The organism is Streptomyces sp. NBC_01775 (assembly GCF_035917675.1).
Taxonomy (GTDB): Bacteria; Actinomycetota; Actinomycetes; order Streptomycetales; family Streptomycetaceae; genus Streptomyces.
The window spans coordinates 3580427-3636763 of record NZ_CP109104.1; the positions used below are offsets into that span (position 1 = coordinate 3580427).

Sequence of the window (56337 nt, forward strand, 5' to 3'; positions counted from 1 at the left end):
GCCATCCACCCCGGGTACGGGTTCCTGTCCGAGAACGCCGAATTCGCCCAGGCCGTCCTGGACGCCGGGCTCACCTGGATCGGCCCGCCCCCGCAGGCCATCCGCGACCTCGGCGACAAGGTCGCCGCGCGGCACATCGCCCAGCGCGCGGGCGCCCCGCTCGTCGCGGGCACCAAGGACCCGGTCTCCGGCTCGGACGAGGTCGTCGCCTTCGCCGAGGAGAACGGCCTGCCCATCGCCATCAAGGCCGCCTTCGGCGGCGGCGGACGCGGCCTGAAGGTCGCCCGCACCCTGGCAGAGGTCCCCGAGCTGTACGACTCGGCGGTTCGTGAGGCCGTCGCCGCCTTCGGGCGCGGCGAGTGCTTCGTCGAGCGCTACCTGGACCGCCCCCGGCACGTGGAGACCCAGTGCCTGGCCGACAAGCACGGCAACGTGGTCGTCGTCTCCACCCGTGACTGCTCGCTCCAGCGCCGCCACCAGAAGCTGGTGGAGGAGGCCCCCGCGCCGTTCCTGAGCGAGGAGCAGAACGCGGAGCTGTACCGCGCCTCCAAGGCGATCTTGCGCGAGGCGGGCTACGAGGGCGCCGGCACCTGCGAGTTCCTCGTCGGCCAGGACGGCACGATCTCCTTCCTGGAGGTCAACACCCGCCTCCAGGTCGAGCACCCGGTGACCGAGGAGGTCACCGGCCTCGACCTCGTGCGCGAGATGTTCCGCATCGCCGACGGCGAGGAGCTCGGCTACGAGGACCCGGCGCTGCGCGGTCACTCCTTCGAGTTCCGTATCAACGGCGAGGACCCGGGCCGCAACTTCCTGCCCGCGCCCGGCACCGTCACCACCTTCGCCCCGCCCGCCGGCCCCGGCGTCCGGCTGGACGCGGGTGTCGAGTCCGGCTCGGTCATCGGCCCCGCCTGGGACTCGCTGCTCGCCAAGCTCATCGTCACCGGCGCGACGCGCAAGCAGGCCCTGGAGCGGGCGGCGCGGGCGCTGGACGAGTTCGAGGTGAGCGGCATGGCCACCGCGATCCCCTTCCACCGCACCGTCGTGCGCGACGCGGCGTTCGCGCCCGAGGTCCACGGGCACGAGGGCGACCCGTTCGACGTCCACACCCGGTGGATCGAGACGGAGTTCGTCAACGAGATCCCCGCGTACGCCGCCGCGCCCTCCGACGCCGAGGCCGACGAGGACGAGAGCACCCGCGAGACGGTCGTCGTCGAGGTCGGCGGCAAGCGGCTGGAGGTCTCCCTCCCGTCCTCACTGGGCATGCCGCTGGCGCGCGCCGCCGTGGAGGGCGGCGCGCGGAAGCCCCGGCGGAAGGCCGCCAAGAAGTCCGGCTCCGCGGTCTCCGGCGACGCGCTCGCCTCGCCCATGCAGGGCACCATCGTCAAGGTCGCCGTCGAGGAGGGCCAGCAGGTCGAGGAGGGCGAACTCGTCGTCGTCCTGGAGGCGATGAAGATGGAACAGCCCTTGAACGCGCACCGCGCCGGCACGGTGAAGGACCTCCACGCGGAGATCGGCGCCTCGGTGTCCTCGGGCGCCGTGATCTGCGAGATCAAGGACTAGCCTGCCCTGGCTGTCCCCCCCCGTCCGCACCTCCCGGCCCGAGGCTGGGAGGTGCGGCTGCCGAGGGGGCGCGGGGCCGTGTCAGCATGCGGCTCCGCCGCGCGGGCCGCGACCCTCCCGCACACGGCGTACCGGACTTCCCGCGGAGCGCCTAGCGGCGACGGGGGGCCAGGTCGGCGACTCGTGGGGAGACGCCGGAGGCGCGTAGCTGGGTGGGCGGCGTCGCGCCCGGTGGGGTGCCGCCCCGGCGCGGGGAGGGCATCGGGACGTCCCGGCGGCCCCGCTCCGGGGGTGCCGGCCGCGTCTCGGGGAGTGGCTCGCCGCCCGCACCGCTGCCACCGGCCACAGTGACCTGGACCCCGTGGTCGGCCAGGGCCTGAAGCTCCGCCTCCGCGCGGTCGTCGTGCGGGGGCGGCTCGTCGGTGACCAGGCGGGTGATGATGTCGGTGGGGACGGTCTGGAACATCGTGTCGGCGCCCAGCTTGGTGTGGTCGGCGAGGACGACGACCTCCGCTGCGGCCTGCACCAGCGCCCGGTCCACGCTCGCGGAGAGCATGTTGGACGTGGACAGCCCGCGCTCGGCGGTCAGCCCGCTTCCGGACAGGAAGGCGCGGGAGACGCGCAGCCCGTGCAGGGACTGCTCGGCACCGCTGCCGACCAGCGCGTAGTTGGAGCCGCGCAGGGTGCCTCCGGTCATGACGACCTCGACGCGGTTGGCGTGCGCCAGCGCCTGGGCGACCAGGAGCGAGTTGGTGACGACGGTCAGGCCCGGGACGCGCGCCAGGCGCCGTGCCAGTTCCTGTGTCGTCGTACCTGCGCCGACGACGACGGCTTCGCCCTCGGAGACGAGGCCCGCGGCGAGGTCGGCGATCGCCGTCTTCTCCGCGGTGGCTAGGTGGGATTTCTGTGGGAAGCCGGACTCCCGGGTGAAGCCCCCCGGGAGCACGGCGCCGCCGTGACGGCGGTCGAGCAGTCCTTCCGCCTCCAGCGCCCGTACGTCACGACGCACGGTCACTTCGGAGGTCTGGACGACGCGGGCCAGCTCACGGAGCGAGACAGCCCCGTTAGCTCGCACCATTTCAAGGATCAATTGGCGACGTTCCGCAGCGAACACGAAACTGACAGTAACGCCAACGACCATCTACTTTCAGCGGTTTGCGCCGATTAGCAGAAGTTGTTCATACGGCGACCCGCCTTGTGGTAAAGGGATCGCCTTCGGTCGTCCCGGCGGGAAATGGGGCCGTCTCAGCGGCTCATCACCGCAGCGCCTCAGTGGGGTTCGGCGGTCTTCCGGGTGTGCAGCTGCCGCGCCACCTCGGCGATCGAGCCCGTCAGCGACGGATACACGGTGAAGGTGTTCGCGATCTGCTCGACGGTCAGATTGTTGTCCACTGCGATCGAGATCGGATGGATCAGCTCACTGGCGCGCGGCGCCACGACCACCCCGCCGACGATGATGCCCGTGCCGGGACGGCAGAACAGCTTCACGAAGCCGTCCCTGATCCCCTGCATCTTGGCCCGCGGGTTGCGCAGCAGCGGCAGCTTCACGACGCGCGCGTCGATGACGCCCTTGTCGACGTCGGCCTGGCTGTAGCCGACCGTGGCGATCTCCGGGTCGGTGAAGACGTTCGCCGAGACGGTCTTGAGGTCCAGCGGGTTCACCGCGTCGCCCAGGAAGTGGTACATCGCGATACGCCCCTGCATCGCGGCCACGGAGGCGAGCGCGAACACCCCCGTGCAGTCGCCCGCCGCGTAGACGCCGGGCGCCGAGGTGCGCGAGACCCGGTCGGTCCAGATGTGGCCCGAGTCCCGCAGCTTGACGCCGGCCTCCTCCAGGCCCATGTCGGCGGTGTTCGGCACGGCGCCGACCGCGACCAGACAGTGCGAGCCGGTGATCGTACGGCCGTCCTGGAGCGTGACCTCGACCCGGTCGCCCACTCTCTTCGCCGACTGGGCGCGCGAGCGGCTCATGACGTTCATGCCACGGCGGCGGAAGACGTCCTCCAGCACGGCCGCCGCGTCCGGGTCCTCGCCGGGCAGCACCCGGTCGCGCGAGGAGACGAGGGTGACCTGGGAGCCCAGCGCCTGGTAGGCACCGGCGAACTCGGCGCCGGTGACGCCGGAGCCGACCACGATCAGCTCCTCGGGCGACTCCTCCAGGTCGTACAGCTGCGTCCAGTTCAAGATGCGCTCGCCGTCGGGAAGCGCGTCGGGGATCTCGCGGGGGTGACCGCCGGTGGCGATCAGCACGGCGTCCGCCGTCAGCTGCTCCTGGCTGGAATCGGCCGCCGTGACCGTCACTACGCGTGACCCGTCGGTCGCCTGTCCGGGCTCCAGCCGGCCGCGTCCGCGCATCACCCGGCCACCCGCGCGGGTGACGGAGGCGGTGATGTCGTGGGACTGCGCGAGGGCGAGCCGCTTGACCCGGCGATTGACCCGGCCGAGGTCGACGCCGACCACGCGGGCCGGGTCGTCGGGGTCGTGGGTGGTGTCCTCGACGCGGATGCCCAGCTCCTCGTAGGAGGAGTCGAAGTTGGTCATCACCTCGGCGGTGGCGATGAGCGTCTTGGACGGCACGCAGTCGGTGAGCACCGAGGCGCCGCCGAGGCCGTCGCAGTCGACGACCGTCACCTCCGAGCCCAGCTGCGCCGCGACCAGCGCAGCCTCGTATCCGCCAGGTCCGCCACCGATGATCACGATCCGAGTCACATGCCCCATTGTCCCGCACCCTCCGATCCCCCACCCGGCGGGGTCCCTCGCCCGTAAGGCAGCGGGCTCGGGCGGGCGCTCCGGACCGGGGCCGCCGAGCGCCGGGCGCCGCCCTCGGGGCACCCGCGCGGGTGCCGCACACCCGTACGGAGCCGCTGAAGGCGCGGGCCACTCCCGTACCCTCGATCGCATGTCGCTCTACGCCGCGTACGCCGGCAACCTCGACGCGCGGCTCATGGCGCGCCGTGCCCCGCACTCCCCGCTGCGCGTCACGGGCTGGGTCACCGACTGGCGGCTCACCTTCGGCGGCGAGCACATGGGGTGGGACGGCGCCCTGGCCACCATGGTGGAGGCCCCCCGCGCCCAGATCTTCGTCGCGCTGTACGACATCGCGCCCATGGACGAGGACTCCATGGACCGCTGGGAGGGTGTCGGCCTCGACATCTACCGGCGTATGCGGGTACGCGTGCACACCCTCGACGGCGAAGAGGCCGCCTGGTGCTACGTCCTCAACGGCTATGAGGGCGGGCTGCCCTCCGCCCGCTACCTCGGCGACATCGCCGACGCCGCCGAGTCCGCCGGCGCGCCGCACGACTATGTGACCGAGCTGCGCAAGCGCCCCTGCTGACGGGCCCGGGGCCCGGGGACTGACGGTTCCGGCCGGGGCCCGGTCATGCGGACATGCGGACCTCCGCCAGATAGCCGCCGTCGGCGGCCGGGCGCAGCCGGACCTGGCCGGGAGGCCGGCCGCCGAGCGCGTCGAGGACCTCGTCGGCCGGGTGACCGAACAGATCGACGCCGTTGAGCACGACGGGGCAGTCGGACGGACCCGCGAGGGTGTACGGGTCCCGGGTGAGGCCGATGTCCGTCAGGCCCGGACGGTCTTCCTGGTGGCCGTAGCGGTCCCGGGTGTCGCCGACGGCGGTGAGCGTGAGTCCGGCGTACCGCGCGGTGAACGTCCAGCCCGCGCCGCACACCCAGGTCTCACGGACGTCCGCGAGGGTGGCCACCGCCCACTGCGCGGAGCGCTCCGGCATCCCCGGGCGCAGAGTGCCGGCGCCCTCGGGCAGCCGCAGCCCGACCCCCACCACGAACTCGAACATGCCGCACACGCTTCCCGTCTTCGGCGCGGGGGCGTCACCTCCCCGCGCGTCTCCCCGCGCGTCGCGCGTCTCCCGACGCGTTTCCCGACACGTCTCCCGGCTGGGGAACGTACCCCGGCCCGGGCGAACGTCTTTCGGTAAGGGGAACGTACACATGGAGCGGCGGTCCTGTGGGGGACGGCCGTAGGTTCGTCCGGACTTCCGACGGTCTTCTACGCGCGTAGGCGAAGACGGGCTACCCTCGTCGCGTGAACGCATCTGCCAGTACGCACACCCCCGACGATCCCTACCGTTCCGCCGACGAGGCCGCAGCGCGGCTGCGGGCGCTGACCGGTGCCGAAAGCCATGACGTGGCCCTCGTGATGGGCTCGGGCTGGGTCCCCGCAGCGGACGCGCTGGGTGTACCCGACCACGAGTTCGCCGTCACCGAGCTGCCCGGCTTCCCCCCGCCCACGGCGGCGGGCCACGCGGGCAAGGTCCGCTCGCACTCCCTCGGCGACAAGCGCGCGCTGGTCTTCCTCGGCCGCAACCACTACTACGAGAACCACGGCGTGTCCTCGGTCGCGCACGGCGTGCGCACGGCGGTCGCCGCCGGCTGCAAGACGATAGTCCTGACCAACGGCTGCGGCGGTCTGCGCGAGGGCATGCGCCCGGGTCAGCCGGTCCTCATCAGCGACCACATCAACCTCACCGCCACCTCCCCCATCGTCGGCGCCAACTTCGTCGACCTCACCGACCTCTACTCGCCGCGGCTGCGCGCGCTGTGCCAGGAGATCGACCCGACGCTGGAAGAGGGCATCTACGTCCAGTTCCCCGGGCCGCACTACGAGACGCCTGCCGAGATCGGTTACGTCCGGGCCATCGGCGGTGACCTGGTCGGCATGTCCACCGTTCTGGAGGCCATCGCCGCACGGGAGGCGGGTGCCGAGGTGCTGGGCGTCTCGCTGGTCACCAACCTCGCCGCCGGGATGACGGGGGAGCCCCTCAACCACGAGGAGGTCCTCCAGGCCGGCCGGGACTCCGCGGCGCGCATGGGTTCGCTGCTCGCCCAGGTGCTGCACCGGCTCTGAGCCCGGATCCTGGGTACGGGCCCCGCCCGCGCCCGGCCCGCGCCCGCTCGCCGACTGCTCGGACACCTTCCGGAGCTCCCTCCGGCTCCGACCGACCGACAGTCCGACCCCGACCGACAGTCCGACCCGCCCGTCCGGCTCCGCCCGACAGCTCGACCCCGGCCAACCGTCCGGCTCCGCCCACTCCGTCCCACTCCGACCGACCGTCCGAAAGGCAGGACAGGAACCGTGCGCGACGACCTGACCGCTCCCACGGAGGCCCCCACACCCGGGACCGACCCGGCGTCCGACCCGGCGACCGACCTGGCATCCGAGCAGGGGGCGCCCCCCGACGGGCTGCGGGAGCGCGCCCGTGCCTGGCTGGCCGAGGACCCGGACCCGGAGACCCGCGAGGAGCTGGCCAAGCTCCTCGAAGCCGGGACCACCGACGCGGACGACGAGCTGCGCGACCGCTTCTCGGGCACCCTCCAGTTCGGTACCGCCGGGCTGCGCGGTGAGCTGGGCGCGGGCCCCATGCGGATGAACCGCGCCCTGGTCATCCGAGCCGCCGCCGGGATCGCCGCGTACCTGCGGGAGACGTACCCGCGGGAGGCGCACCCGCGGGAGGCGCACCCGCGGGAGGCGCACCCGCGGGAGAACGGGCCCTCGCGCGGGGGCACTCCCGGGGCCGGGAACGAGGCGGCGCCCCTGGTCGTGATCGGTTACGACGCGCGCCACAAGAGCGCCGACTTCGCGCGGGACACCGCCGCGGTGATGACCGGCGCGGGCCTGCGCGCGGCCACGCTCCCCGAGCCGCTGCCGACCCCTGTGCTCGCCTACGCCGTACGGCACCTGGGCGCCGCCGCCGGGATCATGGTGACCGCCAGTCACAACCCGCCGCGCGACAACGGCTACAAGGTCTACCTCGGCGACGGCCTTCAGATCGTGCCGCCCGCCGACGGTGACATCGCGGCCCGCATCGCTGCCGTCGGACCGCTCGCCGGAGTGCCCAGGCCGGCCTCCGGCTGGCAGGTGCTGGGTGAGGACGTGCTGGACGCCTACCTCGCGCGCACCGGCGCGGTGCTGACGGAGGGCTCCTCGCGCGCGGTCCGCGTCGTCCACACGTCGATGCACGGGGTGGGCCACCGCACGGCGCGCCTCGCCTTCGAACGCGCGGGCTTCCCCACCCCGGTCGCAGTGCCCGAACAGGCCGAGCCCGACCCCGATTTCTCCACCGTCGCCTTCCCGAACCCGGAGGAGCCCGGCGCGATGGACCTCGCCTTCGCCACGGCCCGGACCTGGGCCCAGGAGCACGGCGAGGCGCCCGACGTGATCATCGCCAACGATCCGGACGCCGACCGCTGCGGCGTCGCGGTGCCCGACGCGGAAGCCGGGGCCGGCTGGCGGATGCTGCGCGGTGACCAGGTCGGCGCGCTGCTGGCCACTCACCTGATCCGCAAGCGGGCCAAGGGCACCTTCGCGACCACCATCGTCTCCTCCTCCCTGCTGTCGCGTATCGCCGCCGCGGCGGACCTGCCGTACGAGGAGACGCTGACCGGCTTCAAGTGGCTGGCCCGCGTCGACGGACTGCGCTACGGCTACGAGGAAGCGCTTGGATACTGCGTCGACCCGGAGGGCGTCCGCGACAAGGACGGCATCACCGCCGCGCTGCTCGTCGCCGAACTGGCGGCCGAGCTGAAGCAGGCCGGGCGCACGCTGTCCGAGCTGCTGGACGAGCTCGACGTCGAGTACGGGGTCCACGCCACCGACCAGCTCTCGGTGCGCGTGGAGGATCTCTCGCTCATCTCCGACGCGATGGTGCGGCTGCGTGCCGAGCCGCCGACCACGCTGGGCGGGCTGCGTGTCGCGGAGGCCGAGGACCTGAACCAGGGCACGGACACCCTGCCGCCGACCGACGGCCTGCGCTATCGCCTCGCGGGGGCGGGGCCAGGGTCGGGGTCGGGGTCGGAGTCGGGGGCAGGCTCGGGGGACGAGGGCATCGGCGGCGGCCGGGTCATCGTCCGGCCCAGCGGTACCGAGCCCAAGCTCAAGTGCTATCTGGAGGTCGTCGTCCCGGTGAGCGGCCCCGCCGGCCTCGCCCCGGCACGGAAACGGGCGGCGGGCGTGCTGAGCCGTATCAAGGACGACCTCAACACCGCAGCGGGATTCTGACAGCTGAGAGGAGCCCTCATGTGGAGCGGCGAGCGGCTCGACCTTGATGCCTATCTGGCGCGCCTGGGGTACGAGGGAGAGCGCGCGCCCACGCTGGAGACGCTGCGCGCGCTCCACCGCGCCCATGTGCTGTCGGTGCGCTGGGACAACCTGGACAGCTTTCTGTACCGGTCGGTCTCCCTCGACCTGGACGACCTCCAGGACAAGCTGGTGCGCCGCACCCGGGGCGGCTACTGCTTCGAGCACGCCATCCTCTACGCGGCGGCCCTGGAGCGGCTCGGCTTCCGTTTCACCGCTGTCTCGGGGCGGGTGCAGCTCGGCGCCGAGAAGATCCTCCCGGCGACCCACGCGATGATGCTCGTCGAACTCGACGGGCACCGCTGGCTGAGCGACATCGGCTTCGGCGCGAGCCCGCTGGCCCCCATCGAGCTGGTGGAGGGCCCGGCGGGCAACGAGGTCACCGTCGAGGGCTGGGCCTTCTGGCTGCGCCGCCAGGAGGTCACCCCGGGCGCCGACGGCTGGGCCCTCCACCACGGCGACGGTCACGGGGGCTGGGTGCTGCGGCACAACTTCACGGAGAACCCGCAGTACCCCGTCGACTACGAGCTGGCCAACCACTACGTCGCCACCGGCGGGCACTCCCCGTTCAACCGCCGCCCCTTCATCCAGCGTGCGCGCGCCGACCGCGTCGACCAGCTCGACACCCGCACCTGGATGACGACGGGCCCCGCGCACCCGGATCCGTACGAAAAGCGCGAACTGGAGCCGTACGAGCTGCCTAAGCTGCTTCTCGACACCTTCGGTATCGAACTGTCGCCGGAGGAAGCGGAGTTGCTGGTGGGCCGGGTGAGCGAGCTGCCCGACTGAGAGGGCCGGCCCGGTCGGTCCGACCGGCGGGACGGCGGAGGAGGCGCACACGTGGGCGGAGGGGAGCGCGGGCGCCTCGCGGGATGGTGGCGCCGTCTTACGGGAGGGCGGGCGCGAAAAGCGCGGTGTGCCGCCGAGGAGCGGCGTCACACCGCCCAGGTCGCGACGCCCCGCGCGCTCATCACGGCCCATCGCGTCGCCGTGGTGAGCCTGCGGGGCGGTGCGGGCAAGACCACGACCGTGCTCGGCCTGGCCTCCACCGTGGCGGTGCGGCGACGCCGCAACGGCCTCGCCGTCGCGGCGGTGGACACCGACCAGGAGGCGGGCACCCTGGGCCCCCGCGCCGGCAAGAGGGGCCACACTCCCATGCGCGCTCTCGCCATGGCGCTGTCCAGGTCGAACGACGCAGAGCATGTGAGGGGCTTCGGCACCCCGTGGCGCGGGCAACTGATGCTCTACGCCCACGGCACGGGCGCGGCCGACGACATGGCCCTCTTCGACCCCGCCGACTACCGGCACGTCCTCGAAGCGCTCATCCCGCACTTCGGGCTCATCGTCACCGACACCGGCACCGGCCTGGGCCACGGGGCTGCCCGGACGGCGCTGGATATGGCCGCCCAGGTGGTGCTCGTCTGCACGCCCTCGGCCGACGGCGCGCGCGACGCGGACGCCGCCGTCGACTGGCTGGAGACGCAGGGCTACGCCGACCTGGTCCGGCGCGCCGTAGCCGTCGTCACCACCCTCCGGGACGGGGTCGCCCACGCGGAGGCGGCGGCGGATCTCGCGGACCACCTGCGCACCCGTTGCGGGGACGCTGTCGTCGTCCCCTACGACGAACAGCTCGCGGCCGGCGCGGAGTTCGACCCGGATGCCCTGCGGGACCGTACCCGTGGCGCTTATCTGGCACTGGCGGCGCTGGTCGTGGCGGAGCTCCCCCGCAGGGAGGCAGGCGGCGGCGCCCCGGGCCCGCCCATGTCGTGGGGGCCGCCGCGGCCCCCGTACGCGTACCCGGAACCCAGCGACTCCCGGCTCCCCCAGGCCCCTGTCCAGCAACAGGCGTGGGAGCCACCGGCGCCCCAGCCGCCTCCGCCTTCACCCTCGCTCCCGCCCTCACCTCCGCCCTCATCTCCGGCACCGGCACCCGGCCCGCGCCCCAGGCCCGCGCCCAAACCCGCGCCCGAGCCCAAGTCCGCGCCCAGTCCCGCGCCCAGACCCAAGCCCGCGCCCAGACCCAAGTCCAAGCCCGCGCCCCCGCCCGAACCCCGCGCGCTCGTCGCCGAGCTGGCGCAGCAGGCGGCGCCGGACAGGGCCGTGCCGCTGCACGTCCAGGTCGTACGGGGCACCCTGCGGGGCGGGGCGGTGCTGCGGCCGTTCGTGGTGCCCGAGGAGGGCGCGGCGCTGCACATCACCGTGCACGCGCCGGGGCTGGTGGCCGTCGACGACCTCCAGCAGGACGTGCTCGTGCCCCTCGGCGCGGACTCCGACGTCCTCCGCTTCACCCTGCGCACCGTCGAGCCCGGCCTGCACCAGGTGACCGTACGCGCGTTCCGGGGCGGCACGTTCCTGGGCGAGGTGCGCTGCCAGATCTCCGTACGGGACGGCTCGGTCACCCGCGACGGTCCCCGGCGCACGGCGGAGCTGCCCAGCGTGGCGTTCGACCCGGGCGAGGTCACCCTCCAGGTGCTGAGGGACGACGCGACCGGCTCGTACACCTTCCAGCTCCTGAGCGAGACCTGCTACGCGCCCGAGCCGTTCCGCTTCCGCTCCGGGGACCCGCACGGTGCGGCCGAGCGCATCTACGACGAGCTGCGGCGGGCCGCACGCGAGGGCGGCCCGCCGCTGGGGGCCGACGCGGCGGCAGTGGCCGAGGACGCGGCGCGGCTGCGCGGCCGGCTGCGCAACCATGGGGTCCAGCTGTGGACCTCGGCCGTGCCGGAGGCGGTGCAGCGGCAGTTCTGGGAGCAGGCGGACCGCATCAGCGCGCTGACCGTGCTCGGCGAGCACGACATCATCCCCTGGGAGCTGCTGTATCCGCTCAACGAGGGCCGCGAGGACCGGGGGTTTCTCGCGGAGTGGCTGCCCGTCGTACGCCGTACGTTCGGCCAGGACCGGGTGCGCAGCCTCGTGCTGCCGGGGGCGGCGTTCGTGGTGCCGCCGGGCTCGCCCGAGGAAGCGGTGCGGGAGGTGACCTCCCTGCGGGAGCGGCTCGGGGACGGGGTCCTCGACGCGGGTGTTCTCAGCGACCGCGCCACGCTCACCGACCTGATCGAGGCGGGGCACGGGGGGCTGCTGCACTTCGCCTGCCACAACGCCTTCACCGGCGGCGGGTCGTGCGTGACCATGGCGGACGGCACTTTCGACCCCGTCGACCTGGCGTCGGCCGCGCAGTTGCGCAGTCTGCGCGGCACGCGTCCGCTGGTCTTCTTCAACTCCTGCCGCAGCGCGGGAGAGATCGACTGGTTCGGGGCCTCGCTGGGCTGGGCGCCGCAGTTCCTCCAGGCGGGCGCGGGCGCGTTCGTCGGAACGCTGTGGCCCGTACGCTCCGAGTCGGCGCTGCGCTTCGCGGACGCGTTCTACCGCGAACTGCTGGAGGAGGGCGAGCCGTTGGGCCGCGCCTCGCTGCACGCGCGCCGAGCGATCCGCGACCAGCACGGCGATCCGACGTGGCTGGCCTACGCGGTCTACGGGAGCCCGGCGGCGACGGTACGGTCTGCGGAGTCCGGCGTCTGAGCGGGGTTCCTTTCCTGCCTGTGGGGCCACGGGCGGGGCGGCTACGGGGCCGACGGCTACCGGGTGACGCTGCCGGACCGGCGGCTACCGGGTGGCGGCTGACGGGTGACGAGTGACGAGTGACGGCTGCCGGGTCGCGGCTACCGGGTGGCGAGGAGGACGGCCAGCAGGATCGCTCCCGCGAGGGCCGGGACGAGGATCTCGAACGACCAGCGGACGGCGACCGACCCCTGGGCCTCTGTCTTCTGCCCATGCGTCTCGACGAGTTCGCGGATCTCGTCGATCGCCTGGTCCGACGTGGCCCGGCTCTCCGCCGGCTCCGAGTCCCCCACGGCGAGGTCCGGCATCCGCCGCCCGCCGAACAGCCCCCCGGCGCCCATCGTCGGCGACTTGCCCGAGGCCACGCGCTCGTTGTGCCGGGTGGCCTTCTTACGGGCGCGCAGCGAGACGGGGATGGACCACATCTGGTACTTCACGCCGTCCGCGATCACCTCGCTGGAATACCCGGCGCGGACCGATTCGACGGTGCCCCACGGCATCTCGACCGTCCGGAAAGGGTTGCGCACCCGCAGCCGGGTCTCGCCCGCGAACACGGCGGGCCGCAGCGTGAACGCCACGACGAGCGGCGCGGCGAACAGCAGCCCGGCGAGCGCGAGCCACGGGGTGCGGCCGTCGCCGCCGATCACGGCGTCGGTCACGAGCCAGCCCCCGAGCGCGAGCAGCACCACGCCGCCGGCCATCCCGGCTGCCGAACGGAAGATCCGGTCGGCGAACCGGGGCCCGTCGTCCGCGTCGGGGGTCGTGCCGTCGGGGGACGTGCCATCAGCGGTCGTGCCGTCAGCGGTCTCGTGGCCGGGTCCCACGTCGTCGGGTCCCACCTCGTCGGGGGCCACGTCGTCGGAGGCCGTGTCGTCGAGGGCCGCGCGCTCCTCCTCGCCCGCGCCGCTCTTCCCGCTCGGCTCGGCGGAATCCGTGCTCCCCTCCGCTCTCCCGGACCGCCGGCCCGCGCCGCTCCCGCTCTCGTGCTCGCTCGTCATGCGACCGATTGTGCCGGACCGTCCGGATGACGGACATTGCGGTACGGCATCGATGCCCCCACCTGCGGGCAACCCGGATACGCGTCAGGTGTCCGCCACGAACGGTGTTGCGCGCCGGTGGCCGAGAAGTGATCAGACCGGGTGCATGCGTAGTCGACCTCTGATGTTGTCGTGCCGCAATATGCTCTGGATTTCTTCTGTGTCAGCTGTAAGCCGGAGGTGTGCATGCGCAGAGCCGTTGTACTCGGAGGGAGCATCGCGGGGTTACTGGCCGCACGGGTGCTCAGCGACCACGCCGAGGAGGTGGTACTCCTCGAACGCGACGAGGTCGCGATGTCGCCCGACGCCGTGCACGGCTACGAGCCCCGGCCGGGTGTCCCGCAGGGCACTCAGATGCACGCGCTGCTGGACGGGGGCCGCAGGCACATCGACCGCTTGTTTCCCGATTTCTCCACCGAACTCGTGGCTGACGGCGCCGCGTGCGCGGACTCGGGAGAGGATGCGCACGCTTTCCTCGGGGGCCGGTGCAAGGTGCTGGTCCACGGTCTGGAGATCATCAGCGCCACGCGGCCCTTCCTGGAGGCACACCTCCGCCGCCGGGTGTGGGCGCTCGGCAATGTGCGCCGGGTCAACGGCAGCGTGTGCGGACTCGTGTTCACCGGGGACCGGGTGAGCGCCGTACGGTACGCGGGTGTCGGCGCGGTCGCCGACACAAACGCGGGGGCCGACACGAACGCGGGTGCGGGCGCGGGGGCGGGGGCGGGGGCAGGCACCGGCACCGGCACCGGCACCGGCACCGGCACCGGCACCGGCGACGAGGACGTGCTGGCCGCCGACCTGGTGGTCGACGCGACCGGCCGGGGCAGCCGGATCGGCGCCTGGCTGAAGGAGGGTGGCTGGCCGGAGCCGCCCATGCAGCGGATGAGCGTGGATCTCGGTTACGCCACCGCGCTGTTCCGCCGCCCCGCGGGATCGCCCGGCGCGGCCGTGGCACAGTCCCTGACGGCCCTTCCGGACGGCCGGGTACGGCTGGGGACCCTGGGCCGGGTCGAAGGCGATCGGTGGATCGTCCTGGTGGCCGGGTACGCGGACGACCGACCGGGCCGGAGCATGGAGGGGTTCCTCCTCCGCTGCAAGGAAGACCCGGCAGCGCCTTTCCGCGAGCTGGCCGAGGAGGGTGAGCCGATCGGCGAGCCGCTCACCTACCGGCATCCGGACAATCGTCGGCGCGACTTCCACCGGCTGGACCGGTTCCCCGCCGGACTCGTCGCGGTCGGCGACGCCCTGGCTTCCTTCAACCCCATCTACGGCCAAGGCATGTCCTCCGCCGCGATGCACGCCTCCTGCCTCGCGTCCTACCTCGCATCCAGCCCCTCGCTCCGAGAGCCGGCCTGGCCGTACTTCAACAAGGCCCGGGCCGTCGTGGACGACGCATGGCAGACATCAGCTCTCAACGACCTGAAGATGCCGCACGTCACCGACGCGCGGCCACGGGGATTCGCCGTAACTTCCCGGCTCAGCGACGTCATCCTCCGGGCCTCGGTGACCGATCCGGTGGTACACCGGCGCCTCCTGGACGTGATGCACATGCTCTCCCCCGCGAAGACGCTGCTCGACCCCCGGACGCTCCTGCGGGCGGCGTGGGCGGTACGCGGACGCCACAACACGGACGCCTTGAACTGACACCCTGAGCTGACGCCCTGAACTGACGCCCGAGTCCGAGTCAGCAGGAGCGGAGTCCCGGTGCTGCCCGAGCTCTCGGGCTCGGGCAGCCCGTCCGGCATGGGGCAGCACGCCGCACCGGCCTGACCTGCGGCGGCTCACGGAGGAGGAGGGGTGGGGGTGTCTTTGGGGTGGGGGTGTCTTTTTATGAAAGTTGTGTGGGGGGTGGTCGTGCGCCCCCCGGTGGCGCCCCCGCCTCGCTGCTTTCGGGGCCCAGTGGGCAGTTGCACCCCGGCGGGGGTGGCGCACCGGGGTGGCAGAGTGCGGGGGCGACGTTGGGGCGGGTTCACGGGGTGACATCGGCTACGCGCGTAGATATGGTGCCCTGGTGAGCATGCCTACCGATGCGGCCGGTCGCGGTCTTTCCGACGTGGTGACCTCTGATGCCGCTCTACGCCGCTATCTCCACGGGCTCCCCGGAGTCGACGCGGTCGGCCTGGAGGCTCGGGCCGCCGGGTTGGGGACCCGTTCCATCAAGACGACAGCGAAGGCGTACGCGCTCGATCTCGCGATCTCGATGATCGACCTGACGACTCTGGAGGGGTCCGACACTCCCGGCAAGGTGCGGGCGCTGTGTGCGAAGGGGGCCCGGCCCGATCCGGGTGACCGGTCGGCCCCCCGTGTCGCGGCCATCTGTGTGTACTCCGACATGGCGGCCACCGCCAAGCAGGCGCTGGCCGACGCGGGTGCGGGCGAGATCAACGTGGCGTCCGTCGCCACCGCGTTCCCCTCCGGGCGTGCTGCCCTGTCCGTGAAGCTCGCCGACACCCGGGAGGCCGTCGACGCCGGGGCCGACGAGATCGACATGGTGATCGACCGGGGGGCGTTCCTCTCGGGGCGCTACCTCCAGGTGTTCGAGGAGATCCAGGCCGTCAAGGGTGCCTGTGCGCGGTCCGGAGGGGAGACCGCGCATCTGAAGGTGATCTTCGAGAACGGTGAGCTGTCCACGTACGACAACATCCGCCGTGCCTCGTGGCTGGCCATGCTCGCGGGCGCCGACTTCATCAAGACGTCCACCGGCAAGGTCGGCGTCAACGCCACTCCCCCGAACACCCTGCTGATGATGGAGGCCGTCCGCGACTTCCGGGCCGCGACCGGGCGGCAGGTGGGGGTGAAGCCGGCCGGCGGCATCCGTACGGCCAAGGACGCGGTCAAGTATCTGGTGATGGTGAACGAGACGCTCGGCGACGACTGGCTCAGCCCGGAGTGGTTCCGCTTCGGCGCCTCCAGTCTCCTCAACGACCTGCTGATGCAGCGGCAGAAGCTCACGACCGGCCGCTACTCCGGCCCCGACTACGTGACGGTGGACTGAGCATGACGAAGCTGTTCGAGTACGCGCCGGCCCCGGAGTCCCGTGCCGTCGTGGACATCGCGCCGTCCTACGGGCTGTTCATCGACGGGGAGTTCCGCGAGGCCGCCGCCGGCAAGGTCTTCAAGACCCTCTCGCCCGCCACCGAGGAGGTGCTGAGCGAGGTCGCCCAGGCGGACGCCGATGACGTCGAGGCCGCGGTGCGCGCCGCCCGTGCGGCGTTCGGGCCGTGGTCGGCGCTGCCGGGTGCCGAGCGGGCGAAGTACCTGTTCCGGATCGCCCGCGTCATCCAGGAGCGCTCGCGCGAGCTGGCGGTGCTGGAGACGCTGGACAACGGCAAGCCGATCCGGGAGACGCGGGACGCCGATCTGCCGCTGGTGGCGGCGCACTTCTTCTACTACGCCGGGTGGGCCGACAAGCTCGCGTATGCGGCCCTCGGGCGGAGCCCGGTGAACAGCACGAGTGGTCCCGAACCGAAGCCGCTGGGCGTCGCCGCGCAGGTCATTCCGTGGAACTTTCCGCTGTTGATGCTCGCCTGGAAGATCGCCCCGGCGCTGGCCACCGGTAACACGGTGGTGCTCAAGCCCGCCGAGACGACGCCGCTGTCCGCGCTGTTCTTCGCCGACATCTGCCGTCAGGCGGGGCTGCCCAGGGGCGTCGTCAACATCGTCACCGGGGACGGCGCTACGGGGGCCGCGCTGGTGGCGCACCCGGGGGTCGACAAGGTCGCGTTCACGGGGTCGACGGCGGTGGGCAAGGAGATCGCCCGTACGGTCGCGGGTACGGACAAGAGGCTCACCCTCGAACTCGGCGGCAAGGGCGCCAACATCGTCTTCGAGGACGCCCCCCTCGACCAGGCGATCGAGGGCATCGTGAACGGGATCTTCTTCAACCAGGGTCAGGTGTGCTGCGCCGGCTCCCGGCTGCTCGTGCAGGAGTCGGTGCAGGAGGAGGTGCTGGACGCGCTCAAGCGGCGGCTCGCCACTCTGCGCGTGGGCGACCCGCTCGACAAGAACACCGACATCGGCGCGATCAACTCCGCCGAGCAGCTCGCCCGTATCACCGAGCTGGCCGACGCGGGCGAGGGTGAGGGCGCCGAGCGCTGGTCGCCCGCGTGCGAACTGCCCGGCCAGGGCTACTGGTTCGCGCCGACGCTCTTCACGGGCGTCACGCAGGCGCACCGTATCGCCCGGGAGGAGGTCTTCGGTCCTGTGCTGTCGGTGCTCACCTTCCGTACGCCGGACGAGGCGGTCGCGAAGGCCAACAACACGCCCTACGGGCTCTCGGCCGGGATCTGGACCGAGAAGGGCTCGCGCATTCTGAAGATGGCGAACCAGCTGCGGGCCGGGGTCGTCTGGGCCAACACCTTCAACAAGTTCGACCCCACCTCGCCCTTCGGCGGCTACAAGGAATCCGGCTTCGGGCGCGAGGGCGGCCGGCACGGTCTGGAGGCTTACCTCGATGTCTGAGCGGACGGATGAGTCGGTGCGGTCCGAGTCGCAGGCGAAGCCCGGCAGGGCCGAGCGGCTGGGCGTGCTGAAGACCTACAAGCTGTACGTCGGGGGCAAGTTCCCCCGGTCCGAGAGCGGCAGGGTGTACGAGGTGACCGCAGCGAAATCAGCCGCCGGCGCGGCGGGCAAGGGCCGCTGGCTGGCCAACGCGCCGCTCGCCTCCCGGAAGGACGCGCGGGACGCGGTCGTCGCGGCGCGCAAGGCGTTCGGGGGCTGGTCGGGTGCGACCGCCTACAACCGGGGGCAGATCCTCTACCGGGTCGCGGAAATGCTGGAGGGACGGCGCGAGCAGTTCGCCGCCGAGATCGCCTCGGCGGAGGGCGTCTCACGTCAGAAGGCCCTCGCCCAGACGGACGCGGCCATCGACCGGTGGGTCTGGTACGCGGGCTGGTCGGACAAGGTGGCCCAGGTCGCGGGCGGCGCCAACCCGGTGGCGGGGCCGTTCTTCAACCTGTCCACGCCCGAGCCGACGGGCGTGGTCGCGCTGCTCGCCCCGCGCGGGGCCTCGGCCTCGCTGCTGGGGCTGGTGTCCGTGCTCGCCCCGGCGATCGTCACCGGCAACACGGCGGTGCTCGTCGCCTCGCACGAGGCGCCGCTGCCCGCGCTGTCGCTGGCGGAGGTGCTGGCCACCTCCGATCTGCCGGGCGGTGTGGTGAACATCCTGTCCGGCCACACCGGCGAGCTGGCCCGCCCGCTGGCCGCGCACCAGGACGTGAACGCCCTCGACCTGGCCGGGGCCGAGGGGGACGCGGAGCTGGCGCGGGAGCTGGAGGTCGCGGCGGCCGACAACCTCAAGCGGGTGCTGCGGCCCGCGCCCACCGCGTGGACGGCGGACCCGGGTACGGAGCGGCTGCTGGCCTTCCTGGAGACCAAGACGGTCTGGCACCCGATCGGCGCCTGAGCGGGCGGAGGACCGTGCGCGGGCGGAGGACGGGAGCGGGCCGAGGACCGTGCGCGGGCGGAGGGCCGTGAGTGCCTCCCGGCCGGGGACCCCCACGGTGGGGTGCCCGGCCGTCGTCGTCCCGGCGGCCTCTTCGCGGCGCGCTCGTCCCGGCGCGCTCACACCATTGGGTGGTTCGCCCGGGAATCCATGGCGCGCGTCCGCTCGCCGTGGGGGAAGTTGCTCCATGGGACTGCGAGCGAATCCAAGCCAGCGGCAGAAGAGGCTCGGCCAGGAGCTACGCCGGATCCGCGAGGAGAGCGGGGTCAACAGAGAGGCGGCGTGCCGTCACGCGGGATTGCACAAGCCCCATCTGAGCCACATCGAAGCGGGCCGTACCGCCTGCTCCGAAACGCGCCTGCGGGCGCTCCTGGACTTCTACGGGTGCGCCGACACCGCCCTGGTCGAGGCGCTGGTGGACATGTCGGCCGCCTCGGGGCGCGGCTGGTGGAGCGAGTACCGCGAGCTGTCCAAGGGCCGGCTGTGGGACCTGGCGGAGCTGGAGTGTGGTGCCACGGCGCACCGTTCGTTCCAGTGGATGTTCGTACCCGGGCTGCTCCAGACCCGCGACTACGTCTCCGCGCTGTTCGCCAACAGCGTGCCCGCCGTCCCGCCGGAGGACGGCGCGCGGCTCGCGGAGTTCCGGCTGCGCCGCCAGAGCGTGCTGTTCGCGGATCCGCCGCCCCGCTGTCACGCGGTGATCCACGAGGCGGCGTTCCACATGCACTTCGTCAGCCGCAAGATCCGCCGGGCCCAGCTGGAGTATCTGGTGGAGATCTCCCAGCTGCCGCAGTTCACCATCCAGCTGCTGCCGTTCCGCTCCGAGATGCCGCCCGCGACGCCCGGCGCGCCCTTCAGCCTCATGGACGGCAAGGCGGCCCCGCTGTGCACCGTCTACGTCGAACAGCCCACGACGCCGGCGTTCATCTCGGACCCCGCTCATGTGGAGGAGTTCGCGGCGACGTTCTCCCGCCTGAGCATGGCCGCCTTCGACCCGCTCGACTCCACCCTGCTCCACGCCACCAGCTCCTACCGCCTGGTGCAGCACCTGCTCTACATCCTTTGACGGGCCCGCCCGGCGGGTCCGCCGGGGTCCGTCGGGGTCCGTCGGGGTCCGTCGGGGTCCGTCGGGGTCCGTTCCCTGATGAGGTCAGTGGCCGCCTGGGGTGGCCGTCTCGAACCTGGTGGAGCGGTAGGGGTCCAGCACATCCACCCGCGTACCGTCCAGGATCTCTGTCGTCATCAGCTGTGCGAGTACGGGGCCGAGCGTGATGCCCGCGTTCGTGGTGACGCTGTGGAGGTTGCCGTAGACCGGGCTCCGGCCGACGACGGGGAGGCCGTCGGCGGGGACGACACGGCGGCCGACGGTGATCTTCTCGATCTCCGCTTCCCGGAGGGCGGGCAGGAGGTCGGCCGCCTGGGCGAGGAGCTGCTCGCCGTCCAGCCCGTCGGGGTCGGAGACGGGAGTTCCGGAGTAGTGCTTGGCGATCACGACCCGTCCGTCGCGGCGCTGGATCGCGTGGACTTGGGAAGAGAGCAGGACGCGGTCGAGGAACGGGGGCAGGGGCTTCAGATGGACGATGGATCCGTGGGAGTCGGCCAGCGGCACCGTGATGCCGAGCGGCTCCAGGAAGGACGGTGAGTCGGCTCCGCACAGGACGGCCACGTGGTCGCAGGCCATGCGGCCCGCCGAGGTCACCACGGCGGTGGCACGGCCGTCGGCGCCTTCGACGGAGAGGGCCTCGGTGCCGTGGCGGAATTCCACGCCGAGTTCCGTCGCGGAGCGCACCAGCGTCGAGACGGCCGCGTTGGGGTCGACGGATCCCTCATCGGGCGTGAAGAAGCCCACCGTGCCGTCGGGGATGGCGGCGCCGGGCAGCAGGTTCCTGGCCTCCTCGGCCCCGATCCGGTGGGAGGGGCTGCCCCAGGAGAGGCGCTGGCGCAGGTCGTCGAGGAGGAGGTCGTGCTCCTCGCCGTGCCCGGGTTCGAGCTGTACCGCGCCGTTCCAGCGGACGGGGAGGGCGTCGCCGAGGTCGTGGTGCAGCCGTCGCCAGGCGGCGAGGGCGAGGCGGTGGAGCCCGAAGTAGTGACGTGAGGAGCCGTCCGAGAGCGACTGGCCGTTGCGGAAGCAGGTCTGGTTGGTGAGCCAGGCGAACGAGACGGAGGTCGCCCCCGCGGCGGGAGCCTCGCGCTCCACGACCGTGACCTGGGCGCCTCGGCGGGCGAGTTCCCTGGCGAGGGTGATGCCGAGGATCCCGGCGCCGATGACCACGACGCGCGGGCTGGACGGGGACGCGAAGGCCGGGGAGGGGGAAGAGGGCGATGAGGGCATGAGTACTCCTTGGTTCGGCGCCTAGCTCTGCGCTTTGGCTCTGCGCTTAGCTCTGCGCTCTTTGTTTGTCGTGGGTGGCCGCGCGGAGTCCGGCCGCGCGGAGTCCGGCCGCGCGGCCGTGCTGGAGTCGGCGAGGCCGAGGTGGCGGGTCTCCGGGGCCATGCGCCAGGAGACGAGAAGGCCCACACCGGCGATGCCGGCGGCGATGTAGAGGGCCGCGCTGGTGCCCCATTTGTCGGTGCTGATGGGGAGGAGGAACGTACCGGCCGCGGAGCCGAGGCGGCTCAGCGCGGTGGCGATCCCCATGCCGGTGCCCCGCAGGTCGGTGGGGAACAGCTCGTTCGGATAGACGAACTGGAGCCCGGAGCCGGCGGCCTCGGCCACGGTGAAGGTGATGAACAGCGTGATGACGACCGAACCGGCCGCCCACGGGCTGATGCCGAGGATCAGCAGGGCCGCCATGGACAGAGCCATGGAGGAGAAGAGCAGCGTCCGCCGGCCGAGGGAGTTGATGACGATCAGGCCGAGCGCTGTGCCCACGATGGCGAAGGACTGCACCAGCACACTCGCGCCCAGCGCGTGTTCGACGTGCAGCGAGGTGAGCAGCTGCGGCTGGAACGTCTTGACCGCGAACGACGGGGCCACCTGGCAGACCCAGAAGATCGAGCAGAACGCCAGCATGGGCCCGTACCCACGGCGGAACAGCTCCAGAACGCTCCCCAGCGCCAGCCCCTTCTTCGGGGGAGGGGACTCGCGCGCCTCCGCCTCCAGCGCCGCGAAGTCGGCCTGCGGCCCGAGGTGTTTCACCACGATCTCCCGGGCCTCCGCCGTACGGCCGACGCTCAGGAGCCACCGTGGGGACTCCGGGGTTCCCACACGCAGCAGCAGGAAGAGGAACGAGGGCACCGCCGCGCTGGCCAGCATCCAGCGCCAGGCCCCGTCGCCGAGGCCCGACATCAGGTAGCCGGCCGCGTAGCTGAGGGTGTAGCCCACCCACAGGACCAGGACGAGCGAGGCCAGAGCCGGGCCGCGGAGGCGCCGGGGCAGGAACTCGGTGGCCAGCGCCGTGGCGATGGGATAGTCGGCGCCGAGTGCGAGGCCCATGACGAACCGGATGGCGAACAGGGATGCCGCGTCCACGGCGAAGAACTGGAGAAGGGAGCAGACGAGAAACACGACGAGGTTCAACGTGTACATACGGCTGCGACCGAGACGGTCGGTGAGCGGCCCGAAGACCAGGCCGCCGAAGAACATCCCGATCAGCGCCGAGGCTCCGATGAGCCCCGATCCCAGTGAGCCGAATCCGAGATCGGTGGAGGCGCTGGGCAATGCCACGGCGATGATGCCGAGCAGGTATCCGTCACAGAAGGGCCCTCCTGCCGCGACGAATGCCACCTTTCGATGAAACCGAGAAGTCGGAAGGTCATCCAGGGGAATTTGGGTTGCGCCCACGGACTCCTCACCTCCTCTTGAAGGTCGTTCTGCCGGACAAGGGACGGCTGTTGAGAGAGATACGTCGCCGACAGGTGGACACAAGCTAAGGCCGGATTAAGATATCTGTCACGCTGAAGTTTTCGGTATCAAATATCGAGGGGGCCGATATGTTCGTGATGGAAGAGGTCGAGACCTTCCTGGCGATAGCCCGCTCGGGCAGCCTCGCGCAGGCGGCGCGGGTGGTGCACGTCTCCCAGTCGACGGTCAGTTACCGATTGGACAGTCTGGAGAAACGCCTTGGTCAGTCTCTATTCCTGCGGGCGCGGGGCTCGAAGAGCACGACCCTGACGACGGCCGGGCGGCACTACCGCGACCTCGCGGAACAGTGGGAGCGGCTCGTCGGCGAGGCCGCCCGCATTCGCGAGGTGCGGCACTCGGCGCTCGCCCTGGGCGGCTCCGACGCCATCAGCATTTACCTGTTCGACGCGTTGGTGGGCGAGTTGGTGGCACGGCTCCCGCAACTGCGACTCACTGTGGAGACGGGGCGGAGCGGGGAATTGTGCGACCGAGTGGTCTCGGGCCATCTCGACGTTGCATTTGTCTTCTACGAGCCCGTCCACACCGACCTTCGGGTGCGTACCCTCGCGCGATATCCGATGGTCGCGGCCTTCAACTCCCCGCCGTCTGAAAGGAAAGCCGCCGGGACTGACGACGATGTCACCTCTCTCTCCGCGCTCGGCGGAGGGAATGAGGTCTATCTCCCCTGGGGGCCCGATTACGATATGTGGCGGAAACAGAACATGTTGCGGGATCCCGCCCACATTGTCACCACGGCGCACTGTCTGCCGCCCGTCATGCGGACCGCGAATTCCTGGACCGTCGTCCCCGCCTTCATGGCCGACCAGTTGAGGCTGAAGACGGGATGCCACGTCGCCCCGTTGCTGGACGGCCCGCCGGAGCGAACCGTCTACTGCGTGGAGCGAAAACAGCGAAAGGCCGCGAACACGGCTGCGCTCTACGCCCTCGACGGCCTGTTCGGCGGAGGCTAGCGCTCCAGCCGCGTACGTTCACGAGTCCGCCGCGGGCCCGGCGGGAGCGGCGGGAGCGGTCGGCGGTCGGCGGTCGGCGGTCGGCGGTCGGCGGCTCACGGCCCACGGCCCGCCTTGGTCAGCGGCCCACGGCCCGCCTCGGCCCACGGCCCGCCTCGGTCAGCGGTCCGCGCCGGTCAGCGGTCCGCGTCGGACACCGGCCCCGCCTTGGTGACGGCTCCGGTCCACCAGTTGGGGTGGTAGGTGAGCTGCCAGGAGACCTCCAGCTCTCGATGGGTCAGCTCTTCGGCTCTGAGGTGGAGAGCGGTCTGGGCGGTCTCCGGACTGGCGGAAGGGCCGGGGTGATCGAGAGCGCCGTCGGCGACGCCGCCCGGCGCTTCGAAGAACACGGTGAACCGCCAGCGCTCGGGGGTGCGGTACAGCACGAGCCCTTTCGGAGTTCCGAACGTATGCCAGTGCGGTGTCAACGGATCCCGTCCCGGTCAACGTACGCGGTCACCGCGATGCGGCTCCCGCAGCCGGTCGGCGAGCGGGCCCTCGCCGGTGATGCGTATGGCGCCGGCGCTGATCTCCTCGGCGAGCGTTCCGGTCCCCTCCGCGAGCCGGGTGCAGGCGGCCGAGTCGAGCGCCAACTCGGCGTCGGCCCGGCGCGGCGCGCGCCCCTCCCCGTAAACCGGACCCGAGACAGGACCCGGGACAGGACCCAACGCCGGACCCGATGCCGAGCCCGGAGCCGGATCGGATCCGGGGGCCTTCTCGCCGTCCCCGAGGTGCAGATGGAAGCCGCCCTCGGGGAGTACGACATCCACGACGGCGCCCTCGGCCGCCTCCGGGCCTGCCGCGCGGCGCAGCGCGTCCCGCAGCGGCACCGCCCACCAGTGCGCGCGTACTGCGTCCGTGGCGCGCGGCTTGCCCAGCGCGAGGCCGCCCCACGCGGCCAGCGCGCTCAGTACGGGCAGCAGCGCGCTGCCTCGCGGCGTCAGTTCGTAGACGTAGGCGGAGGCGGGCCTGGGCTGACGGCGGCGCTCGGCCAGGCCCTCGCTCTCCAGCAGCCTGAGCCGGGAGGCGAGTACGTCGGTGCTGACGCCGGGCAGGTCGGCGTGCAGGTCGGTGTAGCGGCGCGGCCCGGCGAGCAGTTCGCGGACGATGAGCAGCGCCCAGCGGTCTCCTACGGAGTCGAGGGCGCGGGCGATGGCACAGAACTGGTCGTAGCTGCGGCGGGTTCGGCTCGCGTGGCTCGGCATGGGCGCCAGTGTAGACAAAGAGTTGGACTTTCCAAGTTGCCACTTGGTAGAACCAAGTACGCACGCAGGGGTCATCAGGAGGGTGGGAGAGCATGGAGTTCCGGCAGTCGAGCAAGCTCAGCGAGGTCTGCTACGAGATCCGGGGGCCGGTGATCGAACAGGCGGACGCGCTGGAGGAGGCCGGACACAGCGTCCTGCGGCTCAACACCGGCAATCCCGCGCTCTTCGGCTTCGACGCGCCGGAGGAGATCCTCCAGGACATGATCCGCATGCTCCCCCAGGCGCACGGATACACCGAGTCGCGCGGCATCCTCCCCGCGCGCCGCGCCGTCGCCCAGCACTACCAGCAGCGCGGCTTCCCCGAGGCCGACGTGGATGACGTCTACCTCGGCAACGGCGTCTCCGAGCTGGTCTCCATGGCTGTCCAGGCCCTGGTCGAGGACGGCGACGAAATCCTCATCCCGGCGCCCGACTTCCCCCTGTGGACGGCCGTGACGACGATGGCCGGCGGCAAGGCCGTCCACTACGTGTGCGACGAGCAGGCCGACTGGCTCCCCGACCTGGACGACATGGCCGCGAAGATCACGTCCCGCACCAAGGCCGTCGTCATCATCAGCCCCAACAACCCCACAGGCGCGGTGTATCCGCCCGAGCTCCTGGAAGGCATCCTCGACCTCGCCCGCCGTAACGGCCTGATGGTCTTCTCCGACGAGATCTACGACAAGATCCTCTACGACGGCGCCGAGCACCACCACGTCGGCGCCCTCGCGCCCGACCTCGTGGTCCTCACCTTCAGCGGCCTGTCCAAGGCGTACCGCGTCGCCGGGTTCCGCTCGGGCTGGCTGCTGGTCTCCGGCCCCCAGCAGCACGCCAGGAACTACCTGGAGGGCCTGGGCATGCTCGCCTCCATGCGGCTGTGCCCCAACGCCCCGGCCCAGTACGCCATCCAGGCCGCGCTGGGCGGGCGCCAGTCGATCGAGGACCTCGTACTGCCCGGCGGGCGGCTGCACGAACAGCGCGACAAGGCGTGGGAGAAGCTGAACGAGATCCCGGGCGTCTCCTGCGTCAAGCCGAAGGGCGCCCTCTACGCCTTCCCCCGCCTCGACCCCGCCGTCCACAAGATCCACGACGACGAGCGCTTCGTCCTCGACCTGCTCCTTCGGGAGAAGATCCAGGTCGTCCAGGGCACGGGCTTCAACTGGCCAGCGTCGGACCACTTCCGCATCCTCACCCTCCCGCACGCGGACGACCTGGACGCCGCCATCTCCCGCATCGGCCGCTTCCTGGACGGCTACAAGCAGTAGCCGGGCGGGCGCACGTTGGCTGGGCGCACGGTGTCCGGGCGCACGGTGTCCGGGCGCACGGTGTCCGGGCGCGCCCGGCCTTCGTTTGCGGGATGCGGCAACAGGGAAGACCCGCGCGCCGGAATTCACGCACCGTCCGTCCCCACCGCGCGCAGGACCGGTATGCGGGACGCCTGGCGGGCGGGGAGGGCTGCCGCGAGGACGCCGAGGAGGGCTGCGGCGCCCAGGAAGAGGGCCAGGCGGGTCCAGGGGAAGGTCAGCGTCGCGCTGTCCTGGCCGAGGACGGCGACAGCGCCCAGGGCCGCACCCGAGGTGACGCCGAGCGTGGCGCCCAGGAGGGAGATCAGGACGGCTTCGAGCCGGACGACTGCCGCGGTGGCCCGCCGGTCGAGGCCGACGGCGCGCAACAGGCCGATCTCTCGGACGCGTTCGCGCACGGACATGGCCATGGTGTTCACCACGCCGAGCGCGCCGATGAGCACGCTCGTGGACAGCAGCGCGTAGGCCAGGTTCAAGAACGGCTCGTAGGGGCGGGCGGCCTCGGCGGCGAGCTCCGCGCGGTCCCGCACGACGAGCGCGGGGTTGTCCAGCTCCCGGGTGATCCGCTTGTCCAACGCCTGAATCCGGCCGGGGTCGGCGTCCACGAGGACCGCCAGCGGCGGGCCCGCCTCCGTCTTCGAGATGCGCGGGCCGGGGACGGTGCGAACGGTTGCCACGTCCGGCAGCCGCCCGATACGGCGCGCGGTGCCGTCGCCCATCTCGGCGAAGTCGACGGCGCTGACGCGCAGATCGGAGGTCGCCTCGCGGGCGGCGTCCCGTTCGGCCATGTGACTGAGCGAGGTGACGCCGACCGTGGCGGCGCTGATCAGCATGAGCCCGGTCATCAGCGCGGACGCCGTGGCCGCCGTACGCCGGGGGTTGCGCCGGGCGTTCTCCACCGCGAGCGTGCCCCGCACCCCCGCGAGCCGCCGCAGCGGCGCGCGCAGCAGCCCGGCGAGTACGACGGCGCACCACGGCGCGAGGAGCATCAGCCCCACCAGCAGCACGGCGCCCGCGCCCGTCACGATGCCCAGGTCCCCGCTGCCGGCGGCGCTCACCGCGCCCAGGGCCCCGGTCAGGGTGACGCCGAACCCGGCGACGGTGCGCCACCGCAGCGAGGCGGGCGCCGACGGCTCGCCCGTCCGCATCGCCGCCATGGGAGAGACCCGCGCCGCGCGGCGTGCCGGGAGCCAGGCCGCGAGCGCGGTGACCCCGACACCGACGGCGAGCGCGGCACCGGCGGCGGTGGGCGAGAAGAGGTGCAGCGGGGCGCCCCCCGCCTGTCCCGAGCCCGCCGCGAGTACCGGGAACAGCGTCTTCAGGACCGCGCCGAGCCCGACCCCCAGCCCGTATCCGACGACGGAGGCCACCGTGCCCACCAGCAGCGCCTGGATGAGCACCATCCGCTGCACGTACCTGCGCGTCGCGCCGACCACCCGCAGCAGCGCGTGCTCGCGGGCGCAGGCCGCAGCGAGCATCGTGAAGGTGTTGGCGACCAGGAAGGCGGACACCAGCAGCACGACGGAGGCGAAGCTGACGAGGAGGCTGGTCATCTTGTCCTCGTCACCGCTTCCGGTATCCAGCGCCTGGTCCCGCGTGAGGGCCTCCAGCCCCGACGGCAGCACCTTGGCCGCGCGCGCCGCCACCTGATCGTCGGAGACGCCGGGAGCGGCGGTGAGCGCGAGCTGGGTGTAGCCGCGCCCCTCACCCAGTTCGCGCAGCGCGGTGGACGGGTCGAAGGCGGTGAGGGTGCCGCCCGCCGCCACCCTGCTGTCGTGGGCTGTGAACATCCCGACGAGGCGGACGTGCCGGGTCTCGCCGCGTACGACCACACGGATCCGGTCCCCCGTCCCGTATCCGGCGCGCTCGGCCGTACGCCGGTCGAGCGCGACCTCGCCCCCGGCTTGGGGCCCGCGCCCGGAGGTGAGGGGGTAGCGAGTGTCGCTGCCGTCGTCGCCCGCCTGGTAGTTGACGCCCGCGCTGTCCGCGAGGGACCCGACGAGGCTCCCGTCACGCCCCACCACGAACGCGCGCCCCTCCACGACGCCCCGCACCCGCGAGACACCGGGCAGCCGCTGGAGCCGCTCGCGCAGCCCGGGGCCCAGCTCCGGGGGCTCCTCCGTGCTGGAACTGGGGGCGGCGGCCACCACGGCCGAGACGTCCGGCTGGGACTTCTCCCCCGCCTGCGCCGAGGCCGCCCGCGCGGACTCCCCGTACAGCAGCGCGCCGGTGACGAAGGCGACGCCCAGGACGACGGCGAAGCCCGACAGGGCGAAACGTAGAGCGTGTGCACGCAGCGAGCGCAGGGCGGTGCGGAGCATGGGGAGCCTTCGACAGAGGGGAAACGAACCGGACACCCCCATGCTCGGCCGCCGCGAGGGCCCGCCGGATCAGCCGTAAGGGCCAGGTGAACGCCCGATCGCGACCGCCCGGGTGGGCCGAAAGGTGGAGGTCGGGGCCGCGGGGCCGCCCGTAGCGTGGAGGGCATGATCCAGGGATTCTCACGGCGTCCGATCTGGCAGCTGGCGCTGATGTCGCTCCCGGCGGCCCTCCTCCTGACGCTGCTCGTAGCCGAAGGGCTGGCCACCGGATACGCGCCCACGGCAGCGGCGACGATCGTCAGCGGCGGGCTGTGTGTGGCCGCGCTGGTGGTGCCCGCCGGGTGGTTCTCGCGGACCGCCGCGCTCGCGCTGGTCTGGTCGCTGGCTCTCACCGTGGTCACCACGCAGCTCGTACAGCGGCCCGAGGTCACCTTCGGGGTGGGCGAGATGGCGGCGCTGCTGCTGCTCACGGCCCGCGCCATACGCATCGGACGGCGCCTGTTGACCACCGTCGCGCTGGCGCTGGGGAGCGGCCTGGCGACCGCGGTGGAGCCGCTGCGGCTACAAGAGCTGGAGTACCACAATGTCGGCAATTACCTCGAACCCGTGCTCGCCCTCGGCTTCGTCCTGGCGACGGTCCTCGGCCTCTACCTGCGGCTGCTGGACACCTACCGGTCCCGCGAACGCGCGGCCGACCTCCAGGCGCACCGCCTCGAACACGCCCGCGAACTGCACGACTTCGTCGCCCACCACGTCACGGCGATGATCGCCCAGACCAAGGCCGTCCGCTACGCCTCGGCGCAGGGCCGGGCCCCGGACCCCGGCGACTTGGACGTGCTGCTCGCCGGCATCGAACAGGCGGGCTCCCAGGCGATGGAGTCGATGCGCGGCATGGTCTCCGTGCTGCGCAGCGACGCCTCTGGCAATGGCGTGGCCCGCCCCGGCACCGACCTGGGCGCCCTCCGCGAACTCACCGAGGCCGCCACCAGCACCGGCGCCCCCGCGACCCTCACCCTGGACCCGGCCCTGGCCGAGCTGCCGCTCACTCCCGAGATCGCCACGGCCGTGCACCGGGTGGTGCGCGAGGCCCTCACCAACGCCCGCAAGCACGGGAGCGGCGTCGAGGCCATCACCGTCGACGTCCGGCTGAGCGCGCAGGACCGGGGCCGCCTGTGTGTCGTCGTCACCGACGACGGCCATCCCGCGAAGCCGGGACGCGGCGCGCCCGTCGGGGGCAGCGGCGGCTTCGGTCTCATCGGGCTCACCGAGCGCGTGCACGCCCTCGGCGGCACCCTCACCACGGGCCCCCGCGAGCGGGACCCGGCAATGCGCGGCTGGCAGGTGGCGGCCGAACTGCCGCTGCCCACCTCCGTCACGGCGCGCACGGGCCGCAGGGAGCCCGCCGGAGACGGACTGGAAGGATGACGGCATGACCATCAGGGTGCTCCTCGCCGACGACCAGGAGATGGTCCGTGCGGCCTTCCGCATGATCCTCGGCTCCCAGCCGGACATCGAGATCGTCGCCGAGGCCGCCGACGGCCTCACCGCCGTCGAGCGGGCGCGCGAGCTGCGCCCCGACGTGTGCCTGCTCGACATCCGCATGCCGGGCATCGACGGCCTGGAGGCCACCCGCCAGCTGGCGGGCCCCGAGGCGGACGAGCCCCTGAACGTCCTGATCGCCACGACCTTCGACCTCGACGAGTACGTCTACCGCGCCCTGCGCGACGGCGCGTGCGGCTTCCTCCTCAAGGACGGCTCCCCCGCGCTCCTCACCGAAGCGGTACGCGCGGTGGCTTCGGGCGGCTCCCTGATCTCACCGTCCATCACCGTCCGTCTCCTGCGCCACATGTCGGCCCCGACAACGCAGCCGGAACGCTCCCCGACCGAGCCCCTGACCTCCCGCGAGCTCGACGTCGTCCGCCTCGTGGCCCGTGGCCGCACCAACGAGGAGGTCGCCGCCGAGCTCCACGTCACCCTCTCCACCGTCAAGACCCACCTGGCCAACGCCCAACGCAAGCTGGGCGCACGCAACCGCGTGGAAATCGCGGCGTGGGCCTGGGAATCCGGAACGGTGTAGCTCCGCACGGAGGGGCTGTTTACAGCCCCTCCGGCACTTGAGGAGCGGGGGTGTGGGTGGGGGTCCCCCAGGGAGGAGCCCCCACAAGAACGGGAAGGGGCGAGCAGGGGCCTCAGACGTTCGGGACCTCGGCCCTCACCGTCGTGGAGTCCCCATGCCCGGTCCGCACCACGGTGTCCGCGGGAAGGGTCAGCAACCGCTCCTTGATGGAAGCCACGATCGTGGGGTGGTCCGAGAAGGACCGCCCCGTGGCTCCGGGGCCGCCCTGGAAGAGCGTGTCCCCGGTGAACACCGTGCCCAGCGCGGGCGCGTACAGGCACACGGCGCCGGGCGCGTGCCCAGGTGTGTGCAGCACCCTCAGCTCCGTCCCGGCGACGGACACGACGTCCCCGTCCGCCAGTTTCCCGTCCGGACCCCGGTCCGGGTGGGTCATCTTCCACAGCGGCAGATCGTCGGCGTGCAGCAGGATCGGCGCTCCCGTGAGCTCCGCCAGCGCGGGCGCCGCGTCGATGTGGTCGTTGTGCGCGTGCGTGCACACGATCGCGCGCAGCGCCCGGTCCCCCACCACCGCCGCGATGGCGTCGGCGTCGTGTGCGGCGTCGATGACGATCACCTCGGAGTCGTCACCGACGATCCACACGTTGTTGTCGACGTCCCACGTGCCGCCGTCGAGGCTGAAGGTGCCGGAGGTGACGAGGTGGTCGATGCGCGCTCCGGGTTCGGCGGCCATCAGAAGACCACCACCGAACGCAGCACGTCGCCGCCGTGCATCCGCTCGAACGCCTTCTCGACCTCGTCCAGCGCGATCGTCTCGGTGACGAACGCGCCGAGGTCCAGCCTGCCTTGCTGGTGCAGGTCCACCAGCATCGGGAAGTCCCGTGAGGGCAGACAGTCGCCGTACCAGGAGGACTTGAGCGAGCCGCCGCGCCCGAAGACGTCGAGCAGCGGAAGTTCGAGCCGCATCTCCGGGGTGGGCACCCCGACCAGGACGACCGTCCCCGCCAGGTCCCTGGCGTAGAAGGCCTGCTTGTACGTCTCGGGCCTGCCCACCGCCTCGATGACGACGTCCGCGCCGAAGCCGCCGGTCAGCTCGCGGATCGCCTCGACGGGGTCGGCGGTGGCGGAGTTGACGCTGTGGGTGGCGCCCATCTTCTCGGCGGTGACGAGCTTCCGGTCGTCGATGTCCACCGCGATGATCTTCGCGGCGCCCGCGAGCCGCGCACCCGCGATGGCCGCGTCCCCGACGCCGCCGCAGCCGATGACGGCGACGGTGTCGCCCCGGCCGACCTGGCCCGTGTTGATCGCGGCGCCGATACCGGCCATGACACCACAGCCCAGCAGTCCGGCCACGGCGGGCGAGACGGACGGGTCGACCTTGGTGCACTGCCCGGCGGCGACGAGCGTCTTCTCGACGAAGGCGCCGATACCCAGGGCAGGTTCGAGCTCCTGGCCCGTGGAGGCGAGCGACATCTTCTGCTCGGCGTTGTGCGTCTCGAAGCAGTACCAGGGCCGCCCGCGCACGCAGGCCCGGCACTGGCCGCAGACCGCACGCCAGTTGAGGATCACGAAGTCACCGGGCGCGACGTCGGTGACCCCCTCACCGACGGCCTCGACGACGCCGGCCGCCTCGTGGCCGAGGAGGAAGGGATAGTCGTCACTGATCCCGCCCTGCTTGTAGTGCAGGTCGGTGTGGCACACCCCGCACGCCTGCACCTGCACCACGGCCTCACCGGGGCCGGGGTCGGGGATGACGATGGTCTCCACCCGCACGGGTTCGTTCTTGCCAGGTGCGATGACACCGCGTACTTCCTGCGCCATGCGTGGGGGCCTCCCTGTCTTTCACGGGTGCTGTCGTGCGCCATTCTCGCTGCCCAAGGGCATATTCGGGAGGGGCGGAGCCGAGCGCGAAGCCACGACTTTTCCCCCTCCCGGCACCCCGCTCCCACCACCTCCCGCACACGTCTTCGAACACCCGGGGGCCATGACCGACAATGGGCTCTCGTGACCGACTCCAGCGACCTCTCGTCCGGCGCGCCCCACGGAACCTCCGGCGCGTCCAAGGGAACCTCCGGCGCGTCCCAGGGAACCTCCGGCGCCCGCGTGATCCTGCTCACCGGCCCCTCCGGATCCGGCAAGACCCGCCTCGCGGCCCGCACGGACCTGCCCGTGCTACGGCTCGACGACTTCTACAAGGAGGGCGACGACCCCACGCTCCCCCTGGTCGGGAGCGCCGTCGACTGGGACTCGCCCCGCTCCTGGGACGGCGAGGCGGCGGTGCGCGCGATAACCGGCCTGTGCCGCGAGGGCCGCACGACGGCGCCGCTCTACGACATCTCCGCGAGCGCCCGCGTGGGCCACGAGCACATCCGCCTGGACGGCGCCCCGCTCTTCATCGCGGAGGGCATCTTCGCCGCCGACATCACCGCGCGCTGCGCGGCACTCGGCCTGCTGGCCGACGCGATCTGCCTGCGCGGCAACCCCCTGACGACCTTCCGCCGCCGCCTTCTGCGCGACATCCGCGAGGCCCGCAAGCCCCTCCCGACCCTCCTGCGCCGAGGCTGGCGCCTGATGCGGGCCGAGTCGACCATCGTCACCCGTCACCAGTCCCTGGGCGCCACCCCCTGCACCCGCGACGAGGCCCTGGGCCGCGTAACCCGCCTGCGACAGGGCTCAGGCCAGCGGTTGCTCGCCTGACGCCGGGCACATCAGCCGCCGCTCGGCCACAAGGCGCTCGGGCACGAAACGCGGCCACAAGGCGAGGCGCTCGGGCACAAAAAATGAGAGCGGCCCAGCTAGACCCCCCGGCCAGCTGGAACCGCTCTCGTCCCCGTTTTCCCTGTTTCCCCTTTTTTCTCTTTTCCCCGTTTCCCCCGGGAAGATCCCTGTGTCCCCATGGATCCCCTTGAGGGCTTTCCCCCGTCCCCGGCTCGCGCCGGGGCGTTCTTGGTGGCCGCTCAGGCGACCAGTTCGTCGAAGGACTCGTCCTGGTCGCGGCCGAAGCTGAGGACCTCGTCGTCGCGCAGGCGGCGCAGCGAGCGCCAGATGCTGCTCTTCACCGTGCCGACGCTGATGTCCAGTATTTCCGCGATCTCCGGGTCCGTGCGGCCCTCGTAGTAGCGCAGCACCAGCATCGTGCGCTGGAGTTCGGGCAGCCGGGCGAGGGCCTGCCACAGCACGGTACGCAGTTCGGTGCCGCGCATCGCGTCCTGCTCGCCCACCGTCTCCGGCAGTTCCTCCGTCGGGTACTCGTTGAGCTTCCGGCGGCGCCACGCGCTGATGTGCAGGTTCGTCATGGTGCGGCGCAGGTAGCCGCCGACGGCGGCCTTGTCGCTGATCCTGTCCCAGGCCCGGTACGTGGAGAAGAGCGCGCTCTGGAGCAGGTCTTCGGCCTCGAACCGGTCACCGGTCAGGTGGTAGGCGGTGGCGTACAGGGAGGCGCGGCGCTCTCGCACGTAGGCGGTGAACGCCGCTTCGGCGTCCCCCTCCGAAGTGCCGTCGTGCCGCTCCCCTGTGACCTCCCTGTACTCGCCGTTCCCCCGCTGTTCCCCCCGGGAGTCCCCCTCGCTCCCGTTCTCCCCCGTCTTCCCCCCGAAGGCCTCCCCCCGAAGGCCCTCGACCGCGCTCCCGATAACGGGACGCGGACGCATACGCCCGGTGCCACGAGCACACCCCCGGCCGCCTCCGAGCTCCCGGCTCCGCTCGAAGAGGGAGGTGCCGCCTTCGGCACCGGGCCTCTCGGCAGGCCGGTTCTGGGAAGCGGGAACCGAAGGGACGTGCAGGCGCGTGTGAATAACTGCGCTGGTTGTGGTGCTGTGCAGTGTGTTCATCTCGCGCCCCCTCGGAGCCAGCCCGGTCGCTTGCTTGTGTCGTAAACCCTGCCGGTCCGATTTCATGGCGAGGTCCCCCGTCTGTCACAGCGGTGTCACAAGGGGCGGGGCGACACAGGATGCCCAGCCCAGAGGGGGTGTCGGTACCCGACGGAGACCGCCGGTCGAAGTAAGGGGCTTCCATGGGCCAGAATGGCGCGTGTGTCTTTCCTGTTGCTGATCGAGGACGATGACGCTGTCCGTACCGCCCTGGAGATGGGTCTGACCCGTCAGGGCCACCGCGTGGTGACCGCCGCGACCGGCGAGGACGGCCTCAAGCTGCTGCGCGAACAACGCCCCGACCTGATCGTTCTGGACGTCATGCTGCCGGGGATCGACGGCTTCGAGGTGTGCCGGCGCATCCGCCGCACCGACCAGCTGCCGATCATCCTGCTGACGGCGCGCAGCGACGACATCGACGTCGTGGTGGGCCTGGAGTCCGGCGCCGACGACTACGTCGTCAAGCCGGTGCAGGGCCGCGTGCTCGACGCCCGTATCCGCGCGGTGATGCGGCGCGGCGAGCGTGAGTCCAACGACGCGGCCACGTTCGGCTCGCTGGTGATCGACCGCTCCGCGATGACGGTCACCAAGAACGGCGAGGATCTGCAACTGACCCCCACCGAGCTGCGCCTGCTGCTGGAGCTGAGCAGGCGGCCGGGACAGGCGCTGTCCCGGCAGCAGTTGCTGCGGCTGGTGTGGGAGCACGACTACCTCGGGGACTCCCGGCTGGTGGACGCGTGTGTGCAGCGGCTGCGCGCCAAGGTCGAGGACATCCCCTCCTCCCCCACCCTGATCCGCACCGTGCGCGGCGTCGGCTACCGGCTGGACGCGCCACAGTGACCGCGGAAGCGGTGACCGACGAAGCCATGACCGCGAGAGCGCCCGGAAGCGGCCTGGCGGACGGGATCCGGGAGTGACACAGTCCCCCTCTCTCGGGGAGCGCGTACGCGCACGCCTCGCCGGGATGCTGCCGACACTGCGGCTGCGACTGGTCGTCGTCTTCGCCCTGGTGGCGCTCACCGCCGCCGTCTCCGCCTCCGGCATCGCCTACTGGCTCAACCGCGACGCCGTGCTCACCCGCGCGCAGAACGCCGCGCTCAACGACTTCCGCAAGGCCATGGAGGACAACGCGGGCAACCTCCCGCGCAAGGTGGAGTGCCAGCAGCTGCGCGAGGCGGCGGGCAAGATGGCCCGCAGCTCGCAGAACTACCAGGTGCTGCTCATCGGCAAGACCCCCGACGACGGGCCCTGCGCCGCGGCCTCCAACGAGGACGACTTCACCCTCAGCGACGTCCCGGGCCGGCTGCGCACCGCCGTGGGGAAGAAGCGGGCCGTCGACAAGGCGAATTCGTACCCGTACCACCTGTACTGGCAGCGCGTCACGATCAACGGCGACCCCTATCTCGTCGGCGGCGCCAAGGTCATAGGCGAGGGCCCGACGCCCAGCGGGTACATGCTCAAGTCGCTGGCGCCCGAGCGGGACGACCTCAACTCGCTGGCCTGGTCGCTGGGGATCGCCACCGCGCTGGCGCTGATCGGCGCGATGCTGCTGGCCCAGGCAGCCGCGACCACCGTGCTGCGCCCCGTACGGCGCCTGGGCGAGGCCGCCCGCAGGCTGGGCGAGGGGAAGCTGGATACCCGGCTGCGGGTCTCGGGCACCGACGAACTGGCCGAGCTGTCACGGACGTTCAACGGCGCCGCCGAGTCGCTGGAGCACCGGGTGGCCGAGCTGAGCGCGCGCGAGGCGTCCAGCAGGCGCTTCGTCGCCGACATGTCGCACGAGCTGCGCACGCCGATGACGGCGATCTCCGCGGTGACGGAGGTCCTGGAGGAGGAGCAGGACAACCTCGACCCGATGATCGCGCCCGCCGTGCAGCTGGTCGTCAGCGAGACGCGGCGGCTGAACGACCTGGTGGAGAACCTGATGGAGGTGACCCGCTTCGACGCGGGCACCGCCAAGCTCGTGCTGGACGACGTGGACGTCGCCGACCAGGTGACCGCCTGCATCGACGCGCGGGCCTGGCTGGACGCGGTCGAGCTGGACGCGGACCGGGGCATCATGGCCCGCCTGGACCCGCGGCGCCTCGACGTCATCCTCGCGAACCTGATCGGCAACGCGCTCAAGCACGGCGGCTCGCCCGTGCGCGTCTCGGTCCGCACCGAGAAGCCGGCCGGCGGGGACGGCGGGGACGACCTGGTCATCGAGGTCGCCGACCAGGGGCCCGGCATCCCCGAGGACGTCCTGCCGCACGTCTTCGACCGCTTCTACAAGGCCAGCGCCTCCCGGCCGCGCTCCGAGGGCAGCGGCCTGGGCCTGTCGATCGCGATGGAGAACGCCCACATCCACGGCGGCGAGATCACCGCGCGCAACGCGACGGGCCCCGAGGGCGGCGCGGTCTTCACCCTGCGACTGCCCCGGGACTCGCGCCGGGTCGCCGAGGAGCGCGAGAACGGCGACGAGCCCGCCGGGCCCCGCGGCGAGCACGACTTCCCGCACGACGAGGACCAGCACGACGAGCACCAGCACGGGAACGGCGGCGAGAACATGGGCCGGGACAGCGGAGGCGGCCGATGAGCCGTCCGACGGCGGGGACGGCGCGCGGGCGCCGCGCCCCACTGGCCCTCGCGTGCGCGGCGCTGGGCCTGGTCAGCGTCTCCCTCCTCAGCGGCTGCGGCATCCGCGCCACCTCCGTACCCGTCGACGCGGGCGCGGCACCCTCGCAGGTGGGCTGTGTGCTGCCGGACGGGCGTGAGAGCCCGGAGGCCGGCGACGGTGTCTCGGTCGTCCGCGTCTACCTCGTGTGCGGCTCGCGCGTGGCGCCGGTGGAGCGGGAGGTGCGGATGCCGGGCGGGCGCTCCTCGGCCGAGCGGCTGCCGGTCGCCCGCAAGCTGCTGGAGGAGCTGAAGCACCAGCCGCACGCCATGGAGGAATCGGCGGGCTTCGAGACGGCCGTCCCCGAAGGTCTGACGATCAGCGCGGCCGGGCGCGACGACCCGGACGAGGCGCTGCGGCTGAGCACGCCCCTGGATGAGCTGCCGTCCTTCGCGCTGGCCCAGATCGTGTGCACGTTCGCGGACACCGCGGCGGCCGACGCCGACAACGGGGTCGTCATCGGCGGTCCCGGCGAGGACGGGGACCAGGGCGGGGAGGACGGCGACGGCGGCAAGGGCGACGGGAAAGATCCCGGGGGCTCCTCCGTGCCGCTCCAGCGCTTCGAGTGCGGCACCGCGCTGCGCAACAGCCCGGAGGCCGCCGAATCGGCTGGAACACGTGTGTGACACAGCCCTTACCCGCTGAGGACACCGCCCCGGAACCAGGGCGGAAGGCGGGTGCGTCTTCAGTGACGTGCAGCGCCTTGGCTACGGCGGCCCGACGGCCGCCCCCCGAATCCGCGTGGCGGGACTCGTCCTGCTGGCCGCGCACCTGTGCCTCGTCGGATGGCTGACGCTGCGCCCTCTGTCCGTGCCCTGGGTCGCGCCGTCCAACCTGCATCCGCTGGCGACGATCCGCACCGACCTGGCGAGCGGGCCGCGTACCGCCTTGGAGGGGATAGGCGGCGGACTGCTGCTGCTGGCGCCCTTCGGGGTGCTGCTGCCGCTGGCGACGGGGCGATTGCACCGTCCGCTGCCCGGCACCGTGGCGCGCACGGTCTTCGCGGGGACGATGGTGTCGGCCGCGATCACGCTGGTGCAGACGGGCGTGCCGGGGCAGGTCGTCAATGTGGACTCGGTGCTGCTGAACACCGCCGGCGTGACGCTCTCCGCCGGGCTGGTCTTCCCGCTGCTGCGCCGCTGGCTGCGCGAGCGGGACGGGGGCGTCGGGGGGTACGGCGGCTTCCGGGAGCTGCGCGGCCCGCACCGCGCCGTATCGTCGGGGACCCCGGGCTCCGACGGTGCTCCGGGCTCGTCGGGGGCCTCTGAGGCGGCGCGAGCCCACAGGACGCGGGCCCGCCTGCGGGATGAGGGCGCTCAGGGTCCTACCCCGAGAGCGACCAGGGTCGGAATGGCACCTTAGCTCGACGCATATGGGCACAGGTCGGACTTACTGTCGAAGGCAGAAGGGCACAACCGGACGCGAACGACCGATGCCGACCGACGCCGCGAAGGAGTCGCTGCCATGACCGCACTTGTCCGCCCCCGAGAAGGCCGCATGATCGGCGGTGTGTGCGCCGGTCTGGCCCACCGCTTCGGCACCACGCCCACCACGATGCGCGTGATCTTCCTGGCCTCGTGCCTGCTGCCCGGGCCGCAGTTCCTGCTCTACCTGGCGCTGTGGATCCTGCTGCCGGATGAGGACCGCAAGACCGCGTGGTGACCGAGACCGGGACATACAGCGGCGGGCGCCCCCCTTCGAGGGGAGCGCCCGCCGTCGTGTACCTGGAGGTCCGGGAGGGCCCTGGGGTTCCTGGAGGTCCTGGGGGTCCTGGGGGTCCTGGGGGTCCTGGAGGGCTGGGGCTCAGCCGCCCAGCGGCAGACCCTTGGTGACCGGGAGGCCGCCGATCATGCCGCCGCCGGGGGCCTTGTTCTTCTCCTTGGCGGCGGCGGTCAGCGACTCGTTCAGCGACGTCGGGGAGCCGGTCAGGGCGCCGGAGACGGCCTTGTGGGTGGAGGCCAGCGTCTGGGAGGTGCCACCGGGCAGGCCCTGGGTGGCCTCACCCACCGGGAGCTTCGCGACGGTGCCGGTGGCGGTCTCGGTGACCGGACCCACCAGCGCGTCGACGGGGGCCGCGGAGGCGGCACCGGCGCCGGCGACAACGGCGACGGCGCTGATCGCGGCGGCGCCCAGGGTCTTCTTGGCTACCTGCTTCATGTCTGGCTACGTCCTCGTGATGGGGGCTTGAGCGGCCCGGCGAACGTAGCCAGGAAGCCGGAGCAGTGGCAAACACGCCGCCGCGGCCGGGAGTCGGCACTTCGCCACTGCTTCCCGGCCGCGTTCACCCACTCTTACGGCGGCACGCGCTCAGGGCCGAGCCGCTGGTCACCGGGGGTCAGAGCGCGGAATTCCCGAACAGCCATTCGGATTTCAGCGCGGCGTATCCGGGCTTGATGACCTCGTTGATCATGGCGAGACGTTCATCGAAAGGAATGAACGCGGACTTCATCGCATTGACCGTGAACCACTGCATGTCATCGAGCGTGTAGTGGAACGTCCGCACAAGCTGTTCGAACTCGTAGCTCATGCTGGTGCCGCTCATGAGGCGGTTGTCGGTGTTGACCGTCGCCCGGAAGTGCAGCCTGCGCAGCAGCCCGATGGGGTGCTCGGCGTAGGAGGGGGCCGCGCCCGTCTGGAGGTTGGAGGAGGGGCACAGCTCCAGCGGGATGCGCTTGTCGCGCACGTAGGCGGCCAGGCGGCCCAGCTTGACCGAGCCGTCGTCGGCGACCTGGATGTCGTCGATGATGCGCACCCCGTGGCCGAGCCGGTCGGCGCCGCACCACTGGAGGGCCTGCCAGATGGAGGGCAGCCCGAACGCCTCCCCCGCGTGGATGGTGAAGTGGTTGTTCTCCCGCTTGAGGTACTCGAACGCGTCCAGGTGACGGGTGGGCGGGTGGCCCGCCTCGGCACCGGCGATGTCGAAGCCGACGACGCCCAGGTCGCGGTAGCGGTTGGCCAGTTCGGCGATCTCCAGCGCGCGGGCCGCGTGCCGCATGGCGGTCAGCAGCGCGCCGACGCGGATGCGCCGTCCGGCGGCGCGGGCGCGGCGCTCGCCCTCGCGGAAGCCCTCGTCGACGGCCTCGACGACCTCCTCCAGGCTGAGGCCGCCGCGCAGGTGCTGCTCGGGGGCGTAGCGGACCTCGGCGTAGACGACGCCGTCGGCGGCCAGGTCCTCGGCGCACTCGGCGGCGACGCGGACGAGGGCCTCGCGGGTCTGCATCACGCCGACTGTGTGCGTGAAGGTCTCCAGATAGCGCTCCAGCGAACCTGAGTCCGCCGACTCGCGGAACCAGGTCTCCAGACGCTCGGCCCCGGTCTCGGGCAGGCCCTCGTACCCGGTCTCCCGGGCCAGTTCGACGATGGTGGCGGGGCGGAGGCCGCCGTCGAGATGATCGTGGAGCAGCACCTTGGGCGAACGGCTGATCTGCTCCTGGCTGGGGACGGTGCTCAGAGAATCGCTTACCATCACGGCACTCTAGCTCCTACGCGCGTAGATCGCATGTGTTTCCCCAACTCCCGCCGGTATGCACCCACTTGGGAGCGCCCGCGTGGCGCCCCCTGCGGCGGGGCTTCGATACGGAACGGCGGGGCTTCGATACGGAATGGTGATCGCACAGCCGTGCCCTCGCGCGCGGGCCGTGCCATCGTTCTGCCATGGCTCAGCGAGCGTTGCCCGAGAGGGAAGCACGACTGGGGCGGCCGAGGGGGGCCGTGGACACGGCGCCGCACGCGGTCGTCCTGGTGCTGCCCGGCGGCGGGTCCGCCGGCGGAGTACGGGGCGGCTCCGCGCTGTCCGCCGTCGCTGCCGTGGGACTGGCACGCCGGCTGGCCCGCGTGGCACGTGGGGCGGACGGCACCGGCGGGAGCGGGGGCCGCAGCGGCAGGAGCGCGGGCCGCTCCGGCAGCGGCACCGCGCGCCGCGCGGGAGACGTGCACGGACCGGCCGGAGCGCCGGGGCCCGCCGTGCCGGCCCTGGTCACCCATGTCGTCCACTACCGCCACCAGGGCCGGCACGGCGCGGCGGCGCAGCACGCGCGCGACGCGGAGTGGGCGGCGGACGAAGTGGTGCGCCGCTACGGCGATGTGCCCGTCGCGCTGGTCGGCACCGACGTCGGCGGGCGGGCCGCGCTGCGCGCCGCCGGGCACCCGGCGATCGCCGCCGTGCTGGCGCTGGGGCCGCTGCTGGACGGGGACGAGGAGGAGCCCGTACGGCAGTTGCTGGGGCGTCATGTGCTGCTCGTCCACGGCACGGACGACGCCCGGGCCGACCCGGAGCTGTCGTTACGCTTCGCGGAGCGGGCGAAGAAGGTGAACGCGGACGTGTGCCGCTTCGAGGTGCACACGGACGGGCACGGGCTGCGCCAGCACGCCGCCGAAGTCGGCGCGCTGGCCCAGGACTTCGTACTCGGCACGCTGTGCGGTCACGACTTCAGCCGTCCGGTGGCCGACGCGCTGGCCGCTCCCCCGCCGCTGGGCCTGCGGATGCCGCTGGCCACCGGTTTCGGCAGGACGCTGGATCGCTGAGGGAAGCGGGGGCCGGTACGCCGCGCGCCGGGCGCCGTCCGGGCGTGCGTCAGGTGCGCGCGCCGGTCAGCGCCGCCACCAGGGCCTCGGGGGTGTCCGAGTGCAGGTGCAGCGTCCGGATCCGGGCCTCGGCGCCCAGGGGGCGGACGAAGGTGACCGGTTCGCTCAGGTGGACGGTGACCGAGGTGTGCCCGGCCACCGGCAGGGTCAGCGTGTCCTCGGTTACGTCCACCATCCCCGCGTCCGGATAGCGGCGTACGGCGTGCGCGGAGGCCACCAGTCCGGCGGGGACACGCAGGTCGGCCAGCGCCGCGTAGCGCACCCGCAGCGAGCCGTCGGCGCCCACCAGGTGCGGGCGGACCACGGAGGCGGCGTGGAGGCCGATGACGAAGACGACGCCGTAGACATCCAGCACCAGCGTGGGCATGTGCACCATCGGCCAGGGGGCCAGCAGCACCGACAGGGCCACCGTCTCGACCACGGTGATGAAGCCGAACAGCAGCATGGTGGACGCCTGCGCCGCGGCGTAGGGCGCCGTCAGGTCGCCGGGGCGCACCCCGGAGCGGCGCCGGGCGAGCCACATGGCGATGCTGGTCAGGCACCGTATCTCGTGCAGGGCCAGCCGCCGGAGCACGCGTACGGCGCGGGGAAAGGGCATCCTCATCGTCGTTCCTCCCGGTTGGGTGCCAGGGCGCGGGCCCGCTCGGTGAGCAGGGCGATTCCTCGGCGTACGGCTTCGGCCTGCGCGGGTGCCAGGTCGGCGTAGAGGGCCTGCGCGAACACCTCGGGCATGGGCCCTTCGGGGGCTTCGGGGGCTTCGGGGGCCGTGGTGGACAGGTGCCGGACCGACTCGTCCGGCACGCACGCGACCACCGCGTGCGCGGCGGGCTCCACGCGCGGGTCGTCGGCCGCGGCCTCGGCCAGCTCTTCCAGAAGCGCGTAGGCGTGCCGGGCGCGCTCGGCCCCCGCCTCGTCGGCGGTCACGGCGCCCGCCATGGCCACCACGCTCTCGCGGGCGCCGGGCCCCGTCGAGGTCTCCAGGAGCGCGAGGACCTCGCGGTCCTTGGCGGCGATGGCGGGCTCGGGCCCCCTCTCGTCTCCGGCCCCGGCCGCGCGGGCGAACAGGCCGGTCAGCTCGGTCGAGAGCGGGGCGTCGGAGGGGAGGGTGCCGTCCTCCGCCTGGCGCAGCAGCTCGGCCAGGCGCAGGCGGCGGGCGCTGATCTCCTCCTCCTGACGGCGCAGCTCGGCGTCCAGCTCGCCGAGGACCTCGCGCAGTTCGGTGCCGGTCTCATCGGCGAGGACGTCGCGCACCTCGTCCAGGCCGAGTCCGAGCGCGGTCAGGCGCCGTACCCGGGCCAGCCGTACGGCGTCGCGCAGCCCGTACTCGCGGTAGCCGTTGGGGCGGCGCGGGGGTTCGGGCAGCAGGCCCTCGTGGTGGTAGTGGCGCACGGCGCGGGGTGTGACCCCGACCAGTGCGGCGAGTTCTCCGATCCGCATGCCCTCAGTAGAAACGTTGCCGTCGCGTCAAGGTCAACGGCCCGAGGGTGCCGTGGGCTCAGGCGCGTACCGCCGTGGGCTCAGGCGCGTACCGCCGTGTGCACCGTCGTCGCCGTCAGGAAGAAGACGTCGGCGCGGCGGGCCAGCCCCTCGGGCGAACCGTCGTCCAAGAGCGCGTCGAGGGTCTCCAGGTCCTCGGCCGGCAGCCCGTCGGCGAGATTCTCGCGGACCCGCTCCACCCGGCCGCGCACATGGGCGCGGGCGGCCGGGTCCAGGGGCGCCGGCAGGTCGGTGAGGAAGGTGCGGCTGCCGGTGGGGGCGAGCCCGGCGCCGGCGAGCAGCGCGGGCCAGTCCTCCACGGTGCGGGTGTGGCCGGGGAGTTCGGCGCGCATGGTGGCGAACCACTCCTCCTGGGCCGCGTCCATCCGGGCCTGGAGCCCCGGGCGGCCCATGCCGATGTCGCGGGGCAGGAAGCGCGCCGGGAGGCCGCCCTCGCGTACGGCCAGCACGCCGCCGGGACGCAGCGCGGCGGCGAAGGTCTCCAGCGCGCCGCCCTGGTCGCCGAGGTGGTGGACGACGTTGCTGGTCCAGATCAGTTCGGCGGTGCCCAGATCCGGCAGGTCCTCGGGCAGCTCGGCCTGACGTACGGTCACGCGGTCGGCAAGGCCCTCGCGCCCGGCGCGGGCGCGGGCCCGCTCCAGGAGCCCCGGCGCGCCGTCCACGGCGACGGTCTCGGCGCCCGGGAAGGCGTGGGCGAGCGCGGTGGTGGTGACGCCGGGGCCGCTGCCCAGGTCGAGGATGCGGGTGACCTCGTGGCGCCCCGCCAGGTCGTGCAGCCAGGCGGCGGCCTCCTCGAGGAACGGCATGCTCAGCTCGGCCTCGCGCTCCAGGTGCGCGGCGAGCGCCTCCCAGTCCGGCTCGGCGGACGCTCCAGCGGCACCGGCAGCGGTACCGGTACTGGCGCCGTGGGAGTGGGCGTGACCGTGGGAGTGGGAGTGGCGGGTCATGTGTCCTCCATTGCGGTGGGCGTGGGATGTGCGGGCTCGGCGCGCAGGAGCTGGCCCCTGCGGCTGAGCAGGAACTTCTTGAACGCCGCGACCGGCGGGGTGTCCGGGCGGCCCGCCTGCCAGGCGAGTCCGATCTCGCGGACGGCGCGCGGCGCGGTGACGGTCAGCTCGCGCACCCCCCGCCGGGGGAAGACCGGCGGCGGCAGCAGCGCGACGCCCAGCCCGGCGGCGACCAGGCCGCGGATGGTCTCGGCCTCCTCGCCCTCGAAGGCGATACGGGGTGTGAACCCGGCCTCGGCGCACAGCGTTTCGAGCATTCTGCGCATGCCGTAGCCGGGCTCCAGCGTCACGAAGGACTCCTCGGCGGCCTCGGCCAGCCGGACCCGTTTGCGGCCGGCGAGGCGGTGATCGTCGGGGACGACCAGCCGCAGCCGCTGCTCGTCCAGGCGCCGCGCCACCAGGTCGGGCGCGTCGGGCACCGGAGAGGTCAGACACAGGTCCAGCTCGCCGGCGCGGAGGCGCTCCAGCATGGCGTCGCCGTAGTTCTGCACCAGCGCGAAGCGGACGCGCGGGTGGTCGGCGCGGAAGGCGCGCAACAGTCCGGGCACCGTCTCCCAGCCGAGGGTGTGCAGGAAGCCGAAGGCGACCTTGCCGGTGGCGGGGTCGGCGTCGGAGCGTACGGCCTCGGCCGCCTGCTCGACGGCGGCCAGGGCGCGTTCGGCCGAGGCGAGGAAGGTGCGGCCCGCCGGGGTGAGGGAGAGGGCGCGGCCGTGCCGGGTGAACAGGGCGACACCCAGGTCCTCCTCCAGCCGGGCCAGGGCGCGGCTGAGGGAGGACTGCGGAATGCCCAGCTCGTGCGCGGCGCGGGTGACGTGCTCGTGCCGGGCGACCGCGGCGAACTGCGCCAGCCGGGGGGTGAGGCTCAGCGCGAGGGGACCGCCGGACGGGGGCGGGCCGGAGCCGGGCGCGGGTGTGACAGAGATGTCTTTGCCGTTTCGAGACGGTGACATGGGGCGCCCCTAGCTGCGGTGATGCACTGACGCATCGATTCTGGCACTTCTATGCATTGGACGGATGAAACTGGCCGCCGTACGTTCAAGTCATGCCTGCTCTTGATACCAAGGCGTCCACCGAACCCGTGGACGCCTCACCTGTCGAGCCTGTCGAGCCCGCCTCCGAGGCGACGAAGACCGACCCCGACGCGACGAAGCTGAGCCCCGGCGACCCCGGGCACGGGCGGATGCGGCTGGCGCTGTTCGCCGCCGGCCTGTCGACCTTCGCGCTCCTGTACTCCACCCAGGCCCTGCTTCCGGAGATCTCCCACGCGCTGCACGCCGCGCCCGCCCAGGCGAGCTGGACCGTCTCCGGAGCGACCGTCGGCCTGGCCGTCGCGGTGCTGCCGCTGGCGGCGCTGTCCGAACGCTTCGGGCGGCGCCGGATGCTGACGGTGTCCATGGCGGTCGCCGTGGCCCTCGCGGTGATCATCCCGTTCGCGCCCGACCTCTCGACGCTGATCGCGCTGCGTACCCTCCAGGGCGCGGCCGTGGCGGGGGTGCCGGCGTCCGCGATGGCGTTCTTGTCCGACGAGGTGCGCGCCAAGCACCTGGTGGGCGCCGTCGGGCTGTTCGTGGCGGGCAACAGCGTCGGCGGGATGAGCGGGCGGATCCTGACCGGCTGGGTCACCGAAGCGTGGGGCTGGCGCGCCGGGCTCGGTGCCGTGGCCCTCACCTCGCTGCTGTGCGCCGTCGCCTTCGTGCTGCTGGTGCCCCCGGCCCGGCACTTCACGCCGGTGCCGCTGCACCCCCGGCGGGTGGCGGCGACCGTACGCGCGCACCTGGGCAATCCGCTGCTGCTGCGGCTGTACGCGATCGGGCTGCTGTTCATGACCGTGTTCGGCGCGGTCTACACCGTCATCGGATACCGGCTGGTCGACGAGCCGTTCGGGCTCTCCCAGGGGCTCGTGGGCTCGATCTTCGTCACCTACCTCGTCGGCACCTTCGCCTCGGCGACCGCGGGGCGGCTCAACGCGCGGCTCGGCCGCCGCGGCACGCTCTACCTGGGCATCGGCACCGTCTCCACCGGCCTGCTGGTGAGCCTCGCCGACAACCTGGCCGCGATCGTGGTGGGCCTCGTGCTGATCACCGCGGGCTTCTTCGCGGGACACGCGGTGGCCTCCGGCTCGGTGAGCCACACCGCCACCCACGGCGCCGCGCAGGCATCGGCGCTCTACCAGATGTCCTACTACGCGGGCAGTTCCGTGGGCGGCGCGCTGGGAGCCGCCGCGTTCGCCTCCGGCGGCTGGCCGGCGATGGTGGCCCTCGCGCTGGGGTCCATGGTCCTGGCGGCGGGCATCACGCTGTACGCCACCAGGCGTGCCGCGGTGCTGGCCCGCGCCGCCTGAACCCCACCGCCCTCCGGGCGGCAGCCACTCGACCTGACGGTCATCGCGCCTCCTCCCCCTGATCATCCTCGTCGTCCTCGGGCTGTGGCCCTACCGCAACAGGGTCACTGGCAGAGACGCGGTTTTCGTGAGGTGCCCTGTTCGCGTTCAGCCCCAGTCGCAGGAGTAGCCGTAGTGACGTGTGCCGACCGGGTGGCCCGCTCTGCTGAACGAGTCGCCCGGCGAGCAGCACGGCGGCGAGTCGATCGTCGGGGCGGATACGCAGGGCGGCACGGAGCCACGGTTCCTCCGGCCACGTCAGGAGGAAATCGGGGTCCACGAGATGCTCCGGGGAATCGCTCCTGAGCATGCACGACAGCCGCCCCAGTTCACGCGCGGCATCAGGATCCCCGGCAGTAGCCGCAACTCGCAGCCTCTCTTTCGTCTCCTCGGTGATTGCCATGGCACGGGAGGCTACATGCCACAAAGGAGGTCCGATATTGGGTGCCGGAGGGGGCGCCTGCCTGCGGTTTGGGCTGGGCTGAGGCGCGTCGTCCCCCTTCTCCTCAAACCGGGGACGACCGCACACAGGGAAGGCAGTGGACGAGGCAGCAGACCTGACACAGCACCCGGCCATCGCTCCTGTTGCGGCGGCAGATCACCAAGCGGTGGCAGGTCTCGTGCCCAGCTTCGACCAGCAGGTCCAAGACTCTGACCTGCACAGCCGGACAATGAGGAGAGGACGATGTCAAGCCGCGCCAGCGCCGTCACCCGACCCCGAAAAAGTCATCACCGCCTGAACCGGTGACGACTTTTCCATCCACCACCTCCGGCAGCGCGGCCCGGCGCTCCACGATTCCGGGCCCGCCGGAGAGGGCTCGATTTTCCGTTGCGCGCACACCCCTGCCCTCGCCCTCTCGTTGTGCTCGCAGACGTCGCTCATCGAGCGGTTGAGCGGTAGGTGCGATCGGGAGCTGGTTGGCATGGGAAGGTTCGGCAGCGCAGAGGGTCTGCCGTTGACAGCGGCACAGTCGGGAATGTGGTTCGCCCAGGAACTCGACCCGGACAACACCTGCTTCCGGGCCGCCGAGGTGGTCGAGATCCGGGGCCCGGTCGATGTGGGCCTGCTGGAGCGGGCGTTGAGGCAGGCGGTCGCCGAAACGGACGCGTTCCGCGTGCGGTTCGTCACCGACGAGGAGGAGCGCGTACGGCAGGTGGTCGAGCCGTACGAGGACTGGCCGCTGCCCGTGCTGGACCTGCGGGGCGAGCGCGATCCCCAGGAGGCCGCGCTGGCGTGGATGTGGGCGGACCACGAGCAGCCGGTGGACCTGCGCCGTTCACGGGTGTTCTCGTTCGCCGTGCTGCGTACGGCCGACGCGTGCTTCCAGCTCTACATGAGCGCCCACCACATCCTCATCGACGGCTACAGCATGGCCCTGTTCTTCCCGCGCTTCGCCGAGATCTACACCGCGCTGGAGGCGGGCGCCCCCGTACCCGCGAGCCGGCTCGCCCCGCTGGAGCAGGCACTGGCCGACGACGCGGACTACCACCGCTCCCCCAAGCTGGAGCGGGATCGCGCCTACTGGGCGGCGGAGCTGGCCGACTGGGCGTCCCCCTCGAACAGCTCGCAGCACTGGCTCAAGCCGGGCCGCGCCTTCGTACGCGAGAGCGGGCACCTGGACGCGGAGGCGGCCCGGGGCCTGCGGGAGCTGGCACGCGGCGCCCGGACGAGCCTGCCGTGCGCGGCGATGGCGGCACTGGCGCTGTACGTCCACCGGTTCGGCGACCAGGACCGGGACGACGTGGCGCTGGATGTGACCGTCAACGGGCGCAGCGCCGCCAGCCGCGACGTGCCGTGCATGCTGGCCAACGTGCTGCCGCTGCGCGTGACCACCTCGTCCCAGGACACGGTGGACGCGCTGTTGCGGCGCACCGCCGAGCGGGCCAAGGGGCTGGTGCGGCACCAGCGTTACCCGTTCTGGTACCTGGCGCGGGAGCTGCGGCTCGGGCGGCGGCCGGCGGGCGGCATGGACGGCTGGGGCATCAACGTGATGACCCACGACCCGCAGATCAGCTTCGGCCGCCACCCCGCCGTGCTGCGCAACCTGTCCAACGGGCCCGTCTCCGGCATGAGCGTCAACGTCTACGACCGGCCCTCGGACGGGTCCTTGCGCATCGACTTCCAGGCCGACCCCACGGCCTACCCGCCCGAGGAGATCGCCGGGCATCTGCGCCGCTTCCTGGCCCTGCTGCGCACCCTGGCCACCGCAGGACCCGCCCTGCGCCTGGGCGACATCGACCTGCTGGAGCCCGCCGAGCGCGCCCGGGTGCTGGACTGGGGCCGCGGCGAGGAGCCCGGGGTGCCCGACGTGGCGCTGCACACCGCCTTCGAGGAGCAGGCGCGCGGGGCCCCCGGGGAGACGGCGCTGGTGTGCGGGCGGGAGAGGCTGACGCGCGGGGAACTGAACGCGCGCGCGAACCGGCTGGCGCATCTGCTGCTGGTGCGCGGCGCCGGGCCGGGGACGACCGTCGCGGTGGCCCTGCCCCGCACGGCGGGCTACGCCGTCGCGCTGCTGGCGGTGCTCAAGAGCGGGGCCGCCTGTCTGCCTCTGGACGCCGACCACCCGGCCGAGCGCACCCGGATGATGCTGGAGGACGCCCGGCCGCTGTTCGCGCTGGCGACCACGCGCACGGCGGAGCTGCTGCCCGGCGGTTGCGTCCCGGTGCTGGTCACCGACGCGGCGCGGACAGCGACCGAACTGGCCGGCCTGCCCGCCACCGACCCCGGCGACCCCGGTGATTCCGGTGATTCCGGTAAATCCGGTGAATCCGGTGAATCCGGTGAATCCGTCAGGGCGGACGAGGCGGGCGGAGTGCGGGTGCCGGGCGGGACGCCGGTGCGCCCCGCGCTGCCCGGGGACACCGCCTACCTCGCCTTCACCTCCGGCACCACGGGCCGCCCCAAGGGCGTCGTGGTCGAGCACGGGCAGCTCACCCACCTCTTCCACGACCACGAGCGCACGCTCATCGCGCCCGCCGTGCGGGCCGCCGGGCACCGGCTGCGGGCCGCGCTGACCGCGTCGTTCTGCTTCGACACCTCCTGGGAGGGCTGGCTGTTCCTGGCCGCAGGGCAGGAGGTGCACCTGGTCGAGGACCCGGTACGGCACGATCCCGCCGCGCTCGTCGCCCTCGTCGAGGAGCACGGCATCGACTTCCTCGACGTGACGCCGACCGTCTTGAAACAGCTCATGTCCGCCGGGCTGTTCACCGAAGGACGGCACCACCCGGGCACGCTCATGGTCGGCGGCGAGGCGCTGGATCCCGCCTTGTGGGAGCGGCTGCGCCGGCTGCCGCGCACGGCCGTCCACAACTACTACGGTCCGACCGAGTGCACCGTCGACGCCGTGTGGTGCCGTCTGGACCAGCAGGGCGAAGCGCCCGTCATCGGCCGACCGGGCCAGCACGTGCGCGCCTATGTGCTGGACCGCTGTCTGCGCCCGGTACCGCCCGCCGTCACCGGCGAGCTGTACCTGGGCGGCGCTCAGGTCGCCCGGGGGTACCTGGGGCGGCCGGAGCTGACGGCGCGGGCCTTCCTGCCCGACCCGTTCGGGCCGCCCGGCGCGCGGATGTACCGCACCGGCGACCTGGCGCGCTGGACGGCGGGCGGACAGCTGGAGTACGTGGGCCGGGGCGACGGGCAGATCAAGTTGCGCGGGGTACGTATCGAGCCGCGCGAGGTGGAGACCGTGCTGGCCGAACATCCGCACATCGCCGAGGTCGCGGTGACGGCTCAACGGGCCGCCGGGACGGCGGTGTTCGGCGACGCGTCGGGCCTCGGCGACAGTGCGGGCACGGGCGGTGGGACCGGCTTCGGCGACCGTGCGGGCTTCGGTGACCGTGCGGGCTTCGCCGGGGTGGCGGGCTCCCGTGGTGCCGGGAGTCCGGGCACCGTGTCGGGGTCCAGGGCCGCTTCATGCAGGGGCGACGCGGGGCCCGGCGGCCCGGCGGACGAGGTCGGTGGCGCGCACGGCGCTGTTGCGCGCGGCGACGGCCCTGGTGCTGGCGCCGGTGCTGGTGCCGGCCCTGGTACGAATGGTCGTGACACGAACGATGAGGGTGGGGGCGTACGGCAGTTGGCGGCGCACTTCGTCCCCGCCGTCCCCGGGCCGCGCGACGGCGAGGACCCGCTGTCCGCCGGACCCGGCCGCCGCGGCGAGCGCCCGGCGCTCGACCCGGCGGAGCTGCGCTCCTGGGCCGCGGCCCGGCTGCCGTCGGCGATGGTGCCCAGCGTGTTCGTCGCCCACGAGTCGCTGCCGCTGACCCCGCAGGGCAAGCTCGACCGTGCCGCACTGCCCGCCCAGGCGGCGCCCGTACGGCAGCGGCCCTCACGGGCGGCCGAGGGGGAGCGTGAGCGCACGCTGTGCGCTCTGTTCGCCGAGGTGCTGGAGGTGGACGAGGTCGGCGTGGACGACGACTTCTTCGCCCTGGGCGGGCACTCGCTGCCCGCCACCCGGCTGCTGGCCCGTATCCGCTCCCGGACGGGCGCCGAGCTGTCGCTGAGCGCGCTCTACCAGGCGCCCACAGTCGACCGGTTGGCGCGGCTGCTCGATGAGACGGCGCCCCGCCCGGGGTCCGGGGGCGCCCGGGAGACCGGGGACGCCGGGGAGACCGGCGACGCCGGGCAGACCCGCGACGAGAAGGCCGGGCGTGACGCGGACGCCTACGGGATGCTGCTGCCGCTGCGCCCCGCCGGGGACGCGCCCCCGCTCTTCTGCGTACACCCCGCGGGCGGGCTGGGCTGGTGCTACGCCGCTTTGCCGCAGCACCTCCCCGACGATGTCCCCGTCTACGCCCTCCAGGCCCAGGGCCTGCGCCCGGGTGAACGCCCCGCCGCGACCTTCGCGGAGCTGATCGGCGAGTACGTCGCGCGCATCCGCTCCGTACAGGCCCACGGCCCCTACCGGCTGCTGGGCTGGTCGCTGGGCGGCGCGCTGGCCCACGCGATCGGGGCGCGGCTCCAGGCCGAGGGCGAGAAGATCTCCCTGCTCGCCCTGCTGGACGCGGCCCCCATCGACCCCGCCGAACGGACGGCGCCCCTGCGCGACCCGGCCACGGTGCGCCGCCTGGTGACCGAGGCGATCGGCCATCGCCCCCTGGAAGAACCGCAGTTGGCGGCGGTGACAGGGGTGCTGGAGCACTACTCGCGGCTGCTGCCCACATACGAGGAGTCCCTCTTCGACGGCGACGCCCTCTTCTACCGCGCGGCCCACAACGAGGTACCCCACGTCCCGTCCCCCCACATCTGGCACCGTCACCTCACGGGTGAGGTCACCGTCCACGACGTCCCCTGCACCCACGGCACCATGACGGAACCGGAAGCGATGGCGGCGATGACCCGGACCCTGCCGCTGCTGGACTGAACTGCGGGCGCGTCCCGCGTGGTAGTCAGAGCCCCGTCTCCCCGGGGGCGGGGGCCGACCAGAGGTGGCCGACCGCGTCAAGGACCAGTTGGCATACGGTGTCCGGCTCCGCCCCGGCCAACGGTTCGCGCGCGACGACCGTACGCATCAAGCCGATACCGAGCAGCCAGGCCATGGCCAGATCCGCGCGCAGGGCAGCGTCCTCGGTCCCGGAGAGCGAGGCCAGCGCGCTCTGGTACTCCTGGCCCAGCTCCAGCAGGGCCCCGGCCGCCTCGTCGCCCCGCCCTATGGAGCGCAGATACACCTCCAGGGTGCGGTCGGCGGCCCCGGAGGCGCTCTGGCTCAGCATCGAACGAAGGGCCGTCTCAAACAGCTGCTCGGGAGGTGTCGTCTGGAGACGTTCCAGGCCTCCCTGTGCGACGACCTCGGCGAGCAGCTTCTGCTTGGAGCCGAAGTACCGGAACAGCAGCGCCTGGTTGGCCCCCGCCCGGGCGGCGATGTCGCGGACCGTCGCCGCCTCGTAGCCCCGCTCCGCGAACAGGTCACGGGCGGCTTCGAGCAGCCGTCTGCGGGTGGCCGCCGCGTCCCGGCGACGCTCGCCCGCCGGCGAGGAGGGGGCTTGTGCCATGGCTGGGTCCTCTCGGATGGCCCGTCAGGATAACGGCCGTAAAGCATCGTTGACCGCCCCCGGAAGCCGGTCCTACGGTTGTAAGCAGTTGCTTACAACTGGGAGGCCGTATGACGACAGCGGAAGTCGAACCCCACGCCTACCCCTTCAACGCCCCCGAAGGACTCCAGCTCGCCGAGGAGTACGAACGCGTACGGGACCAACCGGGACTGCTGCGGGTCCGGATGGCGTACGGCGAGCCCGCCTGGCTGGTCACCCGCTACGCCGATGCCCGGCTCGTACTCGGCGACCAGCGCTTCAGCCGGGCCGCCGGGGCCACGCACGACGAGCCCCGGCAGTCCGAGGGCCGGCGCGGCGGCGGAATCATCAGCATGGATCCGCCGGACCACACCCGGCTGCGCTCGCTGGTGGCCAAAGCGTTCACCGTCCGCCAGGTCGAGAAGCTCCGGCCCCAGGTCAAGGAGCTGACCGCGGGCCTCCTCGACGAACTGGAGGCGGCCGGCCCGCCCGCCGACCTGGTCGACCGCTTCGCGCTGCCCCTGCCCGTCGCGGTGATCTGCCAGATGCTCGGGGTGCCGACGGCCGACCGTCCGCGCTTCCGGGTGTGGAGCGACGACGCGCTCTCGACCAGTTCCCTGACGGCGGCGGAGTTCGAGGCCAGCCGGGAGGAACTGCGCGCCTACATGGGCGAGTTGATCGCCCTGCACCGCGCCGACCCGCGGGACGACCTGATGACCGCGCTCATCGAGGCCAGGGACGGCCGGGACCGGCTCTCCGAACTGGAGCTGGTCGATCTGTGTGTGTCCATCCTGGTGGCCGGCCACGAGACCACCGCTTCCCAGATCCCCAACTTCGTCCTCACCCTGCTCGACCACCCCGACCAGCTGGCCCGGCTGAGGGAGAACCCTGAGCTGATCCCGGACGCGGTGGAGGAGCTGCTGCGCTTCGTCCCCCTGGGCAGCGGCGCCGGCCAGCCCCGGTACGCCACCGAGGACATCGAGATCGGCGGCACCCTCGTCCGGGCCGGCGCACCCGTCCTGGTCGCGGTGGGCGCCGCCAACCGCGACGCGCTGCGCTTCAGCGTGCCCGGCACCCTCGACATCTCCCGCGAGGACAACAAACACCTCGGATTCGGCCACGGAGTTCATCACTGCCTGGGCGCCCCACTGGCCCGGCTGGAGCTCCAGGAGGCACTGAGCGCCCTGCTCACCCGCTTCCCCGGACTGAGACTGGCCGGGGACGTGACCTGGAAGTCCGAGATGCTGGTGCGCGGCCCGCGCGTCATGCCCATCGAGTGGTGAGAGCCGATGCCGTGGAACGTACGCGTCGACTCCCGGCTCTGTCAGGCGTCGGGGATGTGCGCGGGCCTCGCCCCCGAGCTCTTCGTCCTGGACGGTGAGCACGCCCGGGTGCGCGCCGACCCGGTCGAACCGGACGAGCGCGCCCTGGACGCCGCCGACATCTGCCCGGCCCTGGCGATCACGGTCCACGAAGGGAACACCGTGATCGCCCCGACCCCCGACTGACCCCCACCCACTGACCATCCACGACCGGCCACCGGGGCCGTGGGCCCATGACCCACGGGCCACGGCCCCACGGGCCACGGTCCACGGCCCGGGTGGACCGGCAGTGCGGCCGGTCCACCGGACGAGGGGCGTGGGCTGTACGCGAAGACCGCGGGAGACGTCAGACGGGCGGGTCGGTGCGAAGGAGGCTGTATGTCACCCCGTCCCGCCACGCGCCGTCTCTCCAGCCGATACCACGCATCACGCCTTCACGACTGAATCCGGCCCTTTCCAGCGTCTTCTGCTCGGCGATGTTCTCGACCTCGGTGTCGGCCTCGATGCGGTGGACCGGAGAGTGCGCGAACAGATAGCGCGCCAGCAACCGGTGCGCCTCGGCGCCGTACCCCTGGCCGCGCGCCTGTGGCAGCAACGCGATCCCCATCGTCCAGCAGTGGGCCGCCGGTGTCGTCTGCCGACGGCGCCAGTTCACAAAGCCGAGCGACTCGCTGCCGCGGACCACCATCAGCGTTCCGCCGTCGTCGCCGAGCAGCCCGTTCTCCGCCCACTTCCGCCGGTGCCGGCCCGGATCGAAGAATCCGAACAGCGCGAACTCACCCGCCGCCTCCGGATCCTGGGTCAGATTTTCCAGCACAACCAGGTCGGCCTCGCTCACGGGCCGCAGCGCCACTTGATCGGTCACGCCCGCGACCTTGCCTCACGCGTTCACCGGCTGTCCACCGAATGAGGTTCTCCGGTTGTGCTGAGGTGGGTCGCGCCGTCCAGGCCACCCAGCCCAACCAAGCGGCTCAGCCCGGCCGCTCGGCCGCGCGGCCGTTTCCGGCACGCTTCGCGGCCCGGCCGCGTGGCGGGGGCCCTCGGTTCGGTTCCGTCCACGGGCAAGAAATTTTTCACACGGGCAAAGGAGAATTTCCTGTGTGATGATGACCGGCGGGGGTCATCCGGTGAGGATCCGGGTGGAACGGGGGAGGAACACGAGATGTCGTTGCGTGAGTTGGTCCGCGACGAAGCGGTCGCGGGGATGACCCGGCCGGAGCTGCTGGCGGCGACGCGTTCCGCGCGACTGTATTTCCAGCGGCCCGAGGAGCCGGGCTTCTTGGTGTCGGAGACGGTGGGCGGCCCGGTGGTGCCGGTCTTCACGTCCTGGGAGGGACTGGCGTTGTTCGCCGGTCCCTGCGAGTGGGCGTCGACGACGGTGTCGGATCTGATCGAGCTGCTGCCCGAGGGTGTGCGTGCGCTGGTGGATCCGTTGGGGCCGCGCGCGTTCGTGCTGGACGCGGACACGCTGCGGGAGCCGGGCGCGAGCGCGGGTGCGAGTGCGAACACACAGGCAGACGCCGACGCACGGGCGGACGCGAACACGCACGCGGACGCGGACGCGGGTGCCGACACGGGTCCGAGCGCGGACACGGGTCCCCGCGCGGGTGCCGACACGGGCGCGGGTGCGCGGCAGGAGTCGGGCGCGGGTTCGGAATCAGGCGCGGGTCCGGGTGGGGTGTCGGTATGACTGAACACCTGCGGGAGCCCGGCTCGAAGGGTGTGCAGCCGGGGGACGGCTACCGGGTGGAGATCGCCTCGTTGCGGCGGATCCTCAAGCCGTTGGAGGAGTCCGTGACCGCGGCGCGGAAGATCAAGAACGACTGGAAGCCGATGGCCGAGCACATCAATCTGGCGGCCACCATGGACATCGTCACGCCGGCCGAAGACGTCCTGTCCAAGTGGGGGTTCGGCATGGGCCGGGTCGCCGAGCACACCGACACCGTTGTCGATACCCTCCAGGAGGTCATCGCCGCCTACATGCTCGCCGACCTGCTGCGCGTCAAGGACTTCGCTCCCACCGCGGACAACATCGCCAAACTGCCGTCCGGCGACGTCGGCCAGTGGGTGTGGGACCACGGCGCCCGCCCCAAGTTCGACCCGCCGCCGAAGATCTGGCAGGAACCCTGGCTGGACGATGACGGCACGACGGTGACGGGGGATGTACCCACCAATCCCCGGCAGCGCGTCGATGGGACGTGGGAAGTGGACGGCGGCGGGGGCGGGACGATCGCTTGACTTGAGCCCCTTCCTGAAGGGAGGGGGATCCCTACGGCTCGCGCCGTGGGGGTTTCTGCTTCATCGCCGGCTGCCCCGTCCGGGAGGACTCCCGTTGAGGTCTTACACCAGCTCCCCAGACAGACACCGCCAGCCCGGCGGCCAGAATGTTCTTCGCCGCATTCACGTCCCGGTCATGCACCGTGCCGCACTCACACGTCCGTGTACGGACGTTGAGCGGCAGCTTCGACCGGATCGTGCCGCAAGCACCGCACAGCTTCGAGCTGGGGAACCAG

General features: G+C 72.5%; 49 protein-coding genes and 1 pseudogene (2 of these 50 only partly in view). 28 read left to right on the forward strand and 22 right to left on the reverse strand.

Annotated features, from left to right (window positions below; translation table 11 throughout):
- On the forward strand, window positions 1–1560 hold the 3' portion of the coding sequence (locus OHB04_RS15930) for an acetyl/propionyl/methylcrotonyl-CoA carboxylase subunit alpha (RefSeq protein ID WP_326688349.1). 225 nt of this gene lie to the left of the window's left edge; 1560 of the gene's 1785 nt are visible here — the last part of the coding sequence; the start codon falls outside the window, past its left edge; it ends in the stop codon at window positions 1558–1560.
- Window positions 1561–1711: 151 nt separating this feature from the next.
- On the opposite strand, the gene OHB04_RS15935 is transcribed toward OHB04_RS15930, so the two are convergent.
- On the reverse strand, window positions 1712–2701 hold the full coding sequence (locus OHB04_RS15935) for a DeoR/GlpR family DNA-binding transcription regulator (RefSeq protein WP_326688350.1): 990 nt from the start codon (window positions 2699–2701) through the stop codon (window positions 1712–1714).
- Window positions 2702–2829: 128 nt separating this feature from the next.
- Entirely contained in the window at window positions 2830–4278 is a 1449-nt protein-coding gene (locus OHB04_RS15940; RefSeq protein ID WP_326688351.1) for an NAD(P)H-quinone dehydrogenase, read from the reverse strand.
- A 181-nt stretch (window positions 4279–4459) separates the two neighbouring features.
- Here OHB04_RS15940 and OHB04_RS15945 point away from each other — a divergent pair, with 181 nt between their 5' ends.
- The gene (locus OHB04_RS15945; protein ID WP_326688352.1) at window positions 4460–4897 is read left to right on the forward strand and encodes a gamma-glutamylcyclotransferase; all 438 of its coding nucleotides are present in this window, start codon (window positions 4460–4462) and stop codon (window positions 4895–4897) included.
- 43 nt (window positions 4898–4940) lie between these two features.
- Here OHB04_RS15945 and OHB04_RS15950 read toward each other — a convergent pair whose 3' ends face one another.
- Entirely contained in the window at window positions 4941–5372 is a 432-nt protein-coding gene (locus OHB04_RS15950; RefSeq protein WP_326807671.1) for a hypothetical protein, read from the reverse strand.
- A 248-nt stretch (window positions 5373–5620) separates the two neighbouring features.
- Between OHB04_RS15950 and OHB04_RS15955 the strand changes: the two genes are divergently transcribed.
- The 4 genes from OHB04_RS15955 (at window position 5621) to OHB04_RS15970 (ending at window position 12190) form a co-directional block, all read left to right on the forward strand.
- On the forward strand, window positions 5621–6442 hold the full coding sequence (locus tag OHB04_RS15955) for a purine-nucleoside phosphorylase (RefSeq protein ID WP_326807672.1): 822 nt from the start codon (window positions 5621–5623) through the stop codon (window positions 6440–6442).
- A 303-nt stretch (window positions 6443–6745) separates the two neighbouring features.
- A complete protein-coding gene (locus OHB04_RS15960; RefSeq protein WP_326809459.1) occupies window positions 6746–8593 on the forward strand; it encodes a phospho-sugar mutase in 1848 nt (615 codons plus the stop codon).
- Window positions 8594–8611: 18 nt separating this feature from the next.
- Complete coding sequence (locus tag OHB04_RS15965) at window positions 8612–9460, forward strand: arylamine N-acetyltransferase family protein (RefSeq protein ID WP_326688355.1); 849 nt, start codon at window positions 8612–8614, stop codon at window positions 9458–9460.
- Window positions 9461–9511: 51 nt separating this feature from the next.
- Window positions 9512–12190 (forward strand): CHAT domain-containing protein, encoded by a 2679-nt coding sequence (locus OHB04_RS15970; protein WP_326807673.1) that lies wholly within the window; start codon window positions 9512–9514, stop codon window positions 12188–12190.
- A gap of 140 nt (window positions 12191–12330) precedes the next feature.
- Here the strand turns inward: OHB04_RS15970 and OHB04_RS15975 are convergent, their stop codons facing one another.
- Window positions 12331–13227, reverse strand: coding sequence for a PH domain-containing protein (locus OHB04_RS15975; RefSeq protein WP_326807674.1), 897 nt, complete (start codon window positions 13225–13227; stop codon window positions 12331–12333).
- A 225-nt stretch (window positions 13228–13452) separates the two neighbouring features.
- On the opposite strand from OHB04_RS15975, the gene OHB04_RS15980 reads away from it, so the two are divergent.
- From OHB04_RS15980 to OHB04_RS16000, 5 genes are all read left to right on the forward strand, one after another.
- A complete protein-coding gene (locus OHB04_RS15980; RefSeq protein WP_326807675.1) occupies window positions 13453–14910 on the forward strand; it encodes an FAD-dependent oxidoreductase in 1458 nt (485 codons plus the stop codon).
- A gap of 373 nt (window positions 14911–15283) precedes the next feature.
- Window positions 15284–16261, forward strand: a complete 978-nt coding sequence (gene deoC, locus OHB04_RS15985; RefSeq protein WP_326807676.1) for a deoxyribose-phosphate aldolase — start codon at window positions 15284–15286, stop codon at window positions 16259–16261.
- A gap of 2 nt (window positions 16262–16263) precedes the next feature.
- Window positions 16264–17727, forward strand: coding sequence for an aldehyde dehydrogenase family protein (locus OHB04_RS15990; RefSeq protein ID WP_326688360.1), 1464 nt, complete (start codon window positions 16264–16266; stop codon window positions 17725–17727).
- Window positions 17720–18670, forward strand: a complete 951-nt coding sequence (locus tag OHB04_RS15995; RefSeq protein ID WP_326688361.1) for an aldehyde dehydrogenase family protein — start codon at window positions 17720–17722, stop codon at window positions 18668–18670. Before OHB04_RS15990 ends, OHB04_RS15995 begins: the two co-directional genes overlap by 8 nt.
- A gap of 226 nt (window positions 18671–18896) precedes the next feature.
- Window positions 18897–19775, forward strand: coding sequence for a helix-turn-helix domain-containing protein (locus OHB04_RS16000; RefSeq protein ID WP_326807677.1), 879 nt, complete (start codon window positions 18897–18899; stop codon window positions 19773–19775).
- Window positions 19776–19859: 84 nt separating this feature from the next.
- On the opposite strand, the gene OHB04_RS16005 is transcribed toward OHB04_RS16000, so the two are convergent.
- Together OHB04_RS16005 and OHB04_RS16010 are read right to left on the reverse strand one after the other, a co-directional pair.
- The gene (locus OHB04_RS16005) at window positions 19860–21041 is read right to left on the reverse strand and encodes an NAD(P)/FAD-dependent oxidoreductase (protein ID WP_326807678.1); all 1182 of its coding nucleotides are present in this window, start codon (window positions 21039–21041) and stop codon (window positions 19860–19862) included.
- Between the two features lie 21 nt (window positions 21042–21062).
- A complete protein-coding gene (locus OHB04_RS16010) occupies window positions 21063–22436 on the reverse strand; it encodes an MFS transporter (protein WP_326807679.1) in 1374 nt (457 codons plus the stop codon).
- A 206-nt stretch (window positions 22437–22642) separates the two neighbouring features.
- Between OHB04_RS16010 and OHB04_RS16015 the strand changes: the two genes are divergently transcribed.
- Window positions 22643–23524, forward strand: coding sequence for a LysR family transcriptional regulator (locus OHB04_RS16015; RefSeq protein WP_326807680.1), 882 nt, complete (start codon window positions 22643–22645; stop codon window positions 23522–23524).
- 176 nt (window positions 23525–23700) lie between these two features.
- Here OHB04_RS16015 and OHB04_RS16020 read toward each other — a convergent pair whose 3' ends face one another.
- Window positions 23701–23949, reverse strand: coding sequence for a hypothetical protein (locus OHB04_RS16020; RefSeq protein ID WP_326807681.1), 249 nt, complete (start codon window positions 23947–23949; stop codon window positions 23701–23703).
- Window positions 23950–24006: 57 nt separating this feature from the next.
- Window positions 24007–24768 carry a winged helix-turn-helix transcriptional regulator gene (locus tag OHB04_RS16025; protein ID WP_326807682.1) on the reverse strand — a complete coding sequence of 254 codons (762 nt, stop codon included), beginning with the start codon at window positions 24766–24768 and terminating at the stop codon, window positions 24007–24009.
- 92 nt (window positions 24769–24860) lie between these two features.
- Here OHB04_RS16025 and OHB04_RS16030 point away from each other — a divergent pair, with 92 nt between their 5' ends.
- A complete protein-coding gene (locus OHB04_RS16030; protein ID WP_326688368.1) occupies window positions 24861–26072 on the forward strand; it encodes a pyridoxal phosphate-dependent aminotransferase in 1212 nt (403 codons plus the stop codon).
- Window positions 26073–26197: 125 nt separating this feature from the next.
- Here OHB04_RS16030 and OHB04_RS16035 read toward each other — a convergent pair whose 3' ends face one another.
- Window positions 26198–28432 (reverse strand): FtsX-like permease family protein, encoded by a 2235-nt coding sequence (locus OHB04_RS16035; RefSeq protein ID WP_326688369.1) that lies wholly within the window; start codon window positions 28430–28432, stop codon window positions 26198–26200.
- Between the two features lie 165 nt (window positions 28433–28597).
- Here OHB04_RS16035 and OHB04_RS16040 point away from each other — a divergent pair, with 165 nt between their 5' ends.
- The gene (locus OHB04_RS16040) at window positions 28598–29857 is read left to right on the forward strand and encodes a sensor histidine kinase (RefSeq protein ID WP_326688370.1); all 1260 of its coding nucleotides are present in this window, start codon (window positions 28598–28600) and stop codon (window positions 29855–29857) included.
- Window positions 29858–29861: 4 nt separating this feature from the next.
- On the forward strand, window positions 29862–30509 hold the full coding sequence (locus OHB04_RS16045) for a response regulator transcription factor (protein ID WP_326688371.1): 648 nt from the start codon (window positions 29862–29864) through the stop codon (window positions 30507–30509).
- A 112-nt stretch (window positions 30510–30621) separates the two neighbouring features.
- On the opposite strand, the gene OHB04_RS16050 is transcribed toward OHB04_RS16045, so the two are convergent.
- Both OHB04_RS16050 and OHB04_RS16055 read right to left on the reverse strand, forming a co-directional pair.
- The gene (locus OHB04_RS16050) at window positions 30622–31239 is read right to left on the reverse strand and encodes an MBL fold metallo-hydrolase (RefSeq protein ID WP_326688372.1); all 618 of its coding nucleotides are present in this window, start codon (window positions 31237–31239) and stop codon (window positions 30622–30624) included.
- Window positions 31239–32327, reverse strand: coding sequence for an S-(hydroxymethyl)mycothiol dehydrogenase (locus OHB04_RS16055; RefSeq protein WP_326688373.1), 1089 nt, complete (start codon window positions 32325–32327; stop codon window positions 31239–31241). Before OHB04_RS16055 ends, OHB04_RS16050 begins: the two co-directional genes overlap by 1 nt.
- A 183-nt stretch (window positions 32328–32510) precedes the next feature.
- On the opposite strand from OHB04_RS16055, the gene OHB04_RS16060 reads away from it, so the two are divergent.
- Window positions 32511–33203: a uridine kinase family protein gene (locus tag OHB04_RS16060; RefSeq protein WP_442814858.1), complete on the forward strand. Its 693-nt coding sequence runs from the start codon at window positions 32511–32513 to the stop codon at window positions 33201–33203.
- A gap of 260 nt (window positions 33204–33463) precedes the next feature.
- Here the strand turns inward: OHB04_RS16060 and OHB04_RS16065 are convergent, their stop codons facing one another.
- Window positions 33464–34336, reverse strand: coding sequence for a SigE family RNA polymerase sigma factor (locus OHB04_RS16065; protein WP_326688374.1), 873 nt, complete (start codon window positions 34334–34336; stop codon window positions 33464–33466).
- A gap of 201 nt (window positions 34337–34537) precedes the next feature.
- On the opposite strand from OHB04_RS16065, the gene OHB04_RS16070 reads away from it, so the two are divergent.
- From OHB04_RS16070 to OHB04_RS16090, 5 genes are all read left to right on the forward strand, one after another.
- A complete protein-coding gene (locus OHB04_RS16070) occupies window positions 34538–35215 on the forward strand; it encodes a response regulator transcription factor (RefSeq protein WP_326688375.1) in 678 nt (225 codons plus the stop codon).
- A gap of 124 nt (window positions 35216–35339) precedes the next feature.
- Window positions 35340–36950: a HAMP domain-containing sensor histidine kinase gene (locus tag OHB04_RS16075; protein WP_326692764.1), complete on the forward strand. Its 1611-nt coding sequence runs from the start codon at window positions 35340–35342 to the stop codon at window positions 36948–36950.
- Window positions 36947–37654: a hypothetical protein gene (locus OHB04_RS16080; RefSeq protein ID WP_326807683.1), complete on the forward strand. Its 708-nt coding sequence runs from the start codon at window positions 36947–36949 to the stop codon at window positions 37652–37654. Before OHB04_RS16075 ends, OHB04_RS16080 begins: the two co-directional genes overlap by 4 nt.
- Window positions 37655–37769: 115 nt before the next feature.
- Window positions 37770–38390 (forward strand): VanZ family protein, encoded by a 621-nt coding sequence (locus tag OHB04_RS16085; RefSeq protein ID WP_326807684.1) that lies wholly within the window; start codon window positions 37770–37772, stop codon window positions 38388–38390.
- Between the two features lie 102 nt (window positions 38391–38492).
- Entirely contained in the window at window positions 38493–38690 is a 198-nt protein-coding gene (locus OHB04_RS16090) for a PspC domain-containing protein (protein WP_326688378.1), read from the forward strand.
- A gap of 141 nt (window positions 38691–38831) precedes the next feature.
- Here OHB04_RS16090 and OHB04_RS16095 read toward each other — a convergent pair whose 3' ends face one another.
- Both OHB04_RS16095 and OHB04_RS16100 read right to left on the reverse strand, forming a co-directional pair.
- Window positions 38832–39185, reverse strand: a complete 354-nt coding sequence (locus tag OHB04_RS16095; protein ID WP_326688379.1) for a hypothetical protein — start codon at window positions 39183–39185, stop codon at window positions 38832–38834.
- Between the two features lie 178 nt (window positions 39186–39363).
- Window positions 39364–40494, reverse strand: coding sequence for an adenosine deaminase (locus OHB04_RS16100; RefSeq protein ID WP_326688380.1), 1131 nt, complete (start codon window positions 40492–40494; stop codon window positions 39364–39366).
- 188 nt (window positions 40495–40682) lie between these two features.
- Here OHB04_RS16100 and OHB04_RS16105 point away from each other — a divergent pair, with 188 nt between their 5' ends.
- The gene (locus OHB04_RS16105; protein WP_326688381.1) at window positions 40683–41552 is read left to right on the forward strand and encodes an alpha/beta hydrolase; all 870 of its coding nucleotides are present in this window, start codon (window positions 40683–40685) and stop codon (window positions 41550–41552) included.
- A 49-nt stretch (window positions 41553–41601) separates the two neighbouring features.
- On the opposite strand, the gene OHB04_RS16110 is transcribed toward OHB04_RS16105, so the two are convergent.
- The 4 genes from OHB04_RS16110 to OHB04_RS16125 all read right to left on the reverse strand — a co-directional run bounded on the left by OHB04_RS16110 (window position 41602) and on the right by OHB04_RS16125 (window position 45066).
- Window positions 41602–42216, reverse strand: a complete 615-nt coding sequence (locus tag OHB04_RS16110) for a hypothetical protein (RefSeq protein ID WP_326807685.1) — start codon at window positions 42214–42216, stop codon at window positions 41602–41604.
- Window positions 42213–43049 carry a MerR family transcriptional regulator gene (locus OHB04_RS16115; RefSeq protein ID WP_326807686.1) on the reverse strand — a complete coding sequence of 279 codons (837 nt, stop codon included), beginning with the start codon at window positions 43047–43049 and terminating at the stop codon, window positions 42213–42215. Before OHB04_RS16115 ends, OHB04_RS16110 begins: the two co-directional genes overlap by 4 nt.
- A gap of 80 nt (window positions 43050–43129) precedes the next feature.
- On the reverse strand, window positions 43130–44056 hold the full coding sequence (locus OHB04_RS16120; protein ID WP_326807687.1) for a class I SAM-dependent methyltransferase: 927 nt from the start codon (window positions 44054–44056) through the stop codon (window positions 43130–43132).
- On the reverse strand, window positions 44053–45066 hold the full coding sequence (locus OHB04_RS16125; RefSeq protein ID WP_326688385.1) for a LysR family transcriptional regulator: 1014 nt from the start codon (window positions 45064–45066) through the stop codon (window positions 44053–44055). The genes OHB04_RS16120 and OHB04_RS16125 overlap by 4 nt, the downstream gene beginning before the upstream one ends.
- A 92-nt stretch (window positions 45067–45158) precedes the next feature.
- On the opposite strand from OHB04_RS16125, the gene OHB04_RS16130 reads away from it, so the two are divergent.
- Complete coding sequence (locus tag OHB04_RS16130) at window positions 45159–46457, forward strand: MFS transporter (RefSeq protein ID WP_326688386.1); 1299 nt, start codon at window positions 45159–45161, stop codon at window positions 46455–46457.
- Between the two features lie 40 nt (window positions 46458–46497).
- On the opposite strand, the gene OHB04_RS16135 is transcribed toward OHB04_RS16130, so the two are convergent.
- Window positions 46498–46899 (reverse strand): hypothetical protein, encoded by a 402-nt coding sequence (locus tag OHB04_RS16135; protein WP_326688387.1) that lies wholly within the window; start codon window positions 46897–46899, stop codon window positions 46498–46500.
- 520 nt (window positions 46900–47419) lie between these two features.
- On the opposite strand from OHB04_RS16135, the gene OHB04_RS16140 reads away from it, so the two are divergent.
- Complete coding sequence (locus OHB04_RS16140; RefSeq protein WP_442814860.1) at window positions 47420–51856, forward strand: amino acid adenylation domain-containing protein; 4437 nt, start codon at window positions 47420–47422, stop codon at window positions 51854–51856.
- A 25-nt stretch (window positions 51857–51881) separates the two neighbouring features.
- Here the strand turns inward: OHB04_RS16140 and OHB04_RS16145 are convergent, their stop codons facing one another.
- Window positions 51882–52484: a TetR/AcrR family transcriptional regulator gene (locus OHB04_RS16145; protein ID WP_326688389.1), complete on the reverse strand. Its 603-nt coding sequence runs from the start codon at window positions 52482–52484 to the stop codon at window positions 51882–51884.
- Window positions 52485–52594: 110 nt separating this feature from the next.
- Between OHB04_RS16145 and OHB04_RS16150 the strand changes: the two genes are divergently transcribed.
- On the forward strand, window positions 52595–53785 hold the full coding sequence (locus OHB04_RS16150) for a cytochrome P450 (protein ID WP_326688390.1): 1191 nt from the start codon (window positions 52595–52597) through the stop codon (window positions 53783–53785).
- Between the two features lie 6 nt (window positions 53786–53791).
- The gene (locus OHB04_RS16155; protein ID WP_326688391.1) at window positions 53792–54010 is read left to right on the forward strand and encodes a ferredoxin; all 219 of its coding nucleotides are present in this window, start codon (window positions 53792–53794) and stop codon (window positions 54008–54010) included.
- 160 nt (window positions 54011–54170) lie between these two features.
- Here the strand turns inward: OHB04_RS16155 and OHB04_RS16160 are convergent, their stop codons facing one another.
- On the reverse strand, window positions 54171–54689 hold the full coding sequence (locus OHB04_RS16160) for a GNAT family N-acetyltransferase (RefSeq protein ID WP_326807689.1): 519 nt from the start codon (window positions 54687–54689) through the stop codon (window positions 54171–54173).
- A 297-nt stretch (window positions 54690–54986) separates the two neighbouring features.
- Here OHB04_RS16160 and OHB04_RS16165 point away from each other — a divergent pair, with 297 nt between their 5' ends.
- A complete protein-coding gene (locus OHB04_RS16165; RefSeq protein ID WP_326807690.1) occupies window positions 54987–55514 on the forward strand; it encodes an SseB family protein in 528 nt (175 codons plus the stop codon).
- Window positions 55511–56062, forward strand: coding sequence for a hypothetical protein (locus OHB04_RS16170; RefSeq protein WP_326807691.1), 552 nt, complete (start codon window positions 55511–55513; stop codon window positions 56060–56062). Before OHB04_RS16165 ends, OHB04_RS16170 begins: the two co-directional genes overlap by 4 nt.
- Before the next feature lie 31 nt (window positions 56063–56093).
- On the opposite strand, the pseudogene OHB04_RS16175 reads toward OHB04_RS16170, so the two are convergent.
- Window positions 56094–56337: pseudogene (locus OHB04_RS16175) on the reverse strand (RNA-guided endonuclease InsQ/TnpB family protein) (it continues 953 nt past the right edge of the window).

What these genes read in the sequence shown, in the direction of transcription:
- OHB04_RS15935 (WP_326688350.1), bottom strand. Translation starts at nt 2,701, where the DNA reads ATGGTCGTTGGCGTTACTGTCAGTTTCGTGTTCGCTGCGGAACGTCGC.
- OHB04_RS15940 (WP_326688351.1), bottom strand. Translation starts at nt 4,278, where the DNA reads ATGGGGCATGTGACTCGGATCGTGATCATCGGTGGCGGACCTGGCGGA.
- OHB04_RS15945 (WP_326688352.1), top strand. Translation starts at nt 4,460, where the DNA reads ATGTCGCTCTACGCCGCGTACGCCGGCAACCTCGACGCGCGGCTCATG.
- OHB04_RS15950 (WP_326807671.1), bottom strand. Translation starts at nt 5,372, where the DNA reads ATGTTCGAGTTCGTGGTGGGGGTCGGGCTGCGGCTGCCCGAGGGCGCC.
- OHB04_RS15965 (WP_326688355.1), top strand. Translation starts at nt 8,612, where the DNA reads ATGTGGAGCGGCGAGCGGCTCGACCTTGATGCCTATCTGGCGCGCCTG.
- OHB04_RS15975 (WP_326807674.1), bottom strand. Translation starts at nt 13,227, where the DNA reads ATGACGAGCGAGCACGAGAGCGGGAGCGGCGCGGGCCGGCGGTCCGGG.
- OHB04_RS15980 (WP_326807675.1), top strand. Translation starts at nt 13,453, where the DNA reads ATGCGCAGAGCCGTTGTACTCGGAGGGAGCATCGCGGGGTTACTGGCC.
- deoC (WP_326807676.1), top strand. Translation starts at nt 15,284, where the DNA reads ATGCCTACCGATGCGGCCGGTCGCGGTCTTTCCGACGTGGTGACCTCT.
- OHB04_RS15990 (WP_326688360.1), top strand. Translation starts at nt 16,264, where the DNA reads ATGACGAAGCTGTTCGAGTACGCGCCGGCCCCGGAGTCCCGTGCCGTC.
- OHB04_RS15995 (WP_326688361.1), top strand. Translation starts at nt 17,720, where the DNA reads ATGTCTGAGCGGACGGATGAGTCGGTGCGGTCCGAGTCGCAGGCGAAG.
- OHB04_RS16000 (WP_326807677.1), top strand. Translation starts at nt 18,897, where the DNA reads ATGGGACTGCGAGCGAATCCAAGCCAGCGGCAGAAGAGGCTCGGCCAG.
- OHB04_RS16005 (WP_326807678.1), bottom strand. Translation starts at nt 21,041, where the DNA reads ATGCCCTCATCGCCCTCTTCCCCCTCCCCGGCCTTCGCGTCCCCGTCC.
- OHB04_RS16015 (WP_326807680.1), top strand. Translation starts at nt 22,643, where the DNA reads ATGTTCGTGATGGAAGAGGTCGAGACCTTCCTGGCGATAGCCCGCTCG.
- OHB04_RS16025 (WP_326807682.1), bottom strand. Translation starts at nt 24,768, where the DNA reads ATGCCGAGCCACGCGAGCCGAACCCGCCGCAGCTACGACCAGTTCTGT.
- OHB04_RS16030 (WP_326688368.1), top strand. Translation starts at nt 24,861, where the DNA reads ATGGAGTTCCGGCAGTCGAGCAAGCTCAGCGAGGTCTGCTACGAGATC.
- OHB04_RS16035 (WP_326688369.1), bottom strand. Translation starts at nt 28,432, where the DNA reads ATGCTCCGCACCGCCCTGCGCTCGCTGCGTGCACACGCTCTACGTTTC.
- OHB04_RS16040 (WP_326688370.1), top strand. Translation starts at nt 28,598, where the DNA reads ATGATCCAGGGATTCTCACGGCGTCCGATCTGGCAGCTGGCGCTGATG.
- OHB04_RS16045 (WP_326688371.1), top strand. Translation starts at nt 29,862, where the DNA reads ATGACCATCAGGGTGCTCCTCGCCGACGACCAGGAGATGGTCCGTGCG.
- OHB04_RS16050 (WP_326688372.1), bottom strand. Translation starts at nt 31,239, where the DNA reads ATGGCCGCCGAACCCGGAGCGCGCATCGACCACCTCGTCACCTCCGGC.
- OHB04_RS16055 (WP_326688373.1), bottom strand. Translation starts at nt 32,327, where the DNA reads ATGGCGCAGGAAGTACGCGGTGTCATCGCACCTGGCAAGAACGAACCC.
- OHB04_RS16065 (WP_326688374.1), bottom strand. Translation starts at nt 34,336, where the DNA reads ATGAACACACTGCACAGCACCACAACCAGCGCAGTTATTCACACGCGC.
- OHB04_RS16075 (WP_326692764.1), top strand. Translation starts at nt 35,340, where the DNA reads ATGCTGCCGACACTGCGGCTGCGACTGGTCGTCGTCTTCGCCCTGGTG.
- OHB04_RS16080 (WP_326807683.1), top strand. Translation starts at nt 36,947, where the DNA reads ATGAGCCGTCCGACGGCGGGGACGGCGCGCGGGCGCCGCGCCCCACTG.
- OHB04_RS16090 (WP_326688378.1), top strand. Translation starts at nt 38,493, where the DNA reads ATGACCGCACTTGTCCGCCCCCGAGAAGGCCGCATGATCGGCGGTGTG.
- OHB04_RS16095 (WP_326688379.1), bottom strand. Translation starts at nt 39,185, where the DNA reads ATGAAGCAGGTAGCCAAGAAGACCCTGGGCGCCGCCGCGATCAGCGCC.
- OHB04_RS16100 (WP_326688380.1), bottom strand. Translation starts at nt 40,494, where the DNA reads ATGGTAAGCGATTCTCTGAGCACCGTCCCCAGCCAGGAGCAGATCAGC.
- OHB04_RS16105 (WP_326688381.1), top strand. Translation starts at nt 40,683, where the DNA reads ATGGCTCAGCGAGCGTTGCCCGAGAGGGAAGCACGACTGGGGCGGCCG.
- OHB04_RS16110 (WP_326807685.1), bottom strand. Translation starts at nt 42,216, where the DNA reads ATGAGGATGCCCTTTCCCCGCGCCGTACGCGTGCTCCGGCGGCTGGCC.
- OHB04_RS16115 (WP_326807686.1), bottom strand. Translation starts at nt 43,049, where the DNA reads ATGCGGATCGGAGAACTCGCCGCACTGGTCGGGGTCACACCCCGCGCC.
- OHB04_RS16120 (WP_326807687.1), bottom strand. Translation starts at nt 44,056, where the DNA reads ATGACCCGCCACTCCCACTCCCACGGTCACGCCCACTCCCACGGCGCC.
- OHB04_RS16125 (WP_326688385.1), bottom strand. Translation starts at nt 45,066, where the DNA reads ATGTCACCGTCTCGAAACGGCAAAGACATCTCTGTCACACCCGCGCCC.
- OHB04_RS16130 (WP_326688386.1), top strand. Translation starts at nt 45,159, where the DNA reads ATGCCTGCTCTTGATACCAAGGCGTCCACCGAACCCGTGGACGCCTCA.
- OHB04_RS16135 (WP_326688387.1), bottom strand. Translation starts at nt 46,899, where the DNA reads ATGGCAATCACCGAGGAGACGAAAGAGAGGCTGCGAGTTGCGGCTACT.
- OHB04_RS16140 (WP_442814860.1), top strand. Translation starts at nt 47,420, where the DNA reads ATGGGAAGGTTCGGCAGCGCAGAGGGTCTGCCGTTGACAGCGGCACAG.
- OHB04_RS16145 (WP_326688389.1), bottom strand. Translation starts at nt 52,484, where the DNA reads ATGGCACAAGCCCCCTCCTCGCCGGCGGGCGAGCGTCGCCGGGACGCG.
- OHB04_RS16150 (WP_326688390.1), top strand. Translation starts at nt 52,595, where the DNA reads ATGACGACAGCGGAAGTCGAACCCCACGCCTACCCCTTCAACGCCCCC.
- OHB04_RS16155 (WP_326688391.1), top strand. Translation starts at nt 53,792, where the DNA reads ATGCCGTGGAACGTACGCGTCGACTCCCGGCTCTGTCAGGCGTCGGGG.
- OHB04_RS16165 (WP_326807690.1), top strand. Translation starts at nt 54,987, where the DNA reads ATGTCGTTGCGTGAGTTGGTCCGCGACGAAGCGGTCGCGGGGATGACC.
- OHB04_RS16170 (WP_326807691.1), top strand. Translation starts at nt 55,511, where the DNA reads ATGACTGAACACCTGCGGGAGCCCGGCTCGAAGGGTGTGCAGCCGGGG.